The sequence below is a fragment of the Amycolatopsis sp. NPDC051371 genome (assembly GCF_040682155.1).
In the GTDB taxonomy this organism is placed as follows: Bacteria; Actinomycetota; Actinomycetes; order Mycobacteriales; family Pseudonocardiaceae; genus Amycolatopsis.
This window is the reverse complement of sequence record NZ_JBFBAG010000028.1, coordinates 54894-111931: the sequence shown is the minus strand read 5'-3', so window position 1 is coordinate 111931 and position 57038 is coordinate 54894. Positions and strand designations below refer to the sequence as shown.

The window sequence follows — 57038 nt, the reverse complement described above, 5'->3', positions numbered from 1 at the left end:
ACGATTCAGCTCTGAGCCAGCGTGCTGAGGATCAGCGCGGCAGCGACCATCGGTGGTCCCATCGGAACGTGGCCATCGCGTAGCCGATACCGGCCGGCGGCCGCTCCGACGACACCGACGGCGGCGGTGAGCAGGTACGTCGTGACCAGGCCGCCCAGCACACACGGCCAGCCGAACCAGCCCAGCAATGCGCCGATGCTGGGCGCCAACTTGACGTCACCCGGGCCCGGCTGCCCGGTCAGCAGGAACGACATCAGCAACAGCCCGCCCCACACCAGTGCCCCGACCAGTGCACGCACACCGCTCACGCTGTCCCGAGCGACGAATGCCGCGCCGGCGAGGGAAATCGTCATCGCGCCGGCCAGCGGCAGGCTGAGCTGGTTCGGGATCCGGTGCTCGACGGAGTCGATCGCGGCCGCGGGAACCGCCAGCAGTCCGAAAGAAACGGCAGCCGGGATTAGCGGCGGCCACTGCCCGATCGCCGCTCCGCTGGCCCAGCTGACGAGCAGGCACAAGAACTGGACAAGCGACGGCACAGACGTCGTCGCCGCGCGGCGGAGCAGAGTCATCGTGAGCGGCGAACATGCCGTCGCCACGACAGCACCTGCGACCGTCCCGTTCACCGCGGCCGCTGCTCGAGCACGAGTCGCACTTCGGCGCCTCGGAACGCTCTGCGGTCGGCTGCCGTGGCCGGGCGGTAGTGCCAGGCCGGGTGGTTCGAGCACGCCAGCGAGCGTCGGCAGCGGCATTCCTCGATCCGCCACCAGCCGGCGTGCAGGATCCGGAACCGAACCTGCAGCCCGGCAGGCGTTCGAGCGCCGATTGCGGCCTGGGTGCGAGTGGCGACTTCGGCGAGCGTCGAGCCGTGCACCAGAAGGTGACCATGGGCTTCCAGGTGGTCGGTGACCCACTCGACGTCCGCTACCTCGGGTTGCATCGCCACCACCACCTGCCCTGGACTCGATTCACCGGAGACACGCGTGCGGAGAGGACGGTCAGATACGGCACGACCCAGTTGTGGTCAGTCGTGGTCGAGCGCGGCCATCTCGGCGCGCTGGTCGCCCGAGAGGGTGGTCAGCCAGGTGTCGAAGTCCTGCAGCACGCCCAGTCGCTCGGCGCGCGCCGGCTCGATTCGTGCCTGTTGGCCGCTGACCAGGTCGAGTGCCAGGAAGCGGTCGTCGATCTCCGCGCGGGCGACGTGGAGCGCGCGACGGCGGACGACGGCGATGTCAAAGGCAGGGAGGCCACTTTGGATGGTCGCTGACGTGACGAGCGGGCGGATCCAGACGACCGCGGGGTCGTCGAGGTCACGGCGGGCGTGCCGAGCGAGCGCGGCCCGGAACACTTCGCGTCCCTCGCCGAACACAACCAGCTCGGCGCCGGGCAGGTCATCACTGACCTCTTGCCCGCGACCCACGAGCAGATCGCTGAACCGGGTCCACAACTCTCCGCTCAAGTGCTTCATAACGTGACAACCTCCTCGATCGGCTTGCCGGCAATGCTGGTAACGCCCTTGGCGTGCAGGAGCGCCTTGATTTGGTCGCGTTGGGCGGTGTTCTTGCAGAGGATGCGGCTGGGGCCTTCGGCGCTGAGCAGGTCGATGCCGTCGGCGAACATGACCTCGTTGCTGGCGCTGCTGAACTTGGCGATCTTGAACGGGTTGCGGGTCAGCGGCGCCTTGGCGTACTCGCCGGCCTTGGCCGGGTTGATCACGCCGAAGGTATCGGCGTTGGCGCCGTAGTAGTCGGCGCGAGCGAGCAGCCGCTGTGGTTGGTCCCAGACCAGCATGGGCGAGTTCTCGAGCGAAGAAGTCTGCCGCACGCGCAGGAACACCGAACTCGCGCCGCCGGTGAGTTTGTCCGCCTGCTCGCTCTTCCCGACGCCCGAGCCGGTTCCCATCGTCGCGCGCCGCTCGGTGGACGCGAGAACGCCGGTGGCCAGCATCGCCTTCAGCCCGGCGAACGAGGTCGAGTGGACCAAGGACCGCCCGGTCGTCGCGGCGTTCAACTTTTCAGTGGCGTTACCAACGTCGAAGCGGGTCCAGGCGAGCCAGCCAGCGGACCGCCGGGGGGCGGGGTCGTAGCCGTGGCTCGCCGCAAGCGCGGCGCCGTCGTGGAAGCCGGTGGCCTTCGCGACCGCATCGCGCAGGACCTGAACTTTCGCCGGCAACGCGCGGGTGTGGGCTTCGAGCTGGATGTCCTTGGCGAACTTGGCCAGCTGCAGGTCGCTCATGCCGACGGCCTGGTGAGCGCGTTCGTGGAAGATCTCCTGCCGGACCATGTCCTCCAGGTGATCCCCGGTGACTTGAGCGGCCGCGACCTCGGCGTGGCCACCGAGGCTTTGGGCGGTGACGTTGGCGGCGAGGTAGCTGTACTCGCCTTCGTCGCGGGTCATCGGCCGGTTGGCCAGGTTCAGCTGACCGAGCCGGCGGACGATCTCGGGGCCGTGGCCCTCCCCTGCGGGTGCGATGACCTCGAGCCGGCCGCGCAGGCTGTATTCGGTTTTCGCGGGGTCGTTGATGCCGTAGGGGCGGTAGACGGCTTGGTAGCCGTCGCCGAGGTCGATGGCGTACTCCTTGCCGAGAACGTCGGTGGAGCGGCCACCGTCCCAGCTGGCCTGCCCGGTGTTCGAGTCCAGGGTTGGCTTGATCCGCGTCGCATCACGCAGCACCGCGACCGCGGCTCCACCGAACGCCTCCGACGGCAGGGCCGGAACCATGACGGTGACCAGCGCGGTGCCCTCGTGCAGGAACGGCGTGACGTGCTCGACGGGCGCGCCGGACGAGACCGCGTGCTGGACGGCGTGGAACTGGGCCACGTAGTGCTCGAGCATCGCCTGCTCGACCGGGGACGCGTCGCCGAGGTCGGCGGCGAGTCCTTCGATGGCCGTCTCCGCGGCGTCGATCTTCGCCGCGGTCGTTCCCGGCATTGCGCCCTCGGCGGTGAGGGTGCCGTTGGCGATGTGGTGGTTGACGCTCTTGGCCGCGGTGATGATCTTCTCGGCCACGCTGTGCTGCTCATCGATCGGCAGCCGACCGGTGACCTGCTGCTCGACTTGCGTCGCGACCATCTCGGGACTGATGTTGAGTGCCTCCAGCAGCTTGGCCTCGGCGTCTTCGTCGACGCGGGCGTGCAGCACGGTGCGAGGGCCGTGCTCGCTGACGTAGCTGACCAGCGTCGCGGTCGAGGCGAGCAAGTCTGTCCCGCCCACGAGGACGGGTTCGCCGTAGGCGTGTCCGACGTCCGGCGTCAGCGGGATCGGTGTCACCGGGAGCTGCCCCGGCTCGAGCGGAAGCGGCTCGTCGGCGACCGGCAGCGGTGGTTCGCCGACGTCGACGTCCGTCTGGATCGGCTCGTCGGCCTCGTCCTGCTCGCTGCTGCTGGCGGGCGCGATGGCGTAGGGGGTGTGGGTCGTTTTGGCGTTGGTGCCCATCAGCCCTTGCCGAGGTGCGCCAGGGCCGCGGCGGAGGCGATCTTCAGATCACTGGTGAAGAAGCCGACGAAGTCGCGGCGCAGGTTCTGTTTCCGTTCGACGGCGTGGTCGAGGAAGGCCTCGGCGATCTGGCTGGTGGTCACGGCGGACTCGGCGATGCCGTGGGTCTTGGCTGCGCGGGCTCGCATCGGCGCGACCCAGGTCAGGTTCTGCGCGGCGCCGGCGTGGGCGACGGTGTGCAGCGTCGCACGCCATTCGGCGTCGGGGACGGCTTCGAGTCGGCGGATGACCGCGTGCGCCGCGGCCGGATTGACCTGCACCCCTGTGCCGAGCTGGCCGGCGAGGTGGGCGTCGTAGACCTGGTGATAGACGGCCGTGGTGCTCGGGCGGTAGCCGCGCTTCAGCTTGTCGCTGCCGAAGTTCTTGAAGGCCTGACCCTGATCGATGGGCACGAGGCCACCCGAGCTGGTGCGCAAAACGTTGTCGTGGTGGGCGTCGTGGTTACCCAAGGCCCAGCTGGTGACGTGCAGGCGGACGATCTCGTCGACGTCGGCTTGCGACCAGCTCGACGCGTTGCCCGAGATCGGCTTCGCGCCGGCCAGCAGGGGCTGGACGCTGACGGGTTGGCCGTCGACCTTCGTGGCGTAGACCGGAACGACGGGCAGCCCGGCGCGGGCGGCGAGCCGGGAGGCGGCGGCTTCGGTTTGGGTGATCGCGCCGGCGTGTGGTTTGCCTTCGCGTTTGGCGATCCAGGTGGTGCCGTCCGGTCCGGTGTGGAGGGTCTTGGGGTGGGTGCCGCCGAGGTTCGCCGGCGTGCCCGGCCCGAAGTCCCAGGCCGCGACCGCGGCGGCGTCCATCGGTTTCGGGATGGCGGCGTGCGCGGCCTGGGCTTGGTGCAGGGCGGCGACGAGTTGGGCGTGCTGCATCCCGAACCGGCTGCCCGGCTTGGCGGTCTGCGCCTGGCCTGTCGGCTTCGGTGGCGCCAGCGCGGAGGCCTTCTTCGCAGGTTTGGCCGGGAGTTCTTTCTTGAGGGCGCTGACCGCTGCGGCTGAGGCGTTCAGGTGGCCGTGCAGCAGCTGGCCAAGCTTGGACTTGGTCGCTACCGCGATTTCAAGTGTCGTCGCGATGCCCGTGTCGCTGATGAACTTCCGCAGGTCGCCGACCTTCTGGTCGTCGGCCCACGCGAGGACCTTCGCCCGGCCGGCCTGCATCACGGCCTGATTCAGCGGAGCCGCGGTGAACGTGTCCCACGACGCGGCGGCCGTGTGGACCTCGGCGATCGCACGCAGCTCCTGGACCAGCGCTCCCGCGTTCGATGTGTCGATCGGGCCAGCCTCGAGCGCGGCGCTGACGTGGGCGGCGCACGTGGCCGAGTTGGTCAGCAGCGCCGTTCGTTCGGCGACGGTGTCGGCGATGTCCTGGCGTTCGACGGCCGGCGTCGAGGCGCGCATGAGCTGCAGGACGTGGTGTGCATCGAGCGTCTGCAGCTGCGCATCGGTGACCTGTCCCTGGTGCTTCGCGGCCGCCACGGCGCTGGTCAACTGGGCAGCCGTGATGGCGCCGAGCAGTTCGTCGACGTGGTGACGCGCTGCCGCGGTCGCCGTGCCGTAGTCGACGCCCGGCTCGAAGTTCTGCGCAGTGGCGATCCGGTTTTCCAGGCGGAGCAGCCGTGCGATCTGCTCGGGCTTGGTCTGCGCGCCGAAGTGGGCGACCACGGTTGCGGCGGTGTCGAAGTCGTACTGCACTTCGGCGAGGTCGGCTTCGGTCGCCAACCAGCCGTCGAACCCCTCCGGCAGCGCGGATGACGTCGCGGCGAGGTCCCACTGCCCGAACGTCTTGCCGTTGATCTCCTGGCCGGCGCACAAGGCGTCGTGACGTGCCTGCGCAAGGGCCTGGATTTTCTTCTTGGCCTCGGCGTCGGCCGGAACGGACGGATCCAGCCACACCGCCAGCGGATGCGGCGCTTGCCCGGTGAACCCGACCAGCTCCGGGTTCTCAAACCCGGACGCGGCGGCAGCAGCCTCGAGTTCCTCGGGGGTGAGGCCGGCCAAGTACTCGGCGCTGAGCACCTGCAGCTGTTGCTGGTACGGCCCGGCCGCGGTGTCGGAGAGCTGGCTCTCGGCGGCGAGCGCGGTGGCGACGGCGGCGGAGAACACGCCGTAGCCCTCGACGGGATCCTGCGGCAGGTCGATTGCCGGCGGGCCGTGCGGATCCTCGGGGTCGATGCCGCCGGCCACGATGCCCGCGACGAACGCGAGGTTCTCCTCCGCAGCGTTCGCGGGCTCCTCGGTATGGGCGCAGACGGCGGCGAGGTGCTGCAGGACAGCGTCGTCTGTCGACGCGGGCACGTCGCCGGACGCTCCGGTGGGTGCGACGGCGTACGCGGCGTGGCCGGCTTTCGCGTTCGTTCCCATACCCGCCGCCGGTCAGCGTGCCGATCCGAGAATGTCGTCGACCTGCGCCCGCACTGTGTCCGCGAGCAGGCCGTCCGGCAGAAGCGGCGCTACTCGAGCTGCCGGCGCGACGGTCGTCTCGGCCCATCCGCCGATCTGCTCGGCCACCGTCTCCGGTCCCGCGCCGGTCAACCGCTCGCGCCAGATCCGGCCAGCAGCGTGCTCCCGCGGAACCCATTCGACGAAGCACTCGGCCACGTCGGTGTCGACTCCGACGACACCGACCGGCGTGCTCGCCACCCCGTGCTGCGGTGACCAGCCCAGCAGAACCCAGATTTGCCGCGTCATCACGCACCTCCCCTGGTGGTGACGGTGTCGTGCGAGAGCAGCGAGGCCATGAAGCGGACGGAACTGGCGAAGGCGTCGGGGATGCGGGCGTGAACGTCTTGGCGGCCGTCTTCGGTCATCACTGCCCCGTGCAGCGCGTACTGCGCAGGATTCTGGCTGATCACGACCAGCCGAGGACCGAACAGCTCGAGCGCGGTCTCGATGCGGTCCCGCCGGGACAGACCGGTCAGGACCACAACGACGTGCGGTGGGAGGTTTTCGGCCAGCCAGGACAAGCCGGGCAGCGCCCAGGTCTGCCAGTTGCTGTTCTCCCGCACGGTCTGGACGTTGACCGCGACCGCGGCCGGCTCGGTCTCGAGGACCCAGTCGGCCAGGCGGCGCAGGTCTTCGAGCCGGTACCAGTACAGGTTCGGGGCGGTCGGGATGCCGGCCGCGGCGAACTCGGCGGCGATGATCAGCGAGCGGCGCATGTTGATCAGGTGCTCGGCGCGGGGCCAGTTGCCGTAGATCGAGTAGTTCGGCGCCAGCACCAGCCCGAACCGCAGGGCAGCGATGCGGGCGATGAGGTCGTCGCGGTGGCGTGCGGTCCAGAAAGCTTCGACGAGCGGGTCCTCGCCGTATCCACTCAGGACGGTCAGTGTCGTCGGTGGCACCTCGAGGATTTCGGCGGCGGTCCGGCCGTCGGTCCAGCGCGGGTAGAGGGTGTGGGTTCGGGGAGAAAACACCCGCCGCAGCCCGACCGCGTACGCCGGCCACCGCACGACCGCGTCGAGCTCGGCAACGCTGGAACCATCGACCTGCGGCACGAACGCCGGCATCGACGCCGGCAGTGGCGTGCCGACGGCGAGATCGTCGAACTCGAGCGTGCCGCCGACGTCATGCATCCACGCATCGATGTCGGTCCGGGAGCCGCAGCGGATCGGGCAGGACCGGCAGTCCGTGCGGGCGCAGCCACAGTAGGCGCAATCGGAGTTGCAACCGGAGCACAGCGGCGCGATGGCGATCGCCGGCTCGGCGTCGGTGTACCAGGGACAGCGGCGGCAGTCGCAGCGCGCGGCCGGGGCGGTGGGCATGCCGAGGAAGGTGCTCATGCGGCTGCTCCCTTGTGGATGACGTCGAGAAGCTGATCCAGCAGCAGCGCGACCGAGCCGCGGTCGTGCTCCCCCAGCTCGGCGCCCTGGACGAGCGCGAGAAGCAGCTGGCGCAGGGCGGCGAGCGCGCGCTCGACGAGCCGGGCGTCGACGCCGGCGACCTGCACCTCGGGCTTCGCGCGAAGCTTGTCTGCCCGAGCGGCGTCGGCGTGCTCCTGGACTTGCTCAGCTTCCGCCAGGGCTTGCTCCGCGCTCAGCTCCTGGTTCGCGGTGGCGGCGGCGAGGGCGGAGGGCAGCAGCCGGGTGCGGCCGGTGTTCTTCACCGCGGCCCAGATGTCGGCGGCGGCTTGCTCCCGGCCTCGACGCAGCTCGACGAACCGGATCCGGGTATGCAGGGACACCTTGGCCTCGTCCATCTCCTCGGCGACCTCGCGGGGCATCTCGGCAAACGCGCGCACCAGCTCGCGGGCCTTGCGCGGGCTCAGCTGCAGGCCGAGCCGGGTCAGCACCTCGGCCCATGGCGCGGCGCAGCGCTTGTCGGTGCCGCGGATACGTTCCATCGCCGCGAAGCGGGCGATCGGGTCGTCGATGGCGTAGACCTCGGCCGGGACGGCGTGGCCGCCGGCCAGCATCTTGCCGAGCAGGACGGCACAGCGGTCGAGCACCAGGGCAGCGGCGAGCTCGCCGGGCCGCAGGCTCTCCCGGGCGAGGTTCTCCACCAGCTGCCAGATCCGCCGTTCCTCATCCGACAACGGCCCGGGGCAGACTACGGCGGGCAGCGCGGCGAAGTGTGGGTTGTCCGGCCGATTGACCGCGCCCCATCGGCATGCGCGCAGCCGTCGCTCCCCTGCCGCCAGCTTCATCGCCGGATGCGTCCCATCACCAGCGTCGATCTCCTCGACCAGCACCGGCTGCAGCACCCCGACGTTGGCGATCGAGGAGATCAGGTCCACGAGGTCGGCCGGCGTGGTGGCATCGCCCGGCAGCCGGCCCTGCAGATCGGTGAACGGCGTTCCCTCACCGCGCAACGGCAGCAGCGCGAACCGGCGCTGCCGCAGCTTCGGTGACAGCCCGAACTGCGCCACGACCTCGGTCGGCGCGTCGGTCATGACAGCCTGCCGAACACGCTCACCCACCGCGGGTCGCCGAGCAGCGGCATCGCCACCGGCGCCACCGGGCCGTGCTCTCGGAGCCGGGGCAAGGTCGTCACCACCATGTCGACCCGCCCAGCGGCCGCGCTCACCACGGGCATGGCCTGGGCGTGGGCGCGCAGGTCGGCGAGCCGGCGCTCGAGCACGGGCTGGTCGGCGCCGGAAAGAACGATCAGCACGCGGGGAAACCGCGGGTATCGCTCCCGCCACACCGGCCGCTGGCGCGATCCGGTCGGTGCGTGGTCGTGGTAGCGGATGTAGCCGACCAGCTTGCGGGCCAAACGCGCGACCGGCATCGTGGCGCGGTCCAGCTCGACGAACAGGGTCCGTTGTGTCCGGCGCCCGGTGTCTTCGAGTACGTAGTGCAGGACGGCGTCGGCGATCACCACCCCGCGCCGGTCCCCCGTCCGGTCACGGAACTGGTGGGCGACCTCCGGAGTCCAGGACAGCGGCCCGCACTCGTCGCCGCGTGAGCGGGCTGCTTCGACGAAGGCCAAGCCGGTCTCGACGACGTCGAGGGTGTGCTCCTGCAGTAGGTGCGCGACCGCGGTGCCCGGCAGTCGGTAGGCGCGAGCATCGACCGTGCCGGCTGCCTCGACGGCCTCGGCCCCGATGGGGGTGACGTGCCAGGTGCGGGGCCGGTGTTCCCGGGTGATCCGGTCGGCCAGGCCGGCACTGCGCAGGCCGGCGAGCTTCGCTCGAACGGTGACCGGAGCCAGCGTCGGAGCCACCAGGCGACGGACTTGCTCCGTGGACACCAACCGGTGCCAGTAGAGGACAGTCAGGGCGTCGCGTTGGAAGGCGTTGAGGTCCACGCTCACTCCACGGTCGAGGTGAGGTCGATGCCCGCGCCGCTGCCGCGGGTAGGTGGCCGCCCGCGGCGGGGCGATGGTGCCGGCCGGGCGGCCTGCAGGGCGGTGAGGATCCGGTCGTCCAGGTCCTCGAGCTCGTCGAGGACCTCGCCGATCGGCCGGCGGGCGAGGTTGGCGTCGAGGGCCTGGTCGACTTCGTCGTTCCACTCGGGGTGGTAGTGCTCGGCGAACTCGTCGTCGACGTGCAGGCCGCGGATCTTGAACGGGGTCGTGCGCTGGCCGCCGAGGGTGATGGTGACGACGTGGTGGAACTGCTCGAGCTCGGTCACTGTCGCGGGCTGGACCAGGCCGCCGAACTCGCGGGCGACCGTGCGGGCGCCGTCGATGGCCGCGGCCGAGGTCATCAGCAGCGACTGGTTCTGCAACAGCGCCCTGCGCGTCTCGGCGGCGAGCCGGTCGGGCATCTGGTTCATGGCGTGAAGCGCGACCCGGTACTTGCGCAGCTGCTCGAGGATCGCGGCGAGGTAACCGCGGGAGGCGCCGTCGACCGCGGCGAGCTCGTCGACGAACGCGTCGCACCTGCGCCGCTTCTCGACTGGTGTATCCGCGCGTGACCGGCCAGCGCGGAACAGGTCGTAGATCATGAACGAGGTGATCAGCTTGTTCGTCTCGCCGGTGCCGGTGGTGCAGACGAACACGATCCGCCCGGTGTCCATCGCGCGCCGGACGTCGTACGTCGTGACCGAGGAGCCGAGGAACGCCGACAGCGTCGGGCTGGTCCGAAGTCGGTTGATGATGTTCGTGACCACGGTCGTCGCGTCCGGGGCCAGCTTCGGAAATGAGTCGGTCCAGTACCTGCGCACGGACGGCTTCAGCACCGGCAGGACCGACTCCCGCCAGGTCTCGTCGTCCAGCAGCGTCGGGATCTGGAAGATCGTCGGCGCGCAGTCCGCCGGCAGCCGCATCGCCAGGTAGCACAGGGCCTCGCAGGCCTTGGTGAGGATCGACTTTGCCCGCGGCGCGGCGTCGCCCCAGCCGAGTGCTGCGGCGAACGAGGTCACGACTGCGTCGACACGGTCCTCGATGTCAGACTCGGTGAAGCCCTGCATGCTCAGCGGGTTCCAGCCGGGCAAGCACTTGCCCCGGCCGCGGACGTCGAGATTGACCTCCCACAGCCGCGCCCGCAGCGCCGGGTCGGACAGGTACGGCTTCGCGCGTTTCCAGCCGTCGGCGTGGGGGTCGAGGAACCAGACGCCGCCGCCGAGCCGCGCGATCTCGATCGCCTGCGCCAAGGCTTCCTCGGTCTTCCCGAAGCCGGCCTTCCCGAAGCGGGCGGAGAACAACAGCTCCCGCAGGGGCACGCCGACCAGGCGCTCGTCTCCGTTGACGTCGGTGACGTATCCGAGCCGCACCAGCCCTGTTCCCGGCCGGTACGTCGGGACCTCGCGCGGCGCCGGAAGCACCCAGCCGCGGCTGCGGGCGATTGCCGGCGACTGGCAGCGCCCGGACGGCGGCTTGAGCAGGCCCGCGATCTCGCTGGTGGTCACCAGCGAGCCCCGTCGCGGCTTCGCCAGGCCTGTCCGGAAGCGCCGGTCGAACAGCCGGCGTACCAGCGCGGTGTCCGCACCGAAGTGCCAGCCGAGGACACGCGGGCCGCGGACGCGCCAGTAGTTCTCACCGCGGTAGATGTCGAACGCGCCGATGACGCTGCGCAGGTGTGCTTGCGCTCGGCCTGGAATCTCCGAGGCACAGCGGATCAGGAGCTGGATGGCGAATACCGGTTCGTCGGTCATGAACTTGTTCGTCACTCGTTGAGGGGAAGGTGTCGCGTTTCGTGGACGCCCGCTGGCCTGCGTACGAGCGATCGGTAAGAACTCACCAAGCAGTTCCACGGCGACATCGGAAACTACGCCGAATGGCCTCACGCTGTTTCCCGCGGAACGCGGCGTGGCACGGCGAGCCAGGTGCCGGATACGCGCCGGCGTCAGTGGGATGAGGTCAAGGCAAACCTGCACCGACTCACCGAGATCGACACGAACGTCACCCAGCGCGTTCGCCAGTGTCTGGAGTGGATCGTCCGGCCGGACGGGCAACGCACGCAGGGGAAGATTCCCAGGACGTGCCAGCACGAGCTCAGCCCGCGCCACATGCAGGTCCGACGATGACAGCTGACGGTGCACGGCGGGTTCTCCTCCCATGAACGGCGAGATTGACCGTTAGCACCTCAGTCACGGGAGGTCGCAGCCGGATTTGATGCGCCGGCGAAGGGGGTACATTTTCCTTTCTTCCCGCGTTGTGGATACACTCGGTCGAAGAACGTCGCGCATTGTGAAACCCGTCGCAGCTCGCGTTCTTGCCCCACACCACCCCGAGGAGCATTCAATGGCCCAGAAAGTGCTCGTCGAGATCCTCGACGACATCGACGGCAGCACCGCCACCCAGACCGTCCAGTTCGGTCTCGACGGCGTGACCTACGAGATCGACCTCTCCGACGAGAATGCCGCCGCCCTGCGCGATGAGCTGGCTCGGTTCATCAGCGCCGGACGTCGTATCGGCGGCCGCAAGGTCCGCGTCGCGACCGGTCAGTCGACGACGATCACCGCGTCCGACCGTGAGCGCAACCAGCAGATCCGCGCCTGGGCCAACGCGAACGGCTACGAGGTCTCCGAGCGAGGACGTCTCTCCTCGGAAGTGATCTCCGCCTACGAGCAGGCTCAAGTTGCCGAAACAGCCCCGGTGGCGTCCCCGAGGAAGCGCTCTTCGCGCAAGAAGGCCGCCGCCTGAAGCTGACCACGATGGCCAGCAGATCACTGGGGAGAGATCACCGCTGTCGTCCCGTCGACGGCGAGGAGACATCACCCTCGCCGCCGACGGAGGACACATCACCCTCCGACGTCGCCCGCCGGATCTCGACGTCGGGATAGACGAGCTTGTTGAGCACGCCGGTCACCGACTCACGCCCCTCCACGCTCATCACCATCTTTCCGAACTCCGGGTCCGTGCTGAACCGGACCCGAACCCCGACCGCGGCCCTTGGCACCCACCCGCGCACCGGCCGCACCCGCCCGAGCTGGTGCGCGAACGCGAGCACCGCCTGCGGCGACGGATCGAAGCCGGCAGTCGGCAGGAGGTCGAACCGGACACGGGAGCGGAGGTGGTGGGAACGAAGGTGTCGGTGGAGGACGAAGACCGCGATCAGGATCGCGACCGCGGCGGTGGTCACCCACCACACCGCGCCGCTCGCGGCCACGTCTCCCAGACGGAGCGCCTTCGGCGCACTGTTCCCCAGCATGACCTGGCGGCCATGCGTGCCGGGGAACATGTCGGCATTCGGGGCCAGGTCGGGAAAGGGTGACTGACCAGCCGAATGGCGCGGTCGGCCTGAACGTGCGAACGCACTGCCAACGCAAGGCCCAACGATCATCCTGCTCCGGTCGGTCATGTTCATGGCCGGCCAACCTCCCCTGCTTGCTCTGGTCATGAAGCAAGACAGGTCGCTCAGCCATCAGCTTCCATGCGCGAGATCATCGCTGCCTCGACTACAACTTCAACCGGTACATCAAGACGTCGGGCAAACCCACCATCGCCCGACGCAGCCGCACCGCCGAACCAGTCGCTCTCCGCACGATGTGCTGCACCCACAGGCGGCCAGTTCTCCGGCGTTGAAGCTTCAATCAGCTTTCGCCTGACACGTAGATTGACTCGTAGGGAGAGAGTCCGCTGCCCTCGAAGCCGTAGAGGACATACGGCATCTCGATCTGATTGTCTGGCGGGAAGATGAGGTAAGCACCCTCGGGCACCTTAACGAGTCCACTGCCCGCGGAGGCCTGATACTCGACGACCAAGGCCGTTCCGGAATCCTGGACGTAGTGAGTGGGGAAACCCCACTGATTGGTCGCCGACCTGATCGCTGCCATGAAGGCCGAGGCGTCTCCGGTGAACTGAACAGCGGCGTACCGCTGAGGTGTCTTGACGTAGTAGTTCGTCATCTCGGCTCCGATCTCTCGTGAGGTAGTCGGAGTCGCCAACCGGCACCGTTGTGTTACCAACCTCAAGCGAGGTGACGGCGTGTACCTTGCGACGCCCGCGGTCTCGTCATCGCCCTGGTCGCATTGCGCCGAACGCCCTGCCGATGCTGTCGACCTGGACAGGCTTGCCGAAGTCCGGAGCGTTGATCATCGAACCGCTCGAGAGGACGAGCCCGACGTGCGTGATGTGGCTCGGGCTACTTCCGAAGAAGACGAGGTCCCCCGGCTGGAGTCGATCGGTCCCGACCCGTGGGCCCGCGACGTACTGGGTCTGTGCTGTACGTGGCAGATCGATCCCGGCCGAGGCGTACGCCGCCTTGGTCAGGCCCGAGCAGTCGAAGCCCCGATCACCGTTGGCCGGACCGTTGCCACCCCAGACGTACGGCAGGCCGAGCTGATCGCAGGCGAAGGCGATCGCGAGCTGAGCTGCATGGTTCGGAGCCTGCACCGCTCCGCAGCTGTAGCGCTCTGCCTGGTCGAGCACCTTCTGGACGTACCAGTCGGCGTGGTTATAAGCGAAGATCGCTCCGCGGAGGTCCCGACCGTCACGCGCACCCGAGTCGCACAGGTAGGCCGCGGCGGCGTAGATCGCATCGTGCGGGTTGTACCGCGACGGCGGATGCGCTCCACCTGGCGGTATGGGGTGGCGTGCGACGACGCTGTCGAAAGTGCCCTGCAGGAACTGCATGGGGCCGCCAGCTTTGGCGCTGTTGACTCCGCTGTGCACGCCCGGGAGCGGCGAGCGGCCGTGGTCTGTTTCGATCTTGCCGATGGCGGCAAGGATCGACCAGTCGAGTCCCGGGCAGGTCTGCGCGGCGTCGCGGTAGAGGACGAGGTAATCAGCTGGAATGTCGCCGACCGCACCGGTCGTCGGCGCCTTCGCCGAACTGGTATCGCCCGTCCCGGTCAGGGCAGTCAGCAAGACGACGACGATCAGCACGCAGACCGCGGGTGGGCCGAAGAAGAGCAGCGCAGCGAGGCAGCCCCAACGGCCGGGGTGTTCACGGACTCGGTCGCGAGCGATCTCCGCCGCACGGAGCGCGAGCAGCGGGTTCATTGGCCGCGTCCCGAGCTGCCGAGCCGGTCGCGAAGCCGCTGCGCCCACGGAGCGGGCGAGGGGAGCATCCCGGGCGGCAGGGACGATTCACCCGGCAAGACGGACGGCTTCACAGGTTGGCGATCGCCGGCTGCGGCCGCTAGATCGGTGCCAGTGAACTCCGGTGCCCGGGTGACGGGTGGCGGCGTCGCAGCGGCGATGTCCGCTTCGAGATACGTCGCTGTCGGCACCTTCTGCGGGGTCGGGCGGTCGCTGAAGGCGGTCAGCACCGTCGTGGCCGCGTGCCAGGCCGGAATCGCCCTGGTCGCCGTTCCGAGATTGCCGGCGTAGGCCGCGCTGTAGGTCTTCGCGGCCTCGGCACGGCGAGCCAACGCGGCTTTGGCGATGCCGGCCTTCGCGGTGAGTGCCGTCTGCGCGCGCTGCGCCGCCTCCGGCCAGGACACGGGCGCTCCCGCCGTGTACTTCAGAAAGGCACCCCCGGCGCGCCCACCTGCTCGTCCCGCGGTGACCAGCCGCTCCTTGAGCCGTCCGACCGGGGCGAAGGTCTCGGTGAACGCCGAGGTGCCGGTCTTGAGCGTGCGGGCGAGCCGGTCCGGGCCCGGCGGGACAACTGGAGCCGGCAGTGACTTCGGGACAGCTCGGGGGCGCGCCAAGCGCTGGAGCCGGTTGTTGACCTGGGCGCGGACGCGCTGGAGGTTTGCTGCGAGGCGTTTGCGGAACAGGAAGCCGGAGAACACGACCAGATCGATGACGGCGAACCGGACGAGCTGGGGGCCGAGGTCGGCGAGCATGAGGGTGCGCAGGAGCACGGTCATCACCGCGAGGAAAACCATGCCGGCCAGCAGCCGGGCGATGGTCGCGGCGATCGAGCTGATCCGGTAGGTGAGCTGGTGCCGCATCGACGGCACGAGCGCAGCGACTAGGGCGAGTGCGAGCAGCAGCCCTTCGAACAAGAGCAAGTACGGGGCGAGGACCTGTACGGCGTTGAGGCAGATCGTCAGGATGGCGAACAGGAGCATCGCGATCGCGTACAGCCAGGCGCCGAGCGCGCGGTCGCCGTCGGCGACCTCGTTGTACTTGCCGTAGTCGCCGGGGCAGCCGTCGAGTTCGCGGGCCTTGGTGCTGTCGTCCTTCCCGGACCACGGCCCGTCGTCGAGGACCTTCTTGACCGAATACTGGCAGGCCCCGGCGATGCCATGGACGCGGCTGATGGGCGTGCCGTAGTTGAGCGTCTCCCACGGCGTGACCAGCAAGTTGTCGATCAACGCCTGCCCGATCGGCGCAGCCGGATTACCGGTGCCGCCAGGCTGCTGGCCCATGATGACGCTGGAGACGTCGGCGCCGAGATCGCGAGATAGGGACAGGACGCCGTCGTCGCCGATGAGGAAGTCGACCGGGTGGGTGATGATTGCGACGGCGAGGACATTCACCGCGATGGTGGACGCGGTTTCCCGCCACGCCCGGGTGGTCAGGCCTCGGGCGAACAACAGCCCGAGGTAGCAGGTGGTGATGAGCATCGCGATCTCGCGCAGCCGCAACCCGCCGATGACCGTAGTGGTCCAGATGTCTTCGAGATCGCGAGCCGGGGTTTTGATCCAGTCGAAGACCTGGGTGGAGGCGGCCCATTCGGTGAACCAGACCGAGAACCCGACGGCGTACTTGCCGACGGCGAAGCCGATGTTGCCCAGCCAGAGCCAAATGGTCGGCATGGGGTTGTCGACCAGCCAGGGCAAGTTGGCGAAAAGGTCGTAGTTGTGCAGGTCGCGGCCGTAGCCGTCGTCGATGCTGAAGATCCCGCCGAGGTGGACGTGATGTCCAGGATCGTCCTGCAAGGGCAGCGGCGGCGCGTCCGAATCCGGCTGTGGCGCTGGTTCATCACCCGGCAACCACAGGCACGTCGGGTAGGGCTCGCAAGGATTCTGCGGGCGCGAGGTGTCCGGTTCCGGCGGGTTCGGCGGCAGCGGAAGCGTTTGCGCCGTCGCGACTTGGGGCGCGAGCAGTCCGATGAGGACGATCACCGCGGCGAGCGCAAGCACGCGAGTTCCGCTGGCCGTGCACTTCATCCCCAGTCGCCTCCAGCCTGGTCGTGTCCTGTTGAGACACGGCTGGCGAAGGGACGTTCAATGCGCCTGGTGGCCCCGGGTGACGGACGGCGTGGTCAGGACGGCGTCGGGCAGCGTGCGGTACGGCTGGGTGACGACCTTGACCTTGCCGACGCGGCCGGCGTGGTCGCGCACGAGGAATTCCCCCGCTCGGGCGCGGCGCTCGTCTTCGCCTCCGGCCGGGTTCAACGGGGAGAGGTCCTTGGTGACGATCTCGTGGTAGCGGGCATCGGCGTCGACGCCGAGCCAGGTGAGGCCGTTGCGGGCAAGGCCGTTGTCGCGGTGTCGGCCGAGGAACCGCACCGCGATCAGCCCCCGCAGAACGTCATCACCCAAGTCTTGCGGGGCGTGCGAGCCGAATGCGGCATCGGCGCCGTGCTTGCGGCCGTCGCGGACGAACTCGAGCGCGATCTGTTGGCCCTCGGGGGTGCCGGTGACGTTGTAGGCCTCGTCGCATATGAACTCGCCCCATCGTCCCGGGGTGAAGCAGATCTCCTTGGCGATTGCGGCGATGAGCAGGTGGAAGGCGCGGCCGAAGAGCTTGCGCGGCGGGATGCGTGCGGCCATCCGTTCGTTGCTCATCTCCAGCGTGCTCGGGAGCGGAATCTCGTTGGTGCAGAACACGACCATGTCGGCGCCGAAGAGGTCAACCGGCGTCAGTTCCGGATCGAAGATTGGCCGGGTAATCGGGTCACGCCGCAGACGCTCGAGCCGATCCGCGAGCGCTCGAGCCGCGGGGTCCCGTCCACCATGTCGCCGGAGCGTGTCGACAAGCCGATTGCTGGAGGCGTCCGGGTGACCGCTGACGTCATCGAGTCCCCGGCCGAGCGCGTCCCGTTCGGCGGAGTTGGACTCCAGGTCGAGCCATGACGCGAAGAACGTCTCGGCGATCCCGGTGCTCGACTTGGTGGTGCTGCGGAAGACCCGCAGCGGATCGCAGGAGTGTCGCAGCTCGGCCGCGGCGGGCCGGTCGTCGAGGCTGGGGTCGATGATGTCGATGATCTGCGCGTTCCCGGGCAGCGCGGCGGCGACTGGTGTCCATTCCCGGCTGCGGGTGCGGTCGATGACGATGACCCGCCCGTCGAGCATCAGCCGCACGACCGCGGCGACGTTCTTCAGCACGACCGACTTGCCAGCGCCGAGCTCGCCGATCACGGCGATGCCGCCGGAGGAGTCGTGGGTCGGCCCGTAGGTCGGGTCGAGCAGGAACGGAGCGATGGCGCCGCCGTCGACGGTCAACCCGAACAGCGCGCCGGCGGGGTCGCCGAAGTCGGTGGCCGACACCGGCAGCAACATCGCGGCGTCGGTGGCGAGCAGGTTCTGGCTGCACTCGCGTACCACCATCGGCGTCCGGCTCCCCGGCAACATCGCCTGATATAGCTGCCGCTGCCCGCCGAGCGGTCGCTCCCACCGGTACTCCCCGCCCAGGAAAGCCTGCCGAAGCGCCTTCGCGCGGGCGTCGGCGTCGCGGGCGGTGGCGCCCCAGACGCCGGCGACGACGCCGACTTCGAGGTCGATCTCGGTGGAGCTGGCGCCGAGGCGCGCGTTTTTATGCTGGATCTCCTCCTGTGCCGAGACCACGTCCGCCGGGACGCCCGCGGTGTCGCCGGCGTGCTCCTCGTCCTGACTCATCAAGTCCCGGGTCCGGCGACGGTTGGCCGCGCGGGCCTCCTCGTTCGAGTGGGCGGTGACCCGCAGCGCGTAATCAACGCCGAAGCCGATGTCGGCCAGCCGAGCGAGGATCTCGTGCCCAGGGAACGTGAACGCCCGAGGCATCTCGGCCAAGACGAGGTAGGCCTGGTAGCTGGTCACGGCGCCGTCGTCGTGCGGGGTCACGCACTTGACGAACCGGCGGTTCAACAACCCCAGCGGCCCCCAGCCCGCCCGGTCCTCGACCGGGTCAGTGCGACCACCCTCGTCGAACACGCACGAGCGCAGCACCGTCAGCCGCGCGCGCCCGCTCCCTCGCCGCACCGTGGCGCCGGTGTTGTGCACTGCGGTCGTGCCGTCGAGCTGAGGCTCATTGACGCCGCGAACCGGGGCGCGGCAGAGCCACCACAGCAGTTCAGCCTCCGTCGCCGGCCGGAACGGAACAGCACCGCCGAGTTCCTGGGCCGCGACCCGAGCCCGCTCCCGACCGGCCGCGACCGCAGCCGCCGACGCTGGCCGGGCCGGGAGACCGAGCTGTTCGCCGAGCGCTGCGCTCGTCGCCCGCAGCATGGCCTGGGCACCCTCTTTCCAGCCGTGCCCGGCCAGCGGCTTGGCGAGCCAGTAGCTGCGGCCAAGGACGTCGAGAGTGTCGAGCTGGTCCCATGCGTTATGGACGGTCTCAGCCCAGTGAGGGTTGGCATCCAGGTCGATGCCTTCCAGACAGCGCTGGACGATCGCGTGGGCCTGGACCTGCTCGCACAGCGACGCGATCATCACCTCTCCTCGGAGCGACTTCATCAGCGTCACGGTGCGGTCGTAAAGTTCCCGCAGCTGCCGTCCCGCGGAGCGGGCGCTCTCGTGCGGTAGTACCCGCCACACCGCCCAGGTCGAGCCGTCGACGCAGAACAGCAGGTTGCCCGCCACATCGGTCACCGGGCTGTCCATCACCGCTCCCGAGCCTGGGCCAAGACCATCTGCAGCGACGACACCGGCGCCGACGGCACCTCGACCTCGTCGCGCAGGTGCACGTAAAGCGCGACTCGGGTCCGCTCCGGTCGCGCGGGCCGGTACGCGCGGCGACCGAGAGTGCCAGCTCTCGGGGCAAGGAGGTGCGCGCCGAGGCCCGCGAGCCAGCCGAGCGGAGTGCGCGACTCGATCCGCGCGCGTCGGACAAACACCGCCGACAGCGGCAGCCCCCAGCGTGCCGGGCCGAGCCAGTCCAGCAGCGGCAGCTTCCACACCACCACCAGCAGCACCAGGAACAACGCGCCCTGGGTCACCGTATACGGCCCACCGGGGAGATAGCCGCCGTCGCGGCCAGGCATCCGCCCGAACATCCGCGGAAACCGACGCGAACGAGTGTAAGAGCGACCGACGAGGACGTCGCCGCGGCTCTTCTGCGCGGTCAATGGGTGAACCAGGCGCCGAACATGCCGGCGACGCCGTCGAGGTTGAGCAGGATCCCGAGGAAGATCGCCGCGATCACGCCGTACTTGATCGCCCGGGTGAAGTTCCCGCGGGTGCCGACCAGCAGCCCGATCCCGCCGACGATCGCGGCGAGCAGGATCAGCCGGCGGACGGACTGGTCACCCCAGGCGAGGTTGGTGTCGATCCAAGACTTCACGTCCGCGGCGAGCACGATCATCAGACGTTCTCCTCGGCCTCAGCGGCCCGCGATCAGCGGCGCCGGATCGATGCGGTTGATCTCCCACCGGCCGGCCCGCGCGACGAGGGTCAGCGCGTAGTCGACTGGGGTGCTCTGCCCGGTGGCGTCCCAGGCCGAGGCACGCACAAGGCTGCGGACAGTGGTCCCGTCGGGCGGCCGAGCGGCTTGCCCCGGCTCGAACTTTTCGTGCGTCCGCACCTCAGCCAGCTGCACCGCGGCGAACGGCGCCGGCCTTGGCAGGTCGAGGCTTGCTCCCGGGCTCACGAACCGATCGAGCTGACCTTGCCCCGCCAGGTAGGCGGCTAGAAATCCGGCGACCGACTGCCCGACCGGCCCGGCTGGATCGGCGACCTCGTCGTAGGCGAGCGCGGCGGCACCGAGGGTGCCGGGGCACGCAACCGGTGAGGGCAGCGACGTGGCGACGTAGGTATCACCGGTTCCGGCCATCGCGACCTGCGTACACAGCAGCGAAGCCGCGCGCTTACCGCCCGGCTCCAGCACCAGCACGTCGGCGACCACCACGACCGACCAGATCCCTGCCGTCGGCGAGGTCGCCGAGACGACCGCGGTGTCGACCGGAACCTGAGTACCGGCCGCTCGCTGCGACTTCATCCCCGGCGGGTAGAAGACCTCGAGCCCGGCGGAATCGCCCCGGGTCGCCGAGAGCCAGGAACGCACATACATCTCCGCCCAGCCCTCCGGAGAGGCGGAGGGCGCGGGTGCGCCGCCGTCCCGCATCGGCGGCGCACCCGCTGGCTGGAGCACGATCAGTCCGGTGATCGTCAGCAGCGGGCTGGCCAGCACGGCCAGCCACGCCGCCACCCGACCGGCCCGGCGACTCGCGCCCCGGATCGCGGACTCCGCCTCCGCGTCCGGCAACAGCTCGGCCAGCACTCCTCTGCTGGTTCGGCCGCGACGACCAAGCACGACACGACCTCCTCCGCCAGTTCCGGTTGCTGTTCGAAGGCACGCATGTCTGGACCCCGGTGTGATTCAGCCGGCCTGGGGAAGGTCACGACCCGGATACTCCGCCGCGGCTTCGGCCAGCTGTTCGAACGCGCGGCGGCGGTGACGGGTGATCGTCGGCTGACTCAGCCCAATCAGCGTGCCGATCTGGCGGTCGGTGGTCACGCCGTCCCGTCCGACCGGGTCGCCGAAGTAACGGGTGACCAGGATGGCGGCGGAGTACTCGTCGAGCCGGTCCTGTGCGACCGCCCACGACAGCAGTTCGAGCAGTTCCTCCGAGGCGTCCACCTCCTCCGGCACGGCGGCCAACGGCCGGTACACCTCGTCATCGTCGATGCTGACGATGTCCGCGGCGGCCTGGCTGTGGTCAACGCCGAAGTCCCGCTGTGCGGCGCGCTGGGTTTCCCGCATGAGGTTCGCCGCGACGTGATGCCCCCGCCGCAGCGGGTAGCAGCGGGTCTGCTCCCACAGGTGCCCGATCACGGCCGCCTGGATGTCGCGGCTCTCTTCCGAGGCCGAGACGCCGCCACCGGTGACGCCCCGCCGGACACCAACCGCGCTTCCCGCCGCTCGTGCCGCGCGAACGACGCGTCCGACGATCCCCGGGACAGCTGGCAGCATCGCGTTCACCACGATCTCGGCAGCGGTGACCCCTACGCCACCGGGCGACGCCGCCCGAGTCAGGAGAGCGTGAAGCACCTCGTCGTGACGTGCGTAGTCGCGGCTCCTCAAGACGTCAATCAAGTCGTGATGGGACGTGATCGCTGATAACGCGTTTTCCTCGGCAGACCACTCGCACAGGACTTGGTCGAACCGCGCGACAACGCGGCGCTGCCGGAACTGGGCCTGCAGCATCGTCAGTGGGCTGTTCGCAACGGATCGGGTGGCCATGGCCGGCTCCTTCGCTCGGATGACGAGTTCCGAGCCAGCGTCTGATCTGGCGTTTGCGCCATTCCTGTGTCACGGCCTTGCCCCCGCTGGAGAGCAAGCCGCAATTCACCCGGACGAGCTACCGCTGAGCCTCTGCTGTCGCTCACTACGTCAGTTAGCTCAGGAGATAGCCAAAGTGAGGGCCCGGCAAATTCCCGCCAGGATTCACGGTGTCAGAGCGCAACGTCGTCGAGCATCGACTGCAACGTAGTCATCGCGGCGGCGTGATGGTCCCGATGTTCTCGCTCGTTAGGAGACCGCCGCACGATGCCGAGCTGACCGTGCTGCTCAGCTCTACCGTCTTCCAACTGGATGTGTCGCTCAGCGACTTCCAGGCGGAGCTGCTCCTTCTCCAAGTCGCGTGCGTCGGTCGGAAGGTACGCTCGAGTTTCGGCCATCGTCATTGTGCGGGATCCGACAAGTTTTGTGAGTAGCTCGTACAGGCGTCCGCGCTTCGACCGCCCGACGTGCGGCAACTCGCGCACGATGATTTCGGCCAGCCGCTCCTGCGACTCCAGCGACGCGTAGGTGATCGGGCGGACACCGCGCTCTTCGAGGTCGTACCGCAAGGTGTCGCGGTAGGACAGTAACGCAGCTCGGATCGCCGCAGTTGCTGCGTGTCGGCGTTTCCCTCGTTCGACGCGCTCGCCAACGAAGGGGGCGACGAACACGCTACCGAGCGAGCCGCCGAAAAGCCCGGATACCACGCCGACCCCGATCGAGAACCAATCACTCACACGTCCACTGTAGATCGCGGTGTTACTGATCCGGCGCACCAGGTCGCGCTATCACTCTGGAGCGCAGGCGACGCCTTGAGCGTCGGCAGCTCGGCAGCGACCGCGGAACCCCCCTGTTCGCTTGGGTCGTCCGCACGCCTGATTACCACGACGCTCAGGGTCATGAGGGCTCGTCGATCGGACGACGTCGGCGATCACGCTCTCAGTGTTCTCCCTTTGCCTGATCGTGCTGCTCGTCGTCTTCCAGGCCCCGGACGTGTCGCTGGCCGAGCTCGCTGTCGGCGCGGCAGTTGTCCTCTTGCTCGTACTGCTGACGCTGCGCAAGGTCGGCAAGCGATGAGGACCCGCAACGTCATCGGCCGGCTGGGCCTGGCCGGCATCGCGGAGGTCTTCGCGGCCGCGTTCACACGTCTGCCATCTCAACGGGCTAAACCGCGAGTCTCGCCATCAGCGCCAGCGATCTCGAAATCAGTCTCGCGAGATTCCAGGTCAACCCCGCCGTTCAGTCGCTCGACCGCCGGGAGCACGACCAGCTGCGGGTATGCCGCTACCGTCACCTGCAGTATCCCGTCACCAGCGCGCACGCAGTTTCTTCGCGAACCCGAGCTCGCGCCGTGCGGCCTTCTGCGCCCCAATCAGCCGAAGCGTCCACTGCGCCGCGTCCTCGTTCTGCCGTCAGCTCAGGCGAGTTCTTCGACGTCAGCAGAACTGCTCGCCGAGCGCGTCACGTCAGCTTCACGTTGAGACGCTCCCGAGTCCTCGCCCTAGTAACACTGACCACCACACCCTTACTCCTCAAGTGCGCGAATAACTTCTGGTGCGCGTCGTCAGCGGGGACTTCGAACTTGGTCTCAACATGAGTCTCCAGATAGCTGTATGGCACTCCAAGAGCACCCAGTACACCCGCGACAGCCTGAGCCTCCGGAAACGGCGACACGACGGTCAGAGACCGCACAACCAGATCGACGTCACCTGTGACCGAAGCGATTCGAAGGAGTTGATCGAGAGGCAGCCTCACTCGCCTTTCCAGAGCGTACTGGCCTGCCGCCGCCAGCGCAGCAGCGTCGTTGCCGGGAACGTAAACCTCGAGGTTGTCGATGACTCTGTCCCGCGCGCCAACGGGAATTTGATTGCTGCGAACGAAATTTTCGATGAAATCGCCGACCAGCTCGGGCGTCACGAAGTCAGCGAACCTCGAAGACCTCGCGATCGCGGGACGGATGGCCGCCCACCCCACTTCCCTGAACCTCATGAAGGACTCGAGATCGTCCTTCACGAGGTCGTGTTCGAGCAGAAGCGTGAGGAGCTCACCGCTCTCGGGTTCGATCTCCGACGGCACCAGATAATCGGTAAGGTGCAGACTCTGCACCAAAGTGACTCGGTCAAGAGGATCCTGAATCACGTCGGCGGCATTGAGGACGGCGATGGCGACGTGCGCCCGGTCGTCTTCGTCGCCGTCCGCGGCACCAATGCGCCCCGCAGCAGTGAGCAAGCCGGCGAGTTCTTCGCCGAACTCACCGACTGTCTCGAGATATGCCTTGATGTTCCGAACGCTCGGCTCAAAGAGTTCTTGCGCAGCAAGGTCCCGCCAGCACGACGACGGAACGGCGTCCAGGCGCTCCAGCCGGCTACTCGGTGCGGCCATCGAGATGAGGCGCCGGACCAGGTCGTTCTTCCATGTCTCAGTGACCGTGGTGAGAACTTCGACGAGGGCCTGTGCACCGACAACAGCATATGGAGTCGCGACGTCGTTCTCGGCCGCGTTCAGGTATACGTTCGGGCTTGCCAGACAGAACTCGTAGACATTCGCGTCGGCCCGCAACTGATCGATACTGACATCCTCGTCGATTCCTAGCGCTATTCGCAGGTTTTCCGCAGTGATCAGGTAAAGACGTTCCCGGACAACTTCATCTCGCAAGTCATCGCTGATCTCGGCCAAGCCCGGAAATACGACTCCGGCTTTCTTGACGAACTCAACGACCTTCGCGTTGAGCGGCGCGGGCTGCGCGACGGTGAAGACTTCCATCGCCGGGTAGTTGGCGGCAATGAAGCCGCGCACCCGTCCGTCCAACTCGTACGAGTGGCCAGGATTCGCATCCTTCAGGGCCGCGTCAACAAGGGCCGGACGTATGCGCTCAGGAAGGCCTTCATCGTCGGCCAGCCACATGAAAATCGGTGACCACCCGACGCTGCTCAGCAGGGCAGCCAACCTCGCGGGCTGCGAGCCTAGGTTGAAGTACCGCCGAAGAAGTTTCTGCGCGTCATTGTCGAAGTCACGCGCAACGGATCGCGCGATGTGCTCTACCTGCTCGTCATCCCGCTCGAGGAGGTAGTTCAGCACATCGACGTTGTAGGCACTGGCCGTTCGGATGAAGTCAGGAGGTGCTTCGGTAAGGAGGTTCGCGACCGCCTCTTGACCAGAGAACTTGTAGTCGACGTTCATCGTGTTGGTCTGCGCGTGCTGCACGATGAAGGTGGCGACGTCGACTCCGGAGAACCGGCCGTAGAACTGGGCGGCGTACAACGCGAAGTTTCGATCTAGATATCCATCCATGACCAATTGCCGAGCCAACTGCGACGCCATGGTCTTACCTACGATGGTCGCAAAGTTATCGCCTTGACCGACAGGAAGGGTAAAGCGAGTATTGGCGGCAAGGCCGGCGAAGTCGGCGCCCCGAACGAAGGCAATGTCGGAGTCAAGCTCCTTAATCATCGCTTGGACCTCACGCTCGTCGATGCTGGCCCAGCTGCCAGCGTCCGCAGCCTCCGGAAAGAGCGCCTGGATCCGGCTTTGCTGCAACGTGCCGAGATCGAAATCCGATCCGGCTTTCTTGTCCGTCGATGCCCAGATCGAGATCTCGTTGTTCTCCGCCACCGCACGCCAAAAGTCACAGCTTCGCACTTCGTCTTCGGAATGCCAGACTGTACCTGGGCGAAACTTCACGTATGGCCAGCTTCTGATCTGCCCGTTGGGTGCCTGATCTCTGAAGGCTTGTCCGACCGCAACGAGACGATCACCAAGCTGCTCGGCCACGGGGCCCATCTTCTCGACGCGGATCGTCTTGTCGAGCAGCCCACGTTTCCGCCGATCGAGTCCATCAATGGCTACCTGTACCAGATCTTGACGACGTGCGTACAGAACATCGAGGGCGCTCCCGCGACGAGCGATCTCCTCGAAATCCTTCAGGTGGATGTTCTTGTAGACGACCACTGCGAAGAGGTTGCTCGCGGTCAAGCCCGGGGCGGTCCGGTCGCCGACCAGCAACCGCTGCGCGAAGACGATGTACTCATTGTAAATGTTCTTCAATAGCCGCATGTCCGTGACGTGCTGGGCAACCAGTGTGATGAGGTCCCGGTCGATATCGGTGACCTTGCCCGCTTGCAGCAAGTCGGCTAGGAGTTCGCGGGCGTTGTGGTGGGAGATGAACGGCACGACCGGGATCACGATGTCGAAGAACTTCGTGCGGTTGGCTCGCACCGTCTCGACCTGGGCTGAGTCGCCTTGTCCTTGCTCGGGGTCGAGCCCCAGCTTCTCGAAAAGGCTATCCTTAATTGCGTAGACGAACCGGACCGGCTTCTTTTTCTCGACGCGCTTGGCTGTGTTGTTGAGCAAAGTGTTCAGCTCTCGCAGCGCCTCGAAGATATGTGGATCATCGAATCGGTCGAGGTCCTCGAAGACCACGACCCCGGGCAGCTCCATGTCGAAGAAGTAGACGATCTCTTCCAGATACTCGTCGAAGTACGTCGACGAGCGCTGTGTCAGCTTCACGGCGGCACCCGCCGCTGAGACGTCAGAGACGACGAAGCGGCCGTAGATCACGATCCGCAGGGTCGCGAGCACGACGACAGCGAGACTGGCGAAGCCGACGCCGGACAACACACCGAGCCATCCATTGTGCCCAGGACCAGTGCCGGCGAGGTGGGGCAGCCACCCGAGGAGCGCCAGGGCTCCGGCGACGACGCCGACCACGGCCATCGCCTCGAGCGTCGCGCGAAGCTTGGATAGGGGAACGATGCGGTTGAAGCGCGACAACGGAAGCTTGCGAGGTGACGCTCGGTAGAGAAGCTGCTTGACCAGCTCCTTCTGGATGCGGTTGGTAAGCGTCCTGGGCGCCCCTTCGGCGTCTGGCCCGAGGGTGGAGATGGCGATGCGCAGCGTGTCGGTGCGATCCACCACGAATTCGTCGAGCACGCTCGACTTGCCAGCGCCATAGCGGCCAGTGAGCGCGATGTTGAGGTTCTTCTTCTCGTCAACTGCCTGCCGCAGGTGCCTCAGGTACGTCTCGTGCTGCTCGGCCACATACCCCGGTGCGAGCGTCTGCAGTCTGACATCGGATGACACGGAAGCGTATGGCACGGCGGCGGGCGATGCGTCTCCCGTCGGCTCGTCGTCGGCGTCAGTCATTCGGCCCTCGGCTGCTCGCTGCTTGCTGGCGTCCGGGCGAGCAGGCGCTCGGCGGCCGGCTGCCAGGTACTCCGATCCTGCAACTGGGCCGGAGGCCCTTTTCAGCGACGCGCCGGACCGATCATGTTTCGTTATGATAGAAACCGCCTGGTCAGCCGGATACCTTCACTCGAACGAGTTCGGTTTCAGCGCCCGGCTCTACCGCGAAGGCGGTCGTGACCGTATCCGGTCGGGCGTCTACCAGCAGGCCGAATGTGCGCGAGCGCGGTCCTGGCAGCAAACGCCGTCACCGCTACCCGCCAGTGCGGCCCAACCCGCTCCGCTCGGGGCGGTGCCGAGCGTACCCAACGCCGCCACAATGCCCGTTCAGTCAGCTTCTCCGAGGGGTTGTCGACATCGTCCGGTGGACCGGAGCTGACCGAAAAGTTCACCCCCTGCGCCGCAGTCTCCTGACCTCGACGCGCCAGTGGCTGGCGGAGTCCAGCGCGGTTGGCTGCTGACGACCGGAGCCTTGCGGCGGTCGAAAGGCGTCCCGGATTGCTTCGGCGACGTCGCGATCGATGCGGAGCCAGGCGGGGAACTGGGCTCCACGACGCGACCGCCGCCATCTCCGCGGCGTTCCGTCCGTGACCTTACCTCGGCGAGCTGGACATCAGATGTCTCCGGTCAGCGTGGGCGTTTCGGTCAGCGACGAAAGAGACCCTGAAGGCTGTTCGGTTTTGGGGTCTTCGCGATGGGACTGCGGCGTCGTGAAGGTCCTACCACCAATGACCGACTCTCGGCGCTTCCTGCGCGACGGGCCGTCTGCCGTCGAGCTCGTTTCGTTGATGGGAGACGCCCGGCGGGGCGATCCGGCCGCGCTCCACGCGGTCCTGCAGATCATCGCTGGTGCTCCGCTGCTGCCGGGGGTGGCTCGGCCGCGAAACCTCGAACCTGGCCCGCGCGACGTCGCGTAGGAAGTCCGCCTTGCGGTGCTCGCCGCGCTTCCAGACCATGCCCCGAGCAGGTCCGTTCCTCCACCTGGTTCGCTCCATCGCCGCGAGACTGGCCAACGACGCTCGCCGCGTCATCGACCAGCAGCAGGCGAACCCCGGGTCCCGAGCTTCCCCGGCTTCGCGCGAGCAGCTCCTGCTCGAGGTGATCGCCAGGCCCGGTGGCGATCTCCTCGATCCGGGCGGCCGGATGGAGCGCATCGTGATGGCCCTACGCAAGTACTACAGGAAATCGTGGTGCTCCGTGTAGTGGTGGTCGGGCTGTCGACCGACGAGACGGCCGATGTGCCTTGCCCAGCATCAGGCCCTGGCGCGCTCGAAAGTGGTGTTGTAGGCGGGAGAGCTTCCAGGCGTGGTGGCCGACCAGCCGCTGGACCTGACGGTTCACCCCACTCAGCGGTGCTTGCCGGGAGCGTGCTTGCGGTCACGCACCTTGCTCGGCTTCGCCACCGCCCCGGTTCCGGGGCGTGCCTTTCGCTCAGCATTCCGGGAGCTGGTGGCCGTTCCGGTCGAGCTTGTCGAGGTAAATCACCGAAATGAACCCGCTGCGGCCACCCTGGTCATGTACGTGGTACCAGAGCCGGGAGCTGAACCGCTCCGGATTCGCACCCATGGCCGGCACCGCCTCGGCGCGGTTGTAGTTAAATTTCGGCTCCGTCGTGCTTTTCGCAGTCGGCCGGCAACTGCTCCCCGGGGGCGAGGTCGGAGTCCGGGACCTTGCACGACGGCACCGCCCTCGCGCAGGAAGGCGCGTCCTTCGTCGAAAGGTAGGCCGGACCGGCGGGGTCCGCGGTCAGCCCGCTTGGCCCGATCGCCAGCTGGTTTCGGACGGTGATCATCGCCATCGGTGAGGACGCCGGAGCAGGCTCGTGCCGGATGACTACGATCAGCAGCGCGACCAGGACGGCAGCCCCAACGAGCACCACCAAGGGCACCCAGAGTGGGGTCGATCGTGCGCCGGGCCGCTCCACAGCTCGAGCGTGGTCGTCAGGGTCCGCTTCGCGGGGAACAACCACTTCTGCGGGAACCAGGCGTACGTCGTTCGATGTGGCTGACAATTTTCCGTGGCGAACAAGCAGTGCCTCGGCCTCGTCCTCGCCGATCATCCCCTGCGTCACCCCGGCCTTGAGCACCTTCCGCAGCTTGACGCCGTTCGGCAGCGAGTCATCGTCCTTCCGCAGGTCGGAAACAACGTTTTTGTTGATGCCCACGCCCTCGAAAGTCCGCACCGTGATTCGATTCTCGTCGAACAATGACGCGATGCTCGAGCGGAGCTTCTGCGGCATGTCTTCGCCGCCGTCGGGTTCCTTCATGTCCGTGAGGTGCCCCGCGCCGTCCGCGATGACACAGGTTGTCCAGTCCGGACATCCTGGACGTGCCTGGTCTGCGTTGTCCCAGCTCACGACGCGTCCCGCCGGACAAAAAGGACAAGTTCCGGACACATGGGACACCTCTTAGGCGGGCATTCGACCGGTCCAGAGGTTCCCGAACAAGGAGAGAAGCGATGAAGTCCTCCCAGAACTCGGCTCGTCACGGGAAGAGCCGGCGCCACGCGGCGAAGGTGGCCGTCGTGTCGGGCTGCGCGGTGTGCGCCTTCGCATTCGCCACGCCGGCCCAAGCCGACGGGTTCACCGTCAGCACCCCGGACGGCACCGGCGCCCAGTTGTTGACCGGACCGTCGACGAACGCCGTGATGAGCGGCAATCGCCTCAACGAGAACGCCGCGGTAAGCATCATGTGCTAGGGCTGGTCCGGCGAGGCCGTCGGCCCGCGAGGCAACCACATCTTCGACAAGATCTCGCTGCCGCCGCTCGACATCGCGCACATGCCGTGGGCTCCCCGACGCGTACGTGTCCGGCACCGCCGCGGCGAACCGGTTCACGCCCGGCATCAGTCAGTGCAACACCCCGAGTACGGCCATCGGCTGGGCAGTCGGTCAGTTGGGCACGAACAACGACGACGAGTGGTGCCAGCGGTTCGTACACAACGCATACCTCGCCGCGGGGCTCGAGATCGGTCCGGGTGACGCCGCTGCATTCGCCGCCGCCCATCGGGACGCCCTGCACACGACCGGAACTCCGCCGGTCGGGGCCCTGGTCTACTGGTGGGGCACCCCCGACAACGAGTACGGTCACGTAGCGTTATCACTCGGGGACGGTACCGCCGCGTCGACCGGCGAGCGCGGTGACCACAGCGTCCACGTCCTGACGATCGAAGACCGGAGTGCGACCCGGCCCTACGCGGGCTGGCTGACCGTCGCCTGAGCACTGCTCCGCCCGAGCCGGGTGCCCCGCGCCGTTCGCGGCGAGGGGCACCCGGCTTCCGTTTTTCGTGTTCAAGGTGCCTAGCCACTGGCCACGAAGCGAAGACTCAGCAGAATAGAGGATCTTGTCCATTCACATTGATCACAAGCAACTTCGGCCCCGCCAACATGCCTGACGAGCCCGTCCACGTAAGAGTGAAAATGTTCACCCGGTTGGGAAATAACATCCCTCTTGTGTCTACAGAACGCCACGAGCCACGCTCACGTTCACCTCGGCCACAGTAACGGTTCGTTGTTCTCCAGCGATCATGACCTCAACTGGTAGAGAAACACTCGGCCGGCCGGACCTTTGCACCGACGCAATCGCGACAAGGACTCGGAGGAGCGCGATGAAGCTGCACGCCGTGTACGCACGTTTCTACCGATCCCTAAACTACGACTTCATCCGAGCTTCAGGCGAAGATTACGCGCCTGATCCTTGGGACTGGACCCCCGAAGGCGACTACCCTTTCGTCCGCGTCCGTCTGCGCCCCGACATTACGACGGTCGTAGGCGGCAACGAGTCCGGCAAGACCCAGGTTCTCAAGGCGATCCGCGCCGCCCTTACCGGCCTAGGATATGACCGAAGCGACTTCTGCCGCTACTCAAGATTCTTCGGTGTTCATAAGGATCTGGTCCAACCAGAATTCGGATGCGTGTTCACGGACATCTCCGACGAAGACGTGCCTAAAATCGCGCAGATGACCGGACAGCGTGACCTCGAGTCTGTCGAGCGCGTTGCGGTGTTTCGGATGAACCACACGCCACAACACCGCATCTACGTCCGGCAAGGCAGCACCTGGTCCGAACCGGTTCACGTCAAGAAGCCGTCGAGGCTGCAAGAACTGGGCGTGCCCATCCCGTTCGAGATCGACGCCGAGGTGCCTCTTCCCGACAGCGTTCCCCTCGCCTACATGGTCGACAAGAAGCCGGTTTCGGCCCTAGGCCGTGAACTACTCCGCAACGTGTGGGATGCACTGCGGGAAAATCACACGTGGTTCAACGATGCAACAACCGTCGCCGATAGAGCCAGCGAAATATCGGCGGCGTTTCGCCCGCTTCGCAGCGCAACAGCCGAGGAGATCGAGGCCTACGACCTGGCCTCAGACCTCCTTCTGGAGGTCGCAGGGCTGGACCGCTCCCTTTTCGCCGAGCTGCAAACGGCGGTGAAGACAAAGAACGGCTACGCCAACAGTATCGTTGACACCATTAACGCCGAATTGGCCAAAGCGCTAGACTTCCCGCACTGGTGGTCCCAGGATTCCCGGTTCGAACTGTTTGTCTCTCTGTACGAGTACGACCTTGTCTTCATGATCCGCGACCGAACCGGCCGCACCTATGGGTTCGACGAACGAAGCGATGGCCTGAAGTACTTCCTCAGCTACTTCGTTCAATACCTTGCTCACGTACCGAAGGAAGACGGAGTTTCTGAGATACTCCTGATGGACGAGCCGGATCGGTTCCTCTCCTCCTCTGGGCAGCAGGACCTACTGCGCGTCTTCGAGGACTTCGCCGACCCCAAGGACCCGGGCAAGCCTCCAGTCCAGGTCGTGTACGTTACTCACTCCCCCTTCCTCATCGACAAGAACGAGGCCGACCGGATTCGCGTTCTGGACAAGGGCGAGTACGACGAAGGTACTCGCGTCGTGACGAACGCTTCAGCGAATCACTACGAGCCGCTCCGGTCAGCCTTTGGTAGCTTCGTCGCCGAGACTACTTTCATCGGCAACTGCAACCTGATGGTCGAAGGACCGTCCGACCAAGTGCTCCTGGCTGGTGCATCACGTTGGCTGGGGCGCAGAGGCGTTGCCGGACGAAACCGTCTCGATCTGAACAAGATCACCCTCGTGCCTGCAGGAGGCACGCCACACATCCCTTATCTGGTCTACCTCGCACGTGGCCGTGACGTCGAAAAGCCGCCGGTCATCGTGCTGCTGGACAACGACAAAGACGGAGACGAAGCCTGCGCCGCACTCCAGAACAGCGGCGTATACAAAGCCCAGCTGATCGAAAAAGACCTCGTGCTACAGCTCGGCACCGGCGAGCTGATCGACCTGGCAACCTCGAACCCTCTGGGGATTTCGGGAATCGAAGACATCGTCCCGTTCGAAATCGCGGTCGCAGCAGCCGACGCCTACTGCCGTGAATTCGTTCCTGAGATCGACGTCGCCACCCTGGCGATGACCGAAAGCACTGTGTGGCCGTCCACAACAGATACAGGCAGCGAGAGCTCACCCTCCAGGAACAAGGGCTTGCTGAAGTACCTACAGCACACCATTGCAAACCTAAGTGGCGACGAGCGCTTCCACCTCGACAAGGTGGCGTTCGCCCGAGCCGTCGTCGACGTCCTCATGGGAATCAACACCAAAGCCGCAATACCCGAAGCAGTCCTGCAGACAGCTCATGAAAATTTCGCACTATTGCTCAGCGTTCTGGCGGTGAAGCAGCGGCGCGCCGAAAGACTCGAAGCTGTCGAAAAGATTTCTAGTCGCATTAACCGGATCAAACGCGACTTCACTCGGACCCGGCCCACGGCAGCGCGGCGCGAAGATGTGCTCTCGCTCATCGAGGAGATCCACAGCCAGCTCGACAACAGCAGCGAAGCCGAAGACGTCCGTGCCGAGCTGAGCACGTGGGCGCAGAGATTCGCCCTCGCGGAGGATCCCCGCGGCCAGGTCGACGACTTCGAAGGCCTGCTGAAAGCAGTTCGATCCTTGGCCTACAAGGGAGTACGCAAGTCTTCCGTACCGGATACAAATTCCAGGTTACCGTAGGCCGGCCGCTACAGCACGGGCCGGAGCTGAGCCACATGTATCGCCCGACGCAGTCAGACTTCCACGGAAGGGAAGATCCGCCTCCGACCAAGTGCTTGACACGCAAGAGATGACCTAGGTCATATACACATCTTCATAGGAAGCCCAGGAGTACAACCGTGTCAGAGGTGCAATACAAGGAAGACGGAGATAATCGAGTACTTCGACACGTCCTGTGTCTCCTATGGGAACAGCAGTGCCATTCATGTCGAGAATTCAAAAGCTACCTCGATCTGCAGATTGACCACATAGTCCCCAAGACCGCAGGAAAAGAAGAACTTTCTCGCCTAAAAGAAGAACTCGATTTACAGGCTGACTACAACGTTCACGCCCTCTACAATCTTGCACCCATTTGCGGGACATGCAACAAGACAAAGGGTAACCGCAACTTCACAGCGACCTTTCTTCTGAAAATGACAATGACCAAATCGATGCGCCTTGCCCCCAAGGTCGCCCGACAGGTGTCGAAATTCGGAGATCCATCGAAGCTCGGGAACGCTCTGCTTGAAGCTACAGAAGTTGACCTCGAAGACACTGAAACTCGTGAAACTTTTGAACAATTCGCCCCGGCGGTCATCCAGAGACTTGCCGAACTAGGGGAAGACGGGGTCGATTTTTTTACATTCAGGACTGAAGAAGTCGAAGTCGGCGACAGGCTGCAGCGAATCAAGCTTCGCCTAAACGAGCGCGCCAGAAGGACGATCGTCATCCTTGAGGAGATAGCGGGCGGGCAACTAGCAGAAGCACTAATTACCCCGTCATCCGCCCTTCTGAAGGAAATCTCATCGCATTCCACTTATGAATTCGAGGCCAGCGAGCAAATGGGGGCACCGGACGTAGAAAGCGTCGATCTCAACTGGTCTGAGATCACCGTTGATCGTGTCGATTTCGAGAGTCTCCACCCGGCAAATATCGATTTCGCATTTTCGGGGAGATTCGAGGCCGCGGGTAGCACCACCATTGCTCGCGATAACATGCTCGACGGCGCCCTGGAGTACGTCCAGGGCGATACCACGATTACTGGCCGATTCGAGTTCAATCTTTCCTGGTCGCCAGGAAACCAAGCCGGCCAGTTCGAATTTGACGACGTAGTCATTGAAGACTGGGAAGCCGACCTTTCAATCGAAGGAGGCAGCTATCAACAATGCAATGAAATTGTCGATCCAGAGCTACCAGAAGAGCCTGATTCCCCCCCTGCTTAGTGGCTAATGCCAAGCTTTCAGCATCTCAAGCGACCGTGAAGCAGCCCCGAGCGAAGTCGCTCAGCCGTTCGACATCAGATCGTCCAATGACTCGGCCGCGAGGAAGATCTGCGTCGCCTCCGGTCTTTGCCGGCTTGCCGGGCGCCCGGCCAACCCATACCGGTGCCACGCGAGACGCACCGGAGAGGATCAGCAAGACCGGCAGCACGGATCGGCCGCGACCACTTGGCCGGAGTCGGAAACCCGCTACTCCTCATCTCTCCAGCTCCAAGGCGTCGCGCTGGTCAGCTACGGCCCATCTTCCCCCAGTCCGTCATCCGGTGCCACGATTGGACCATGCACACGCCGGGCCGACCTCCGCGAGATCGTCGCGCTGCCCGGAGACGGAGGCCCCCACAGCGGTGACGACCTGATCCGGTATGAGCGCGTCCGAGCAGTTGTACGCTCGTGGCAGCGGTCACGCGCGGAGCAGCTGGGTCAAGGTAAGCCCGGCGACCTCGTAGCGGTCGGGGAGCAAGTGCGCGGGGATGGGATCCAGCCCCATGTCGTCGGGCTCCGTAACGAAACCGAATTCTATCACCTTTTCGAAGCTCTTACGCAGGTGAGCGGCCACTCGGTACGCGTCCGGCTCGGTCAGGTCGTCCGATTCGAAGACTTCGGCGATGGTGAGCTTTCGCAAGGCGTCGAAGTCCTCCTTCCGGTCTTCGTGGTAAGCCCGGACAGCGCGCTTCCGCAGTCGCTCCAGCTTCGGGAACCGCCAGTCGTCGCGCTCTTCGCGACATTCGATGCGCAGCAGGAGGAAGTCGCATTCGGTCAGCTGCCCGTCGGCACCGTGCAGCCGCCCGTCGCTCACGTGCAGAGCGGTTCGTGAAGCCGTCGGCAAGTCGTTCACGATCGCGAGATAGCCGGGACGAAGAGGATCCCCACCGCCACCCGGGGACGTCATGGCCTGGTGGACCGCGAGGACCGGGCGCTCGTCTTGGGCGTCGAGCACGGTGTTGATCCCGGTGGTGATCTTCTCTGCCACCGCCGCCGCGACGGACAGCGGTGGGCCGATGAGCGAGGCCAGCCCGCCGGCGAGGCTGACCGCGGTGTCGAGCGGGCTGCCCGTCGAGACCCGGTAGAGCTCGGCTTCGAACTCGACCATGCCGCCGGCGAACGGGATGAGCGGTGTCATCGGGTAGTTCAGGAAGGCACCGGGCGCGCCGGGCGAAGCCGCCTGCTTAGTGAATTTGGTGAACGAAGTGTCTTCGCTGCCGAGGAAGGTCAGCGTCACACCACCGTGCAACGCCGGGAAGTAGTTCTTGCCCCACTTCTTCTGCTTGGCGAGGAACCCTTCGACCAGCCACAACCGGAGGTATCCCTCGCCGGCGTCCACCGGGATGCCATCGGGATCGGGGAAGAACCGCACGGTCGCGTGCTCCGCGTTGGCCGACACCCAGCTCTTGACTCGATCTCCCATCGTGGTGGCCGGCATCAGACGTCGTTCTCCTTCGAAAGGTGGTTAGCACGGTAAAACAGGATCGTGTCGAGGTCGGCCGACGAAGCACTGCTCGCCCCTTGCTTGGACGTGGCGATCAGTGACCGGACCCGGATCGCCACATCGAAGACCTGCTCGGCCACCGGACGTGCGGCGGTGTCCGTCAGTTCGTGCCAGAGCAGGTCGGCGACCTCGGCGGCCAGAACGTCCGGCAGGGGCGGAACGATCAGCACCACATCCACGTCATTGTCCATCGCGGTGAGCGCGCAGCGGATGAAGTCTTCACGCATCTCATCGAGCGGTCTCGGTCTGTCGTCCACCGGTTCGGCCTGGAGCACGAGCATCGTGGTGGGTAGCTCAGTCAGGACGTCCAGGTCGAGCAGGGACTCCCGGTTGACGGCCCGCCGGCTTTCGGCGGACGTGTCGCGCGCCGACGGGACGCGGACAAACGTTCCCGAAGAAGTCCGAACGGGAACGCCGACGATGTGGAGTAAACGCTGCCCCTGCACCGCTTGTGGGTTTCGGCGACGTTCGAGGTGCGCTGGGCCGTGGAACACCGCGCTCCATTCGGCCCAGGTCACGGTTTCGACGTCGCGCCGTTCTCCACGGTGTAGCCGGACCACGAGCGGTCGGGCACGCCCGGACGGCTGCCCGCGACCGACCCACTGCTCCCACGGATGCCCCTGCAACTCGCGATCGACATCCAAGGCGACGATGTGAGGAAGCCGGTTGCCCAGTGGCCGGGACAGGGTGACGTCCATGCGGCCGAGCGGCATCGGAAGATGTCGATCGGGCAGCCGATACCGCCCGAACACCGTCAGGCCGCTGAGTCGTCGCCCGGGAATCGGCCGACCGGGGGGTCGAGGATCCAACTGGTCGAGCCGGAACGACCGTCCGTTGGTCAAGTCGGCGCTCGCCGTCGGGGAGCGGCGGATCCTGATCGTGTCGATCATGAAGTCGCCGAGGTACTGGAGCCCGAGCCAGGTGATCAAGAAGATCGCGAGCACGAGCAGAACTTGCAACAGTGGGACGGATCCGGGGGCGGCCACGCGGAACGCAGCGACCGTCAGTACCCCCAGGAGTTCGATGACGAGAACCGACTGCCCAGGTGGCCAGCCGGGGGTCGAGACAAGCCGCGTCAGGAACCGGCGCGCGTCACGCAGCCGGACGCGGAAACCGGACTTGTAGACGGTGAAGGCCGTGACTCCCTCCGGGGAAGTCTCCGGCGAGTCGAGAGGCGTGCTGATGGAGGTCAGTCCGAGCGACTGTTCGATACGGCGTTTCGCCAGCGCCGTCCCGCGCTCGTCTCCGCAGGTTTCGAACAGCGCTACCGCAAGGTGCAGCAGCTGGATGCTGGACGCGGACTCGGGGCGGCTTACCTCGCCGGCCATCAGCGCGGCGGTTGCCTGCGCCCGATCCGCCGGCGGGACGTCGGGAAACTCTTCGAATTCGGAGCGGATCGCTGCCAGCTCCCACACATCCAGGTGATCCGCTGGTTGCCACTTGCCGTCGTCGGGCGGGGGAAGCAGATCGGGCGCGCACCGCCACTGCCCGTAGCCTGTGCCCAGTTTCGCCAAGTTGGGCTCGGCTCCCTCGACCAGCCGCAGAACCAGCCATGCTTCGTCTCGTACACGGGGTGTTCCTTCTCGCGCGAGCCGGTCGACCGGCGCGAACTCGGTGGTCCGTTCCCGGCGGCAGAGCCGCAACAGGGCCAGCTCGCACAACTCCAGGGTGCGCGGGTCGCCGCCGTCGTGCGCGGCACGGTTACGGTAGTCCCTCAACAACGAGACGGCTTGGCCGACTTCACCCTGCGCTTCGAGAGCGTCCGCCGCGGCGACCACGGCTGGCCGGCTCAAACCGCAATGTAGCCAGCCGACCACCGCACGCTCTGTGGTCCGGACGGTCAAGCCGGGCAGTGAACTCGGCACCCGGTGGCAAAGCTCGTAGTCGATGGTTGCGGCGACCAGCCGATCGGCGTCCACGTCGAATCCGCTGGACCGCGCGACCGCTTGCCTTCGCCAGAGCAGCCACTCGGCTTCGTCGACCCCTTCGCCGCCGCGGAGCGCGATGACCAGCCGTACCAGCCGGGCCCGATCCCGCAGTCCCCGAGGCGGCACCCAGTCCGCCCAGTCCGGCCCCAGGTTCGGCTTTTCGGTCAGTTCGACGGCTCGCTGCGCCAGTTCGGCGGCGCTTGCAGGGGTCCCACGCCGCAGCAGCAGACCGCATCGAAGGATCAACGCCTGCGCGGCGATCTGTGGCATCTGATGCTCGCTCAACTCGGCCAGCAGCGACGCGAGCGCGTCGGGCTGGCGTGGTGCTGCCGCGGCTGCTTCGGCCGCGGCCATGACCGCCCCGGCGAAGACGCTTTCCCGCGCCAGGTCGATGAGGTCGGCCCAGTCGACGGTGCCGGGATCTGCGCCGGCTGCCGCCGATCCACAGATCGCCCGGACCGTCAAGGCTCGCCGTTGCCGGGGATCGGGATGGCGAGCCGCGTGCTTGAGCACAGAGGACCACAAGGCCTCAAGGCTCGAGGGCGAACCGGGCCCCGCGAGCTGCACGGTCGGGTCTTCCGGTTTGACAACCGGCTGCCAGGCGTGAATCTGTGCCGACGCCCGGGTCGCGAGCACGGCCGCGAGCAGGTTCGGTCCTTTCCGGCCACGTCCAGCTTCACCAGCAGCGACGCGCGCGGCCACCTGGGTCGCCCAGCCCCACTCCCCCTCGGCCAGGACACGCCTGTCCACTTCGTCCCACAGCGCGGCGGCCTCGGCGATCGGCAGCATCCGCATCGCCGCCTCGACGACCTCCGAGGGGACCTCGCCCAGGCGGCTCTCCTGGATCACCCCCACCGCGTCCCGTCCGAGGTCGCTCTCGTCGAACGATGGATCGTCGCCCAGGGCGCGCCGCATCCGTTCCCGGATGTGCTCGTCAATCTCGATGACCCACGGGCGGTCGCCGTGACCTCCCGGACGGAGACGTACCCACTCCTGGCCGGCGAGCATGTCGAAGACCATTCCGGGGTCGAGATCCAGCCGTCGCAGCGCGGGCGCGATCAAGGTGCGGTCGAAGGTGCCGAACGCGACGGCGACAGGCAGCGCGGCGACCGCCGCCGGTTCCATGCGTGGGATGATCCGCCGCTCGATATACGGGTCACCGGGCGCGTTGAGCAGCTCCTCGGGGTCGACCGCCGGATCGGTTCGCACCCACGTCGAATAACTCTCGAGGTCGAACGGGTTGAAGCGACCGGTTCCCCGGACGGACGACCGCTCCAGAACGGCCGGGAGCAATTCAACGGACACCTCACGAATCGTCGCGAAGCGAACGGCTTCTTCTTCGGTGAAGCCCGCAATGGCCAGGACATCCAGGTACGGGCGTTGCCGCAGCGCAGGACTCGCCTGCTGATCGGGCCCGGGGACGAGCCCCCGCCGTCCGGCGAAGACCACCCGTGTGGACGGAGCGAGTGCGTGCAGGCGTTCCAGCAGTTCGAAGGTGCGGTCGATGGCCGGCGCGGTGGTGCCCGGAGCGTAAAGCTTGGCGAGCTCCTCGCAGGTGTCGAGCACCAAGACGACCGGTGCGCCGATGCCCTCGACCAGCGAGACGAACCGCCGGATCGCCTCGTCGATCAGCCTTGCCGTCCTGGCCGGGTCGGGAGCCTGCGTCGCGAACTCCTCGTGCAGCGACACAGCGACGTCGTGCACGGATCGGTAGTAATGCTCGGTGTGCCGCGACGACGCGAACCCCACGAGCTGGTCGGTGAGGGCGACGAGCAGTTCGACGGGACGCTGCTCGGGATACCGCGGGTCGAGGTGGTCAAAGTCGATCCTCGCCACGGGGAAGACCGGAAGCCCGTGATCCCGGGCGAACTGGCCGGACGCGAGGTATCGCAGCACCATCGTCTTGCCGACGCCTGCCTCGCCTCGCAGGTGCAGGGCCCAGTTGGCGCTGTCCTCCGTGATCAGCTCTCGCAGTGAGGATTCGATCTCTGCGCGGCGGAAGTAGCCGCGCAAGTGGTCGAGGTCGTCGCGTGCGCGGTAGTCGCGATCGAGCCGCCACTGAGCTCGCGTCACCGCGCTGTCGAGAGACCCGCCGATCACGTCGGCCACGGCCTTCGCCGCGGCGATCGTCGTCGCCGCTGACGCGCCGTCGCCCCGGTTAATGAGGTCCTCGACGGTTTCCAGGAGCGCCCGGCCGGAGGAGTCCTCCTGGAACCGACGCACTCGAAGCCACAGACGTACTTCAGGATCGTCCGACGATTCCCGATCCACCAGAGCGCAGAAGCTCCGGTACTCCTCGTTCAGGCCGCTGGCGCCCAAGCGCTCTCTGAGGTGGTCACCGATCTCGCGCCGACGGCGGGCCCGGACCCAAAACGCCTCCTGGGGCTCCCCGGCGTCCGACGACGTGATGCCGACCTCCACGAGTCCCGCCTGCACCAGCCGAGCGATGAATTCCTTATACCCGTTCGGATTTCCGAGGGAAAGCCTGGTCGCCAACGCCTCGGTCCACCGTGGCAGCAAGCTCACCCGGCACAAGGTCCGGTCGTCGAATCGCCGCAGCGCCTGGCTGTGGGAGTTTTCGCGCAGGCGAGCGAGCCCGTCGAGCAGCGCTTCGCTCAGCTCCTCGGTCACGGGTAGAGCTCCAGGTAGCTCGTCCACGCGGCCTCGTCGTCGGCGGCGACGAACATTTTGGTCTGAGCGAGCAGTTCGGCGACTCCGTAGAAGTTCTCGTCTCGGACCGCGGTCGGCTTGCCCTTCAGGAGCTGGAACGCCGTCGACAACAAAGCACGCGGTGCGTCCGGGCGCGCGGCGTAAACCGGCCGGAGCTGCTCGGGCTCGCTGTACAGCTGGGCGGGGTGCAACAGAACCCACTGGAAGCCGACTACCGCTTCGTCGGCTGTCAACGGCCCCAGCGGCGGGAACGAAAATCCCCGGGTCGAGACCATGCGTTCGTGGAAAGCCTTCACGCTCAAGCCTTCCGGGGTACCGACGGACGATGTGAACGCCACCGAGGCCCCGCCGAGCCCCCGCTGGCCGTACATTTCGAGATGCTGCAGCAGCTCGCTCGTCACGCCCCACCGGTGAATGTCGTCGGCCAGGAGCACCAGCCGGGAGTGCGGGCCGAACGGGTCGCCGAGCGTCCGAGCCGCATCGGCCAGCGCGGCGAAATCGGCGGTGAGCTTCGTCTGCACCACTCCCCAGTCGGGCTCGTCGGCGTCCTTGACGAACCTCGCGCAGGCCTCGCGGAAGGCGAGCTCCGCTTCGTAGCGGGTGTCCGGAGGCGGATCGGTGTCGTAGTGGCCTTCCAAGGTCTTCAAGCGCGGCACGACCATTTCGGCTGCCGAGGTCAGGAAGCCGATGTTGCTGAGGATCTGGCCGAGGAGGTCCTTCAAGGTCTTGGGTGGGTCCGTCCTCGGATAGGGACCGAGCAGCAACGGGAGGTGCCCACGCAGGAGGAGCAGGTACCCCAGTTCACGCAGGAGCCGAGTACCGCCGAGGCCGGAAATGTCGCTTCCGACCGCACCGAGCACACCGATGCGGTCCGCGTCACGATCGGTGACGAGCCGGTCGACTTTGTCCAGGATCGCCGTCCGCCCGATGAACAGCGGCGATTCGCGGAGCTTCAACCGGGTCGCCAGATCCACCACCCCGCCGGCGCGCTCCGGATCGATGGGGCGGAACGTGGCTGGCACCGAATCGGCGATGTACAGCGAAGGCATCGCCCAGTCGAGCTGGTCGGCGCTATTAGACGACATCCGCAGTGCCGCGCGCCGTCCCTGCGCAGCCGCCGTCGCGAGCGGGGTGCCGTCCCCGATCGCTCCCACTAGCCGCCGGGTGTACAAGCGGCACGCTTGCTCGCTGACTTCCCCCGAGACCGCGGACACGATCGGGATGCCGCCCTGTACGAGCTGCGCCGCGAGCGGGCCGCCGTCGGACGTCGCGAACGAGCCGGTGCCGCACGCGCTCAGCACCACCGCGAGCGGGCGGTGGGCGCCGGTCAGCGCCGGTGCCAGCATCTCGGCCGTCACGTGGCGGTCCCGCCCGAGCTGGATACTGCCCTCCCCCGCGACATACGCCCCGTGGGCCACGATGTGGACCAGATCGGGGTTGAAGACCGCGCAGGTGTCCGCCAGTCCGTCCAGGCCCTTGAGCTGCACGGCTTTCGACGAGCACACCCCTTCCGCGTCGAACGCCCGCAACAGGCCCATGAACATCGCACCTGGGCGGATCGTTTCGTCGACGGCCGATCCGCCCATCGCGAACAGCACCCGAGGCGTCCGCTCCACGGTGACCACGTTGTCCACTTCGGCGGGCACCAACCGGGTGATCGCGATCAGCAGCTCTGTGTCACCGGCCAGCGGAGCGGTGTCGTGGTGCATCGCCTCCCACACCAACCGATGCAGATCCGCCTGATCCACGTCCCAGCGCAGGCCCAGCTCGACGCCGCCTGCGGCCCGGATCTCCGGAAGCTCACGCAGCTGTGGCCACACCGGCCCGAGCAGGGCGGTGAACAGCCATTTTCCGTAGTCTTTGATGTCTCCGCACGCCGGTGTCCGACTCCGGATGCGGCCGAGCAGCCCAGCGGCGTCATCCACACCCGTGGGGACCCGCTGGGCTTCACCGTCGACTTCGATCTTTTGGGCTGGCATCTCGTAGACCGCCTCGAGCCCGGCTCCGCGGACCTCGATCAGCCAGCCGGCCGGAGCCGCCGGAACGACGTCCACCACGATGCGAGGGAGGATCACGCCACATCCCCGGCCCGGAGCAGGTTCTCGGCGAGGCGGCCTGCCAGACCCGATGGCAGCTCGCGCGCACCGTCGGCGAGAAGCCCGGGCGCGCCGCTTTCGACCAGCTCGGCCAGCAGGTTACCGTGCAACGAGACCAGGTCCTCCTGTGTGGCGATCGTCCGGTGCCGTCGCGCTGCGGCCGCCAGCAGCAACCGGGGCGAAACGCGCTCGTCCTTCGGCGAAATCACCCGGTCCTCCAGCCCCAGTTGCCCGGCCCAGCCCATCACCCGTCCCGTTTCTTGAACCACTGACGGATCCGCGAGAGCGCGGAGTGGGCCACCGCCGAGAGGGAGCTCGAGTAAGGCGTTCGCGACATCGGGCAGCGCGGCTAGGTGAGCAGCTGTTTCTCCCGCGTCCTTCACCTCGAGCCGGCCCGATGCTTCGTCCGCACCGAACAGCGGCTCTTTCGCTCCCAGGCTCCGAAGCAGTTCTCCGAGCAAGGCCAGCCGGACCAGCGGAGCCGGATACGTACTTTCGGCCTGGAGCATGAAGCTGTCGGGACCGTACTGCAGTTCTTCGACCGGCCACAGTGCGGCCGGTCCGAGCATTACCGCGGCGTAGGCGTCCGCGAACACCTCGGTCGACCATGCCTTCCACTTGCTTTCCAGCGCTTTCGGAACTGCCTGGGCCAGGGAAGCGCGGACCAGGCCGGTCACCCCGAGGTCGTACTCCAGGTGATGCCCCGTCTCGTGGGCGACCACTGCGAGCCACCAAGCTCCCCGAACTGCTCCTTCGGGAAGCGAGATGACCGGCACCGGCAGCTCAGAGATCAGCTCGTCCACCAGTTCGTCTCCGGTGAGCTTCAGCTCACTCGGCACCGAGCAGCGACGGAGCACGTGTCCGTCGGAACGGTCGTCGATGAAGCACAGGGGTCCGGTTGGCGGGGCGCTGAAGGCCCGCGCGAACGGCTCCCGCCAGCAGCTGAGGGTCACCTTGTCGGCGGACGCGAGGAGTTCGGAGTATGGATGTCCGGTGAGCCGCTGGTCGTACTTGGCCGCGTACCACTTCAAGACGGCACGGACGACTGCGGTGCACCGATCGATCTTCCGGCAGCGCGCGTACTCCGCGCCCGCGTCCATTTCCTGCGTCTCCTGAGCGGCGGCGATTCGGTCGAGTACCCCGAGCAGCACCGTCTCCAGTACGTCGAGGTGGCCGGCGAAGGGACGGAAAAGGAGGCGCCCGCGTCGGTCGGCAACCCAACCGACGACTTCGTCGCGAGCGGCCGCGATCGTCGCCGCGCAGCGCGCCGTCCGTGCCCGCAGGCGGTCGGGGGTGACCGCACCGGCGAGCAACGACGAGGCCGGAATTGTCGACTGAATGTCCATCGCTCCCTTTGGTCGCTGCGCCGCATGCCGGGGTTACACCCCTCAAGTCGGCCGAACGGGTGATTTCCGAGCGAGGCGAAGAAGGGTTGTCACCGGCGGTCACGCCTCCCTCGTACCTGAGATTGCCGCCGATGAGCTCGTTCTGCCACCGCGCCGAATGTGCTCTGAGCCGTGGGCGGAGCCGGCAGAGAAGACGCTGAACTGCGTAACCCCAGCAACCTTGACGATCGTCCGTCAGGTAGTAGTCGCAATGATCATCGAAGGAGGGCTCGTGGGTGATTTAGACAATCGCGTAGGACGGCTCGACGTCGAGGCTGACTACGCGGCCCGCACTTTCGACCGCGCGAACTTCAGGTTCGAACAAGCCAACGAAGAGCAGGACAGGTTCGAGCACTTGCGAACGGCCGCAACCGCACTCAATGCGCTCGGGAACCTCAGGCTCGCCCAAGCGATGCTCTTGACCAGCGACAACAGCTGATTTGCCCAATCTAGGCGCAACTCGGGAAGGAGAGATATCGGTCGTCGGAGTCGCTCACCGTACAAGGTCCCGGTGGTCCGGCCGGATCCGCGACCTTGTCATACCCGAGATGGCGTCCAGACGGCCGGCCGCTTTCCAGTGGCGGAGGACTCTACGGCCGTAGTTGTGGGTATTGGCCACTCGGTCGAGTTCGGCGCCGGTCGGGGTTCGGCCGTGTGCTCGTTCCGTTAGGTAGTGCTCCCACATGCGTTGCTCGGCGGTCGGTGCCGGACCGTCCGAGACGTCTGCGAGTCGCAGTCTCGGCGGAGTCTCGGCGACAGGTTCGTCGGTCTCGTTGTGGGCCTCCCGGCGATGGCGGAGGGCTCGGTTGAGGAGTTCCACCGCTAGGAGCAGGGCCAGGGGTGGACTGGCGGCGACAATGACGCCGAGAATGGTCTGGTTGTCGGTCGAGCCGATGTTTGCGCACAGCGAGAGCGAGATCCCGAACCCGAACGCCGTCCACGCGATACGGCGGCCGGAGTCTCGCCCGGCCGTCCACAGCTCCACCGTTGCGATCGTAAGCAGGCCGTCGACGATCAGTGGCCAGATCGCCGCCGTCGTGGTGTCGGCGCCGAAGCGAAGAGCGAACGTGCGGCCGTGCCGGTAGGACGCATACGCCGCGCCGAGGGCCACCAGGGCGGTGCAGGCACATTGGACGACCAGGGAGAGCTGCCATCGCTGTGGTCGGGTCATGACGCACCTCCGAGGGCAGGTTTGTGAGCGAGGGGGTGGGGCTCGCCGGTGAGCGCGGCCAGTGCGGTGGCCACGTCGTGGAGCGAGGCTTTGACATAGGTCACCGTCGCGCTGTCCCCCGCATCCGAATGCCCCGCGTAGGCGTGCGCAACGCCGTAGCCGAACCGGCGCTCGACCCAGGTCAACGTGGTGTGCCGGAGCCAGTGGGTGGAGATGTTCTGCGTGTGCACCGACGGGACATGTCGGCCGATCCGGTCCCAGAGGTAGTCGTAGCGGCGTTTGGTGATCGGCTCTCCCGTGCGGTACCGCAGCAGCGGCCCGTCGGGGTGGGTTGCTCCGCGCTCGTCGGCGTGCGAGACCAGCAGTCTCATCAACGTCGGTGACACCGGCTGGAACCGGCTCGTGCCGTCCTTCTCCCGCAGGTAGACGAGACACTGGGTCTCCTCCAGGTCTCGCCGCCGCAACCCCAAAGCTCCCCCACGCCGGCACGCAGTCTCGGTATGCAGCCTCAGCAGGAGCGTGTCGAGATACGTGTCGTCTCCCGTCTCGGCTGCTGCGGCGTTGATCTCGATCAGCTCGTGGTCAGCGAGCGCCCGCCGCGGCGACGGCAACCGGCGGGGTTTGGCCACCTTCAGTGCTGGGTTCTCGGCCTCGGTCAGGATCCGGTCGGCGACCGCATGCCGGTACAGACAGCGGACCGCGGCAATGAAGTTCTCCGCCGCGTTCCGCCCACCGCGGGAGTTGCGCCGCACCACTGCCTGCGCCCGGGACTCCTCGGCCAGCTGCTTGATCTCCGACGGCGACGGCTCATCCAGCCGCCGACTCCCCCACTCCGCCTCCAGACGACGCCAGTAGGAGGAGTACGAGCGTGCCGTCGCCGCCGACACCGCGCGGGCGACCACCGGGATGTAGTCGGTGAACGTCGGAACCTGCGGTCGCTCCACCGGTTCGGTGAGTAGGTCGGCAGGGGCGATGCCCATCTTCGACAACAGCAACCGGGCCGCGTCCAGTTCCATCTGGCTACTGGTCATCGCCACCACCTCCGGTCAGGGAGGCGTGGTAGCCGAGGATCATCTGGTCCAGGGCCGTCAACGGGTGCACGACCAGGACACCGTGCTCAGGGTCGGCTACCAGCAGGACGTCGTCGCCGGCGGTCACACCGCACAACCGTCGCAGCGCGACAGGCAGCACCACCGTCCGGCGCGTACCCAACCGGAACACGCCGCCGGGGTCAGGCTTCATCACCACCGAGGTCGCCACGCCGGTCGCTGCCAGCCGCACCGACGCCGGCCAGCCCAGCAACCTCAGCAGAGGCCGCACGCACACGCGGCCGGAGGCGTCGATGCGGGCGATCGCGTAAGCCAGACCGCACCGGGATCGATCGGGCGGTGGTGTCGGCAACGGCAGCGGGACCGCGACCGGAGCCAACGGCGCCAGCAGGCCCTCGATGCTCGCCCCAGGGATCACCGGAGCTACGAGAGCGCTCACGTTGACCACCTCGACCGGGTGACACGAGGCTGCAACGCAAGATGCCGACCACCGAAACCGGTGATCGGCGTGCCGTGAGAGGATCCGTGAAAGTTCACCACTTTTGGTGTCCGAGGGGGGACTTGAACCCCCACGCCCGTTAAGGGCACTAGCACCTCAAGCTAGCGCGTCTGCCATTCCGCCACTCGGACCTGCTGAAGAAAGAGTATACGGCTCCTCCGCACCCTCCTTCAGGGGGGTCTGGATCGATGCCTCCGACGGCTCTGGCATCATCGGCGAGTTTCGGGCTGGCTGCATCGATTCAGCTCGGCCTCGGGCGAACATGCGGACCGGCTCCTGGTAGCTGTAGCGCTCCGGGCCGGCTGGGTCCAGTAAGTGCACGTCCACCAGGGACTCCAGCAAGATTGCCGTGTCGGTCAGACGGAGGTCCAGGACCTCGGATGCCGTCGCTGTCGAGAATGTTGGGAACGCTGACAGCAGTGAGAATGCTCGGGCCTGCCAGGGGGACAGCTCTGCCAGCGCCGACTCGTACGGCTTCTCTATCGCCTGGCACTCCGGGGGCCTTGCCGGGGAACCCGCGGCCGGGCGGCCCACTCGCTTCAGCGCCTCCGCCATCGTCCAGCCGGGGCGGGCTGACAGGCGCGCGCCTATTGCCTGGACTACCTGCGGGAGGCCCGCTGTGCGGGCGGCCAGCGTGCGGGTCTCTGGGAGCTCACGGTTGACGCGGTCCGGGCCCAGGATGTGCGACAGCAACGCCACCGAGTCCGGAAGATTCAGGCCGCCCAGTTTCGTCCAATGCGCGTGCGCCAGGTCGTACGAGCGCTGGCGTGCTGTGATCAGCAGCGCTGGGCCGCCCGTGCCCGGGAGCAGCGCGGTGATGTCGTCGGCCGGGCGGGCGTTGTCCAGGACCACCAGCACGCGGCGGCCCGTTGTGCGGGTTCGCCACAACGACGCGCGCTCGCTTGGGGACGCCGGGAGGTCCGTCACGCCGATGCCGCGCAGCAGCTCGGACAGCGGGTCCGCCGACTCGGCCAGGTCCAGGAACAGCCGGCCGTCCGGGAAGTGCGAGGTTAGGGCGTGGCCGAGGTGGACCGCCAACGTCGTCTTGCCGATCGCCGCCAAGCCCTCGATGCCGATTACCGGGACCGCGGACTTCGAGGTCAAAGCGGCGGACAGCGCCGCCGTCTCGGCAGCCCTGCCGACGAACTCCGGGAGGTCCGGGGGCAGTTGCGAAGGGCGTGACATCGGCGCCAAGGACGGGTCCGCGGCGAGGATGCGGCGTTGCATCTCCTGCAGCTCGGGGCCGGGATCGAGGCCGAGTTCGGACTCGAGCAGGCGCTGCGTCCGGGCGTAGACGTCCAGCGCCTCGGCTTGGCGGCCCGAACGGTACAGCGCCAGCATCTGCAGCTCGCGAGGCCGCTCACGCAGCGGCTGCTCGGCGATCAGGTCCGTCAGGGCCGCCGCCGCTTCGACGTGCCGGCCGGCCTCGATGTCCGCCGCGGCCAGGTTTTCGAGGGCCGTGAAGCGCAACTGGACCAGGCGGACGCGCGCCGCCTCCGCGTAGTCGCCGTTCACTCCGGCCAGCGGGGTGCCGTGCCACAAATGCAGGGCCGCGCGCAGGGCGTCCGGGCCGCCCGACGACAGCAGGCGCTGGAACTCCGTGACGTCCAGGGTCACCGGCCGGATCGCGTAGCCGCCGCCCGCCGACTCGATCGGGACGCCCGCGTGCCGCAGGCGCGACACGTACGAGCGCACCATGCCGACCGCCGCCCTCGGCTCGGCGCCGCCCCACAACGCCGAGACCAGCTGGGACGGCGACAACGGTGTGCCCTCCTGCAGGAGCAGCACCGCCAGCGCCGCCCGCTGGCGGGGCGGTCCGAGCTCGATCTCGGCGTCGCCACGCCACGCCCGGACCGGGCCCAGGACTTCGAACCGCATCGCATCGGTCACGCAGAGCGCAACCGGCCGCCGCGGAGCGGTATTCCGTCACAGCCCCTGGAAGGCGTCCCGCCGGGAGGCGAGCCAGGTGGCGAAGTCCTGCAGCCGCGGATTCAGCTCCCGCACCGCCTTCGGGTCGCGCGCGCCGGCGAAGACGTCTTCGTGCTCGGTGTAGTAGAAGAACATGTTCGCCAGGTCGTCGGCGCCGGGGAAGCCCGACGCCCGCAGCGCCTCGACGCTCATCGGCCGGTAGGCGACGACCGCGTCGAGCTCCTTGGCGAACGCCGCCGCGTACTCCTCGCCGGTCAGGTTCTCGCCGGAGATGCTGATCGTTTCGCCGGCCAGCGACGGGCCCTGCGCGAAGACACCGAACGCCGTCCGGCCGATGTCCTCCGCCGCGATGCCCGGCAGCCGCCCGTCGCCCATCGGCAGGTGCAGCGCGAGGACGCCGTCGTCGTCGCGGACCGGGCGGAAGAAGTCGACGAAGGCCTCGAAGTAGAAGGTCGTCGAGAGGAACGTCGTCGGCACGCCCGCCTCGACGAAGTGCGCTTCCGCCTCGGCCTTGCTGTCGAAGTGCGGGACCTTGTACCGCTCGTGGAGCGTCGGCACGCGGTCGTCGCGCAGGTGCAGGCGCGTGTCCGGCAGGGTCGACCAGATCACGTGCCGCAGCCCGGTGGCCTTCGCGGCCGCCGCCATCGCGCGGGCCTGCTGCTGCTCGCGTTCGACGGAGTTGTACTCCCAGAACGCGGTGACCAGGTACGCGCCGTACGCACCTTCGAGGGCCTTTGTGAGGCTCGATTCGTCGTCGAGGTCGGCGGCGACGACTTCGGCGCCCCGCGCGGCCAGTGCCTGCGCGGCCGCCGAGTCCGGGTTGCGCGTGAGCGCGCGCAGGGCGAACCGCCGCTCCGGGTCGTCGAGGATCGCGCGGGCCAGGCCGCCGCCCTGCTGACCGGTCGCGCCGACGACGGCGATGATCTTCTGGTCGGACATCCGAAACCTCCCGGGATCGGGCCGGCGTGTCCCGGCCACCGGTCCAGGTAAGCGCCGCGACATCAGCGTCCCGTGCACGGCGGGTGCACGCCGCGTGCACGCGGTTTACAAGACCACCCCGGCATTCCTAGGATTCGCCGGTCGGGCCGCAGAACTGGAGGATCCGGATGGCGCGCGCCGATCGGCGGCAGGACGACGAGATCTCGGTCGCCGAGCTGCTCCGCGAGACCGGGGCGACGCCGCGGTCACTCGGCGGGCTGCCCGAGAGCACGCCGGCTCGCGAAGAAGACACCGGCGACGGCTACCGGGAACGCCTCGAGCAGCGGGCGCGGGAAGCGGCCGCGGACCAGCAGCGGGCCGGCCGGCGGATCCGGTGGGTTTCCGCGATCGGCGGCGCCGTCGTGGTGCTCGGCAGCCTCGTGGTCATCGGGGTGACGTCCGAAAGCTCCCCGGGCCGGCAGGCGGCGCTCGCCCCGGATTCGCTCGCGCCTGCGACGACGCCCCGCTCGACGACGCCGACGCCGGCGAAACCGAGTCCCACGCCGATCCCGACCGTGCTGCGGCAAACCGCGACCGCGACTTCGACCTCGGCCCCGCCGCCCCGGACCCAGGCGCCGCCCGTCGAGACCGCAACGTGCGTCGTGCGCTTTTCCGTGACGGACCAGTGGAACGACGGCTTCACCGCGGGTGTCGCCATCACCAATAGGGGCGGCGAGACGCTCTCGCCGTGGACGCTCTCCTGGACGTTCACCGCCGGTCAGCGGGTCACCCACGGCTGGGACGGCAAGTACGGCCAGAGCGACAGCCGCGTCACGGTGAACGCCGAGTCCTACAACGCCACCCTCGCGCCGGGCGCGACCGTCAGCACCGGCTTGAACGGCGCCTTCGACCACGGCAACCCGGCGCCCACGGCCTTCACCCTCAACGGCGCCCGCTGCGACGCGGGCTGACGACCTTCACGTCGGCCAGCTCCAGCAGGCCGTCGAGCTCGACGCGGGCGCGGGTCCGGCGCGGATCCGGGACCAGGCCTTCGGCGCGGACGACGTCGAGCAGCCGGCTCGCCAGCGGCAGGACCAGGTGCCGGCCCCAGCAGCGTTCGGTGACGTGCCCGAACGGCAGGTATCCCGGGTGTCGGTCGGCGTCGAGCTCGGCCCAGCGCCGCGGCCGGAACTCGTCCGGGGCCTCCCAGAGCTTCGGTGAGCGGTGGCTCAGCAGCGGCAGCAGCAGGACGTCGTCGCCGGGCGTGATGCGGGCGTCCACCTCGGTGAACGCCGGCGAGCGCACGCGCAGGATGTTCCACGACGGCGGCAGCAGCCGCAGCGCCTCGTTGATGACGTACTCGTTCGGCACGTCGTCGTCGAACGGCGCGCCCAGCCACACCGCGTTGGTCACCAGGGCGGCGACGGTGAAGCAGATCGGCCCGGCGACCCGGCGGTAGAGATACATCCGGAAGCGCCGCTCGGCCAAGGTTTCGGCGGCCACCACCTGCCGTGCGAGGGTGGACAGCCGCACTCCGGGAGCCGGGCGGCGGACCAGCGCGGCACCGGCGGTGACGGCCGACCACGTCAGCTTCGGGGTCAGCTCCAGGCGGCGGTCGACGAGCACGCGGAATCGCCGGAGCTCCGGCCCGAAGACGAATCGGCGCAGGTAGTCGTGCGGCACGGCCGGCCAGGCGCCGGTGAGGTCCGGGCGGTCGGCGGACCGCTTCAGCGCGGCTCGCACGTCCGCGCCCAGGGCCTGCATGAGGCTCGCGGACTCGGCGCGGGTGACCCCGCGGCCCAGCACCGGCTTGAACGTCGGCCGCTCCTCGGCACCGGCCGGGCGGGCGCGCAGCACGGCGTCCATCAGCTCCGGATCGGCGATCCCGACGGTGTCTGCCTCGAGCCGGAAGAGCCCGTCGTCGCGGTGGTCGCGCAGCAGCGCTTCCAGGCGGGGCGCGAAGACGACCATGCGGTGGGCGGGGGCGATGACCACGTTCGGCACTCCTCGAAGGGAACGGGGCCGGTCCCGCTGACCGGGACCGGCCGCGGTGATCAGATCCAGCCGTACCAGGCGTAAGCCTTCAGGCTCTTCTTGGGAAGCGCTTTCTTGACCAGGCGGACGAGCTTCACCGGATTCCTCCCTAGCTCGGTTGTCAGGATCGTGATCGACACTAGGCAGGGCGGGATCGGTTCAGCACGAAGCACTACACGTTCGGCCCAGACCTTTCGGCGGGAAATGGGCGCGAAGAAAAATGTGGGTTGAATCAGCCGAGCACTTCGCGCATGAATGTCACCAGCCAGTGCTGCGCCGGGCTGCGGGCGTGCGGGTGGCGCGTGTACACCGAAACCTGCGCCGGCTCGACTTCGAGGGGCAGTTCGAACAACCGGACGCGGTGCTCGGCCGCGAACATCTCCGCCACCAGGCGCGGCACCATCGCCACCAGCTCGCCGTCCTGGACCAGGTACGGCAGGGCCGCGAAGCGGGTCACCTCGAGGACGACCCGGTCGAGCAGCCCGCACGCCTCCAGCGCGCGGCGGGGGCCGTCGTGGCCGGTCGGGCCGAACACCGTCACGTGACGCTCCGCCGCCAGCTCGCCGAACCCGACCGACGGACCCAGGCGCGGGTGGTCGCGCGACACCATCCCCAGGTAGCCCTCCGAAAACAGCGGGAGCCGGGCCACGCGCTGGGAGCTGATCAGCGACGACGCGATGAACGCGTCGATCTCGCCGCGGCCGAGCTGGTCGGCGGCGCCTTCGACGTCGAGCGGGCGGACCGTCAGCGTCACCCCGGGCGCGCGAGCGGGCAGCGCCGCCATCAGGCGCGGCAGCAGCGAGATCTCCCCCAGGTCCGACAGGCAGAGCGTGAACGCCGTGCGGGCTGTCGAGGGCGAGAACGACCACGCGCCGCTGACCGCCGTCTCGATGCCCGACAGCGCGGTGCGCAGGGGTTCGTAGAGCGCACGGGCGGTCGTCGTCGGCACCAGGCCGCCGCCGGTGCGGCGGAACAGCTCGTCGGAGAACCGGCGCCGCAGCTTCTGCAGGCTGTAGCTGATCGTCGGCTGCGTGACGTGCAGGGACTCCGCCGTCGCGGTCACGCTGCGGGTTTCGTAGAGCAGCACGAACGTCCGCACCAGGTTGAGGTCGAAGTCCCGCATCATCGATCCCGTCTATATGAGTAGGAGGCAACATTTATTGGAACACAGCCGGGTGACCTCCCTAGGGTCTGGGCCAACCCCTGTCCGAGGAGGACCCGCGCATGCCCACCGCCCGCCGGCTCGCCCACGAGTTCCTGCACCGCCGCGGCCTGACCACGATCTTCGGCAACCCCGGCTCCAACGAGCTGCCGTTCCTCGCCGAGCTGCCGGAGGACTTCACCTACGTCCTCGGCCTGCACGAAGGCGCCGTCGTCGGGATGGCCGACGGCTACGCCCAGGCGACCGGCCGCCCGGTGCTGGTCAACCTGCACGCCGCCGCCGGCTCGGGCAACGCGATGGGCGCGCTGACCAACGCCGTCTACTCGCGCTCTCCCCTGGTGCTCACCGCCGGCCAGCAGGTGCGCGCGGCCATCGGCATGGAGGCGATGCTCGCCAACGTCGACGCCACGCAGCTCATGCGCCCCCTGGCCGCCTGGTCCGGCGAGCCGAGCTGCGCCGCGGACGTCCCGCGCTCGCTCGCGCAGGCGGTGTTCGAAGCCGAGCTGCACCGGCGCCCGAGCTACCTCTCGGTGCCCTATGACGACTGGGCCGTCGAACTGGACGCGAACGCCGCCGTGACGCTGGACCGGAGCGTCCAAAGAGGACTCACTCCGAGCGAAGCCCAGCTCGACGACCTCGCCACGAGCGTCGCCACGGCGAAGAACCCCGCGCTCGTCCTGGGTGGCGACCTCGACACGACCGGCCTGTTCGACCGGGCCGTCGCGCTCGCCGAGCACCTCGACCTGCCGACCTGGGTGGCGCCGTCGCCGCACCGGCTGCCCTTCCCCAACCGGCACCCGCTCTTCCGCGGCGTGCTCCCGGCCGGGATCGCCCCGATCTCGGATGCGCTGACCGGGCACGACCTCGTGCTCGTCCTCGGCGCGCCGGTGTTCCGCTACCACCAGTACGTGCCCGGCGCGTACCTGCCGGAAGGCACGCGGCTGATCCAGGTGACCGACGACTTCGGCGCGGCGGCCCGCGCGCCGATGGGCGAGGCGCTGGTCGCCGACCCCGCGCCGGTGATCGAGGCGCTGCTGGCCAAGGTGCCCGCCCGGACGTCGACCGGCGGCTACACCGCCAACCCCGAGCCCAAAACCGGCGACAAAGCGCTGCACCCGGAGCAGGTCTTCGCGGCACTACGCGAAACCCAGGCCGCGGACACCCGCTACGTCGTCGAATCGACCTCGACGAACTCGGCCTGGTGGCGGCAGATGGACCTGCGCCGCGAGGGCTCGTACTTCTTCCCGGCCGCCGGCGGGCTCGGGTTCGGCCTGCCCGCCGCGGTCGGCGTCGCCATGGGCAGCCCGGGCCGCCCGGTCGTCGGCGTCATCGGCGACGGCTCGGCGAACTACGGCATCACGGCGCTGTGGACGGCGGCGCATTATCGCGTCCCGGTCACGTTCGTGATCCTGCGCAACGGCGTCTACGGCGCGCTGAGGTGGTTCGGCGAGCTGCTCGGCACGCCGGACGTCCCCGGGACCGAGATCCCCGGCCTGGACTTCGCCGCGATCGCCGCCGGCTACGGCGTCCCCGCCGCCACCGTCACCGATCTCGACCACCTGCACACCGAACTCAAGACGACCCCGGACGGCCCGCGGCTGATCCAGGTCGACACCGAACCGACCTCCCCGGAGTGATCATGACCTTGCTCGGCGAAGACTTCGCCCGCGGTACCGGCGGGACCCACCCGGTCGTCGAACCGGCCACCGGGGAAACCCTGGGCAGTGTGGGCATCGCGACGCCCGGTGACGTCGCCGCGGCCGCGAGCGCGGCGGCGCAAGCCCAGCGCGACTGGGCCCGGCGCAAGCCCGCCGAACGCGCCGCCGTGCTGCGCCGCGCCGGTGAACTGTGGGAGGCGCACGCCGCCGAGGTGCAGGATTGGATCGTCCGCGAAGCCGGTTCGGCGCGGCCGAAGGCCGGGATCGAGACGGAGATGGCGGCCGGGATCTGCTTCGAGGCCGCGGCCCTGCCCACCCACCCGCGCGGTGAGGTGCTGAGCACCGGCGAACCGCGCTGGTCGCTGGCCCGGCGCGTCCCGGCCGGCGTGGTTTCGGTGATCTCGCCGTTCAACTTCCCGCTGATCCTGGCGATCCGCTCGGTCGCGCCCGCGCTCGCGCTCGGCAACGCCGTGCTGCTCAAGCCGGACCTGCGCACCGCGGTGTCCGGCGGCGTGAGCCTGGTGCGCGTCTTCGAGGAGGCCGGGCTGCCCGAGGGTCTGCTGCACCTGCTGCCCGGGGACGCCGCCGTCGGCGCCGCGGTGGTCGACGCGCCGGAGGTGTCGGTCGTGTCGTTCACCGGCTCGACGGCCGCCGGGCGCAAGGTCGGCGAGGCCGCCGCGCGGGCGCTCAAGCGCGTGCACCTGGAGCTGGGCGGGAACAACGCGCTCGTCGTGCTGCCGGGCGCCGACGTCGCCAAGGCCGCGTCCGCCGGCGCGTTCGGCTCGTTCCTGCACCAGGGCCAGATCTGCATGACGACCGGACGGCACCTCGTCCACGAGTCCCAAGTGGACGACTACGTCGAGGCCCTCTCCGAGAAGGCGCGGCGGCTCCCCGTGGGAAACCCGGCGGAGAGCGACGTCGCGCTCGGCCCGATCATCGACGACCGGCAGCTCGCGCACGTCACCGACGTCGTCGACCGCAGCGTCGCGGCCGGCGCTCGCGTGGTGGCGGGCGGCAAGCCGGACGCTCCGTTCTACCCGCCGACCGTCCTCTTCGGACTTTCCGACTCGACGCCCGCGTGGCGCGAGGAGATCTTCGGCCCGGTCGCGCCGGTGCGCGCCTACCGCGACCTCGACGAAGCCGCGCGGATCGTCAACGACTCCGAGTACGGCCTGTCCGTCGGCATCCTCGGCGACGTCGGCACCGCGATGACGCTGGCCGACGAAGTCCGCTCGGGCAAGGTGCACATCAACGAGCAGACCGTCGGCGACGAGCCCACCGCGCCGTTCGGCGGCGTCGGCGACTCCGGCAACGGCTCCCGCTTCGGCGGCGCCCAGGCCAACATCGAGGCCTTCACCGAGACCCAGTGGCTGACCGTCCGCGCGGACATCGCGGGCTACCCCTTCTGACCTTCCGTAGGAGTACGACGATGACGACGTCTCCCCGTCCGGTGTGGACGGCGGTCCTCTGCTGGCTGACCGTCCTGCTCGAGGGCTACGACCTGGTGGCGCTCGGCGCCACCATCCCGACCCTGCTCAAGAGCGGCTACCTCGGCTTCACGGCGGCCGGCGCGACCGCGGTCGCCACCGTGTCGCTGGTCGGCGTGGCGGTCGGCGCGGCCTGCCTCGGCCCGCTCACCGACCGGTTCGGCCGCCGCGGCATGCTCATCGGCTCGGTGCTGCTGTTCTCGCTGTTCACCCTGCTCACGCCGGTGGCGCCGAACGTCGCGACGTTCGGGATCTTCCGGTTCGTCGCGGGGCTCGGCCTCGGCGCGTGCATGCCGGTGGCGCTGACCGTGATGTCGGAGAACCTCCCGGCGCGGCGGCGGGCCAGCGCCAGCACGTTCACGATGACCGGCTACCACGTCGGCGCGGTGCTGACGTCGATCCTCGCGCTCTACGCGAAGGACGACTGGCACCTGCTGTTCTACGGCGGCGGGATCATCGGGCTGCTGGCCGTGCCGCTGATGTGGTGGAAGCTGCCGGAATCGGCCGCGTATCTGGCGTCCCGAGAGGACGCGACGGCCGAGCGCGTCGGCCTGCGCGACCTGCTCGGCGCGCGGTTCCGGCGGATCAGCATCGCGGTGTGGACCGGGTCGTTCATGGGGCTGCTGCTGGTCTACGGGCTCAACACGTGGCTGCCGCAGCTGATGCGCACGGCCGGCTACCCGATTTCGACGTCGATCACGCTGTTGCTGGTGCTCAACATCGGCGCGGTGCTCGGGCTGGTGCTGGCCGGCACGATCGCCGACCGGTTCGGCATCCGGCCGATCGCCCGGATCTGGTTCGGCGCGGGTGCGGTGCTGCTCGCGGCGTTGAGCCTGCGCATCGGGAACGCGTTCGTGCTCAACGCGGTCGTGCTGCTGACCGGCGTGTTCGTGTTCTCCGCGCAGGTGCTGATCTACGGGTACGTGGCGCAGGCGTTCCCGGCGCAGGCCCGCGGCACGGCGCTCGGGCTGACGTCGGCGGTCGGGCGGCTCGGGTCGATCCTCGGGCCATTCGTCACCGGCGCGCTGGTCACGGCCGGGGTCGCGTACCCGTGGGGGTTCTACTTCTTCGCCGTCGTGGCCGCGTTCGGGCTGGTCGCGGTGCTGATGCTGCGCGGCGAGGCGCACGCGTCGTCGGGATTGACGTCCGTGTCGGCGGGGTAACCGGCCACGATGACCGAACCACACGACGAAGCCGGCGAAGAGGACTCGAGCGGAAACCCGGTCGACCCGCCCCGGCGCGACGACCCGGACGGACCCTTGGAGGACGAGGAAGCCCGTGCGCGGCCAGGTCACCCGGCCACGCACGAGAACTTCCGCGGCGACGGCTAGGCCGTTTCCTCGGGCCGGCGACGCATGGTCGGCTCGGGGTTTTCGGTGCGGCGGTCGGAGTCTTTCAGCACTTCACGGGCCTGGGCTTCGGGGTCGGCGCT

The 57038-nt window shown here is 67.9% G+C and carries 49 protein-coding genes, 1 tRNA gene and 1 pseudogene (1 of these 51 only partly in view); 13 read left to right on the top strand and 38 right to left on the bottom strand.

Going from position 1 to position 57038, the window contains the following annotated elements:
* Nucleotides 1–5: 5 nt before the first annotated feature.
* From AB0M59_RS30795 to AB0M59_RS30750, 10 genes are all read right to left on the bottom strand, one after another.
* The gene (locus AB0M59_RS30795) at nucleotides 6–569 is read right to left on the bottom strand and encodes an A24 family peptidase (protein ID WP_364622013.1); all 564 of its coding nucleotides are present in this window, start codon (nucleotides 567–569) and stop codon (nucleotides 6–8) included.
* Nucleotides 570–619: 50 nt separating this feature from the next.
* Nucleotides 620–937 (bottom strand): hypothetical protein, encoded by a 318-nt coding sequence (locus AB0M59_RS30790; protein WP_364622010.1) that lies wholly within the window; start codon nucleotides 935–937, stop codon nucleotides 620–622.
* A gap of 84 nt (nucleotides 938–1021) precedes the next feature.
* The gene (locus tag AB0M59_RS30785; RefSeq protein ID WP_364622007.1) at nucleotides 1022–1444 is read right to left on the bottom strand and encodes a hypothetical protein; all 423 of its coding nucleotides are present in this window, start codon (nucleotides 1442–1444) and stop codon (nucleotides 1022–1024) included.
* Nucleotides 1445–1461: 17 nt separating this feature from the next.
* On the bottom strand, nucleotides 1462–3432 hold the full coding sequence (locus AB0M59_RS30780) for a hypothetical protein (protein ID WP_364622004.1): 1971 nt from the start codon (nucleotides 3430–3432) through the stop codon (nucleotides 1462–1464).
* On the bottom strand, nucleotides 3432–5846 hold the full coding sequence (locus AB0M59_RS30775; RefSeq protein ID WP_364622001.1) for a hypothetical protein: 2415 nt from the start codon (nucleotides 5844–5846) through the stop codon (nucleotides 3432–3434). Before AB0M59_RS30775 ends, AB0M59_RS30780 begins: the two co-directional genes overlap by 1 nt.
* A 12-nt stretch (nucleotides 5847–5858) precedes the next feature.
* Entirely contained in the window at nucleotides 5859–6173 is a 315-nt protein-coding gene (locus AB0M59_RS30770; RefSeq protein WP_364621998.1) for a hypothetical protein, read from the bottom strand.
* Nucleotides 6173–7264 (bottom strand): DUF4417 domain-containing protein, encoded by a 1092-nt coding sequence (locus tag AB0M59_RS30765; protein WP_364621996.1) that lies wholly within the window; start codon nucleotides 7262–7264, stop codon nucleotides 6173–6175. Before AB0M59_RS30765 ends, AB0M59_RS30770 begins: the two co-directional genes overlap by 1 nt.
* Nucleotides 7261–8373: a ParB N-terminal domain-containing protein gene (locus AB0M59_RS30760; RefSeq protein WP_364621993.1), complete on the bottom strand. Its 1113-nt coding sequence runs from the start codon at nucleotides 8371–8373 to the stop codon at nucleotides 7261–7263. Before AB0M59_RS30760 ends, AB0M59_RS30765 begins: the two co-directional genes overlap by 4 nt.
* Nucleotides 8370–9230: a replication-relaxation family protein gene (locus tag AB0M59_RS30755; protein WP_364621990.1), complete on the bottom strand. Its 861-nt coding sequence runs from the start codon at nucleotides 9228–9230 to the stop codon at nucleotides 8370–8372. The genes AB0M59_RS30760 and AB0M59_RS30755 overlap by 4 nt, the downstream gene beginning before the upstream one ends.
* A 2-nt stretch (nucleotides 9231–9232) precedes the next feature.
* Complete coding sequence (locus tag AB0M59_RS30750) at nucleotides 9233–11035, bottom strand: ATP-binding protein (RefSeq protein WP_364621987.1); 1803 nt, start codon at nucleotides 11033–11035, stop codon at nucleotides 9233–9235.
* Nucleotides 11036–11609: 574 nt separating this feature from the next.
* On the opposite strand from AB0M59_RS30750, the gene AB0M59_RS30745 reads away from it, so the two are divergent.
* Nucleotides 11610–12011, top strand: coding sequence for an Lsr2 family protein (locus tag AB0M59_RS30745; RefSeq protein ID WP_364621984.1), 402 nt, complete (start codon nucleotides 11610–11612; stop codon nucleotides 12009–12011).
* 37 nt (nucleotides 12012–12048) lie between these two features.
* On the opposite strand, the gene AB0M59_RS30740 is transcribed toward AB0M59_RS30745, so the two are convergent.
* From AB0M59_RS30740 to AB0M59_RS30695, 10 genes are all read right to left on the bottom strand, one after another.
* Nucleotides 12049–12675: a hypothetical protein gene (locus AB0M59_RS30740; protein WP_364621981.1), complete on the bottom strand. Its 627-nt coding sequence runs from the start codon at nucleotides 12673–12675 to the stop codon at nucleotides 12049–12051.
* Between the two features lie 226 nt (nucleotides 12676–12901).
* The gene (locus tag AB0M59_RS30735) at nucleotides 12902–13216 is read right to left on the bottom strand and encodes a hypothetical protein (RefSeq protein WP_364621978.1); all 315 of its coding nucleotides are present in this window, start codon (nucleotides 13214–13216) and stop codon (nucleotides 12902–12904) included.
* Between the two features lie 106 nt (nucleotides 13217–13322).
* Nucleotides 13323–14312 (bottom strand): NlpC/P60 family protein, encoded by a 990-nt coding sequence (locus tag AB0M59_RS30730; protein WP_364621975.1) that lies wholly within the window; start codon nucleotides 14310–14312, stop codon nucleotides 13323–13325.
* A complete protein-coding gene (locus tag AB0M59_RS30725) occupies nucleotides 14309–16348 on the bottom strand; it encodes a hypothetical protein (protein ID WP_364621972.1) in 2040 nt (679 codons plus the stop codon). The genes AB0M59_RS30730 and AB0M59_RS30725 overlap by 4 nt, the downstream gene beginning before the upstream one ends.
* 84 nt (nucleotides 16349–16432) lie before the next feature.
* On the bottom strand, nucleotides 16433–18838 hold the full coding sequence (locus AB0M59_RS30720; RefSeq protein ID WP_364621969.1) for an ATP-binding protein: 2406 nt from the start codon (nucleotides 18836–18838) through the stop codon (nucleotides 16433–16435).
* Nucleotides 18839–19008: 170 nt separating this feature from the next.
* Nucleotides 19009–19389, bottom strand: coding sequence for a hypothetical protein (locus tag AB0M59_RS30715; protein WP_364621966.1), 381 nt, complete (start codon nucleotides 19387–19389; stop codon nucleotides 19009–19011).
* Between the two features lie 80 nt (nucleotides 19390–19469).
* Nucleotides 19470–19709, bottom strand: coding sequence for a hypothetical protein (locus AB0M59_RS30710; protein ID WP_285459563.1), 240 nt, complete (start codon nucleotides 19707–19709; stop codon nucleotides 19470–19472).
* A gap of 18 nt (nucleotides 19710–19727) precedes the next feature.
* Nucleotides 19728–20657, bottom strand: a complete 930-nt coding sequence (locus AB0M59_RS30705; RefSeq protein ID WP_364621963.1) for a conjugal transfer protein — start codon at nucleotides 20655–20657, stop codon at nucleotides 19728–19730.
* 66 nt (nucleotides 20658–20723) lie between these two features.
* Nucleotides 20724–21587: a hypothetical protein gene (locus tag AB0M59_RS30700; protein WP_364621962.1), complete on the bottom strand. Its 864-nt coding sequence runs from the start codon at nucleotides 21585–21587 to the stop codon at nucleotides 20724–20726.
* Between the two features lie 212 nt (nucleotides 21588–21799).
* Complete coding sequence (locus AB0M59_RS30695; protein WP_364621960.1) at nucleotides 21800–22363, bottom strand: hypothetical protein; 564 nt, start codon at nucleotides 22361–22363, stop codon at nucleotides 21800–21802.
* Between the two features lie 187 nt (nucleotides 22364–22550).
* On the opposite strand from AB0M59_RS30695, the pseudogene AB0M59_RS30690 reads away from it, so the two are divergent.
* Nucleotides 22551–22703, top strand: a pseudogene (locus tag AB0M59_RS30690) (hydrogenase subunit MbhD domain-containing protein); the annotation flags it as partial.
* Between the two features lie 384 nt (nucleotides 22704–23087).
* Here the strand turns inward: AB0M59_RS30690 and AB0M59_RS30685 are convergent.
* Nucleotides 23088–26768 (bottom strand): hypothetical protein, encoded by a 3681-nt coding sequence (locus AB0M59_RS30685; protein WP_364621959.1) that lies wholly within the window; start codon nucleotides 26766–26768, stop codon nucleotides 23088–23090.
* Between the two features lie 767 nt (nucleotides 26769–27535).
* Between AB0M59_RS30685 and AB0M59_RS30680 the strand changes: the two genes are divergently transcribed.
* Together AB0M59_RS30680 and AB0M59_RS30675 are read left to right on the top strand one after the other, a co-directional pair.
* Nucleotides 27536–27724 carry a hypothetical protein gene (locus AB0M59_RS30680; RefSeq protein ID WP_364621957.1) on the top strand — a complete coding sequence of 63 codons (189 nt, stop codon included), beginning with the start codon at nucleotides 27536–27538 and terminating at the stop codon, nucleotides 27722–27724.
* Nucleotides 27725–27761: 37 nt separating this feature from the next.
* The gene (locus AB0M59_RS30675; protein ID WP_364621954.1) at nucleotides 27762–28010 is read left to right on the top strand and encodes a hypothetical protein; all 249 of its coding nucleotides are present in this window, start codon (nucleotides 27762–27764) and stop codon (nucleotides 28008–28010) included.
* A 228-nt stretch (nucleotides 28011–28238) separates the two neighbouring features.
* On the opposite strand, the gene AB0M59_RS30670 is transcribed toward AB0M59_RS30675, so the two are convergent.
* From AB0M59_RS30670 to AB0M59_RS30660, 3 genes are all read right to left on the bottom strand, one after another.
* A complete protein-coding gene (locus AB0M59_RS30670; RefSeq protein ID WP_364621951.1) occupies nucleotides 28239–28373 on the bottom strand; it encodes a hypothetical protein in 135 nt (44 codons plus the stop codon).
* 28 nt (nucleotides 28374–28401) lie between these two features.
* The gene (locus AB0M59_RS30665) at nucleotides 28402–29073 is read right to left on the bottom strand and encodes a hypothetical protein (protein WP_364621948.1); all 672 of its coding nucleotides are present in this window, start codon (nucleotides 29071–29073) and stop codon (nucleotides 28402–28404) included.
* Between the two features lie 217 nt (nucleotides 29074–29290).
* The gene (locus AB0M59_RS30660) at nucleotides 29291–29497 is read right to left on the bottom strand and encodes a hypothetical protein (protein WP_364621946.1); all 207 of its coding nucleotides are present in this window, start codon (nucleotides 29495–29497) and stop codon (nucleotides 29291–29293) included.
* Nucleotides 29498–29700: 203 nt separating this feature from the next.
* On the opposite strand from AB0M59_RS30660, the gene AB0M59_RS30655 reads away from it, so the two are divergent.
* The 3 genes from AB0M59_RS30655 to AB0M59_RS30645 all read left to right on the top strand — a co-directional run bounded on the left by AB0M59_RS30655 (nucleotide 29701) and on the right by AB0M59_RS30645 (nucleotide 34077).
* Nucleotides 29701–30024: a CHAP domain-containing protein gene (locus tag AB0M59_RS30655; RefSeq protein ID WP_364621943.1), complete on the top strand. Its 324-nt coding sequence runs from the start codon at nucleotides 29701–29703 to the stop codon at nucleotides 30022–30024.
* 388 nt (nucleotides 30025–30412) lie between these two features.
* Nucleotides 30413–32836, top strand: a complete 2424-nt coding sequence (locus tag AB0M59_RS30650; RefSeq protein ID WP_364621940.1) for an AAA family ATPase — start codon at nucleotides 30413–30415, stop codon at nucleotides 32834–32836.
* A 158-nt stretch (nucleotides 32837–32994) separates the two neighbouring features.
* Nucleotides 32995–34077, top strand: a complete 1083-nt coding sequence (locus AB0M59_RS30645) for an HNH endonuclease signature motif containing protein (RefSeq protein WP_364621937.1) — start codon at nucleotides 32995–32997, stop codon at nucleotides 34075–34077.
* Between the two features lie 457 nt (nucleotides 34078–34534).
* Here AB0M59_RS30645 and AB0M59_RS30640 read toward each other — a convergent pair whose 3' ends face one another.
* From AB0M59_RS30640 to AB0M59_RS30625, 4 genes are read right to left on the bottom strand one after another with little or no spacing between them, the layout of a single operon-like run.
* Nucleotides 34535–35554, bottom strand: a complete 1020-nt coding sequence (locus AB0M59_RS30640; RefSeq protein WP_364621934.1) for a hypothetical protein — start codon at nucleotides 35552–35554, stop codon at nucleotides 34535–34537.
* Nucleotides 35554–40179 (bottom strand): ATP-binding protein, encoded by a 4626-nt coding sequence (locus AB0M59_RS30635; RefSeq protein ID WP_364621931.1) that lies wholly within the window; start codon nucleotides 40177–40179, stop codon nucleotides 35554–35556. The genes AB0M59_RS30640 and AB0M59_RS30635 overlap by 1 nt, the downstream gene beginning before the upstream one ends.
* Nucleotides 40176–42293 (bottom strand): CHAT domain-containing protein, encoded by a 2118-nt coding sequence (locus AB0M59_RS30630; protein WP_364621929.1) that lies wholly within the window; start codon nucleotides 42291–42293, stop codon nucleotides 40176–40178. The genes AB0M59_RS30635 and AB0M59_RS30630 overlap by 4 nt, the downstream gene beginning before the upstream one ends.
* On the bottom strand, nucleotides 42290–43660 hold the full coding sequence (locus tag AB0M59_RS30625; protein ID WP_364621927.1) for a hypothetical protein: 1371 nt from the start codon (nucleotides 43658–43660) through the stop codon (nucleotides 42290–42292). Before AB0M59_RS30625 ends, AB0M59_RS30630 begins: the two co-directional genes overlap by 4 nt.
* A gap of 271 nt (nucleotides 43661–43931) precedes the next feature.
* Between AB0M59_RS30625 and AB0M59_RS30620 the strand changes: the two genes are divergently transcribed.
* A complete protein-coding gene (locus AB0M59_RS30620; protein WP_364621924.1) occupies nucleotides 43932–44138 on the top strand; it encodes a hypothetical protein in 207 nt (68 codons plus the stop codon).
* 54 nt (nucleotides 44139–44192) lie between these two features.
* Here the strand turns inward: AB0M59_RS30620 and AB0M59_RS30615 are convergent, their stop codons facing one another.
* The 6 genes from AB0M59_RS30615 to AB0M59_RS30590 form a co-directional block, all read right to left on the bottom strand.
* Nucleotides 44193–44870 carry a DUF2637 domain-containing protein gene (locus AB0M59_RS30615; RefSeq protein WP_364621921.1) on the bottom strand — a complete coding sequence of 226 codons (678 nt, stop codon included), beginning with the start codon at nucleotides 44868–44870 and terminating at the stop codon, nucleotides 44193–44195.
* Nucleotides 44867–45886, bottom strand: a complete 1020-nt coding sequence (locus AB0M59_RS30610; protein ID WP_364621919.1) for a site-specific integrase — start codon at nucleotides 45884–45886, stop codon at nucleotides 44867–44869. Before AB0M59_RS30610 ends, AB0M59_RS30615 begins: the two co-directional genes overlap by 4 nt.
* Nucleotides 45887–45890: 4 nt before the next feature.
* The gene (locus AB0M59_RS30605) at nucleotides 45891–46358 is read right to left on the bottom strand and encodes an AbrB/MazE/SpoVT family DNA-binding domain-containing protein (protein WP_364621917.1); all 468 of its coding nucleotides are present in this window, start codon (nucleotides 46356–46358) and stop codon (nucleotides 45891–45893) included.
* 104 nt (nucleotides 46359–46462) lie between these two features.
* Nucleotides 46463–46549, bottom strand: a tRNA-Leu gene (locus tag AB0M59_RS30600).
* The gene (locus tag AB0M59_RS30595; RefSeq protein ID WP_364621914.1) at nucleotides 46515–48308 is read right to left on the bottom strand and encodes an AfsR/SARP family transcriptional regulator; all 1794 of its coding nucleotides are present in this window, start codon (nucleotides 48306–48308) and stop codon (nucleotides 46515–46517) included. The genes AB0M59_RS30600 and AB0M59_RS30595 overlap by 35 nt, the downstream gene beginning before the upstream one ends.
* Before the next feature lie 36 nt (nucleotides 48309–48344).
* On the bottom strand, nucleotides 48345–49286 hold the full coding sequence (locus AB0M59_RS30590; RefSeq protein ID WP_364621912.1) for an NmrA/HSCARG family protein: 942 nt from the start codon (nucleotides 49284–49286) through the stop codon (nucleotides 48345–48347).
* A 167-nt stretch (nucleotides 49287–49453) separates the two neighbouring features.
* Here AB0M59_RS30590 and AB0M59_RS30585 point away from each other — a divergent pair, with 167 nt between their 5' ends.
* Nucleotides 49454–50236, top strand: coding sequence for a cellulose-binding domain-containing protein (locus AB0M59_RS30585; protein WP_364621909.1), 783 nt, complete (start codon nucleotides 49454–49456; stop codon nucleotides 50234–50236).
* Here the strand turns inward: AB0M59_RS30585 and AB0M59_RS30580 are convergent.
* The 3 genes from AB0M59_RS30580 to AB0M59_RS30570 form a co-directional block, all read right to left on the bottom strand.
* Nucleotides 50208–51260, bottom strand: coding sequence for a cytochrome P450 (locus tag AB0M59_RS30580; RefSeq protein ID WP_364621906.1), 1053 nt, complete (start codon nucleotides 51258–51260; stop codon nucleotides 50208–50210). The two genes, AB0M59_RS30585 and AB0M59_RS30580, sit on opposite strands and share 29 nt — an antisense overlap.
* Before the next feature lie 59 nt (nucleotides 51261–51319).
* Complete coding sequence (locus tag AB0M59_RS30575) at nucleotides 51320–51397, bottom strand: tryptorubin family RiPP precursor (protein ID WP_225440239.1); 78 nt, start codon at nucleotides 51395–51397, stop codon at nucleotides 51320–51322.
* Between the two features lie 134 nt (nucleotides 51398–51531).
* Nucleotides 51532–52425: a LysR substrate-binding domain-containing protein gene (locus AB0M59_RS30570; protein WP_364621903.1), complete on the bottom strand. Its 894-nt coding sequence runs from the start codon at nucleotides 52423–52425 to the stop codon at nucleotides 51532–51534.
* 98 nt (nucleotides 52426–52523) lie between these two features.
* On the opposite strand from AB0M59_RS30570, the gene mdlC reads away from it, so the two are divergent.
* Genes mdlC through AB0M59_RS30550 form a run of 4 tightly spaced genes read left to right on the top strand, consistent with a single transcriptional unit; the run spans nucleotide 52524 to nucleotide 56937 of the window.
* Entirely contained in the window at nucleotides 52524–54098 is a 1575-nt protein-coding gene (gene mdlC, locus AB0M59_RS30565) for a benzoylformate decarboxylase (protein ID WP_364621900.1), read from the top strand.
* 2 nt (nucleotides 54099–54100) lie between these two features.
* A complete protein-coding gene (locus AB0M59_RS30560; protein WP_364621897.1) occupies nucleotides 54101–55528 on the top strand; it encodes a benzaldehyde dehydrogenase in 1428 nt (475 codons plus the stop codon).
* A gap of 20 nt (nucleotides 55529–55548) precedes the next feature.
* Nucleotides 55549–56769: an aromatic acid/H+ symport family MFS transporter gene (locus AB0M59_RS30555; protein ID WP_364621894.1), complete on the top strand. Its 1221-nt coding sequence runs from the start codon at nucleotides 55549–55551 to the stop codon at nucleotides 56767–56769.
* Between the two features lie 9 nt (nucleotides 56770–56778).
* Nucleotides 56779–56937 carry a hypothetical protein gene (locus AB0M59_RS30550; RefSeq protein ID WP_364621891.1) on the top strand — a complete coding sequence of 53 codons (159 nt, stop codon included), beginning with the start codon at nucleotides 56779–56781 and terminating at the stop codon, nucleotides 56935–56937.
* Here AB0M59_RS30550 and AB0M59_RS30545 read toward each other — a convergent pair.
* Nucleotides 56934–57038, bottom strand: partial view of a hypothetical protein gene (locus AB0M59_RS30545; protein WP_364621888.1) — the 3' portion only. 69 nt of this gene lie beyond the right edge of the window; only the last 105 of its 174 coding nucleotides appear in the window; its start codon lies off the right edge, out of view — the gene reads right to left on this strand; its stop codon occupies nucleotides 56934–56936. The two genes, AB0M59_RS30550 and AB0M59_RS30545, sit on opposite strands and share 4 nt — an antisense overlap.

Bases quoted from the DNA above. Each gene is read 5' to 3' on its own strand.
- AB0M59_RS30795 (WP_364622013.1), bottom strand. From the start codon at position 569: ATGACTCTGCTCCGCCGCGCGGCGACGACGTCTGTGCCGTCGCTTGTC.
- AB0M59_RS30790 (WP_364622010.1), bottom strand. From the start codon at position 937: ATGCAACCCGAGGTAGCGGACGTCGAGTGGGTCACCGACCACCTGGAA.
- AB0M59_RS30780 (WP_364622004.1), bottom strand. From the start codon at position 3,432: ATGGGCACCAACGCCAAAACGACCCACACCCCCTACGCCATCGCGCCC.
- AB0M59_RS30775 (WP_364622001.1), bottom strand. From the start codon at position 5,846: ATGGGAACGAACGCGAAAGCCGGCCACGCCGCGTACGCCGTCGCACCC.
- AB0M59_RS30770 (WP_364621998.1), bottom strand. From the start codon at position 6,173: ATGACGCGGCAAATCTGGGTTCTGCTGGGCTGGTCACCGCAGCACGGG.
- AB0M59_RS30765 (WP_364621996.1), bottom strand. From the start codon at position 7,264: ATGAGCACCTTCCTCGGCATGCCCACCGCCCCGGCCGCGCGCTGCGAC.
- AB0M59_RS30760 (WP_364621993.1), bottom strand. From the start codon at position 8,373: ATGACCGACGCGCCGACCGAGGTCGTGGCGCAGTTCGGGCTGTCACCG.
- AB0M59_RS30745 (WP_364621984.1), top strand. From the start codon at position 11,610: ATGGCCCAGAAAGTGCTCGTCGAGATCCTCGACGACATCGACGGCAGC.
- AB0M59_RS30740 (WP_364621981.1), bottom strand. From the start codon at position 12,675: ATGAACATGACCGACCGGAGCAGGATGATCGTTGGGCCTTGCGTTGGC.
- AB0M59_RS30735 (WP_364621978.1), bottom strand. From the start codon at position 13,216: ATGACGAACTACTACGTCAAGACACCTCAGCGGTACGCCGCTGTTCAG.
- AB0M59_RS30730 (WP_364621975.1), bottom strand. From the start codon at position 14,312: ATGAACCCGCTGCTCGCGCTCCGTGCGGCGGAGATCGCTCGCGACCGA.
- AB0M59_RS30720 (WP_364621969.1), bottom strand. From the start codon at position 18,838: ATGATCGCGTCGCTGTGCGAGCAGGTCCAGGCCCACGCGATCGTCCAG.
- AB0M59_RS30715 (WP_364621966.1), bottom strand. From the start codon at position 19,389: ATGCCTGGCCGCGACGGCGGCTATCTCCCCGGTGGGCCGTATACGGTG.
- AB0M59_RS30710 (WP_285459563.1), bottom strand. From the start codon at position 19,709: ATGATCGTGCTCGCCGCGGACGTGAAGTCTTGGATCGACACCAACCTC.
- AB0M59_RS30700 (WP_364621962.1), bottom strand. From the start codon at position 21,587: ATGGCCACCCGATCCGTTGCGAACAGCCCACTGACGATGCTGCAGGCC.
- AB0M59_RS30685 (WP_364621959.1), bottom strand. From the start codon at position 26,768: ATGACTGACGCCGACGACGAGCCGACGGGAGACGCATCGCCCGCCGCC.
- AB0M59_RS30680 (WP_364621957.1), top strand. From the start codon at position 27,536: ATGACCGACTCTCGGCGCTTCCTGCGCGACGGGCCGTCTGCCGTCGAG.
- AB0M59_RS30675 (WP_364621954.1), top strand. From the start codon at position 27,762: ATGCCCCGAGCAGGTCCGTTCCTCCACCTGGTTCGCTCCATCGCCGCG.
- AB0M59_RS30670 (WP_364621951.1), bottom strand. From the start codon at position 28,373: ATGGGTGCGAATCCGGAGCGGTTCAGCTCCCGGCTCTGGTACCACGTA.
- AB0M59_RS30665 (WP_364621948.1), bottom strand. From the start codon at position 29,073: ATGAAGGAACCCGACGGCGGCGAAGACATGCCGCAGAAGCTCCGCTCG.
- AB0M59_RS30660 (WP_364621946.1), bottom strand. From the start codon at position 29,497: ATGATGCTTACCGCGGCGTTCTCGTTGAGGCGATTGCCGCTCATCACG.
- AB0M59_RS30650 (WP_364621940.1), top strand. From the start codon at position 30,413: ATGAAGCTGCACGCCGTGTACGCACGTTTCTACCGATCCCTAAACTAC.
- AB0M59_RS30640 (WP_364621934.1), bottom strand. From the start codon at position 35,554: ATGCCGGCCACCACGATGGGAGATCGAGTCAAGAGCTGGGTGTCGGCC.
- AB0M59_RS30625 (WP_364621927.1), bottom strand. From the start codon at position 43,660: ATGGACATTCAGTCGACAATTCCGGCCTCGTCGTTGCTCGCCGGTGCG.
- AB0M59_RS30615 (WP_364621921.1), bottom strand. From the start codon at position 44,870: ATGACCCGACCACAGCGATGGCAGCTCTCCCTGGTCGTCCAATGTGCC.
- AB0M59_RS30610 (WP_364621919.1), bottom strand. From the start codon at position 45,886: ATGGAACTGGACGCGGCCCGGTTGCTGTTGTCGAAGATGGGCATCGCC.
- AB0M59_RS30590 (WP_364621912.1), bottom strand. From the start codon at position 49,286: ATGTCCGACCAGAAGATCATCGCCGTCGTCGGCGCGACCGGTCAGCAG.
- AB0M59_RS30585 (WP_364621909.1), top strand. From the start codon at position 49,454: ATGGCGCGCGCCGATCGGCGGCAGGACGACGAGATCTCGGTCGCCGAG.
- AB0M59_RS30570 (WP_364621903.1), bottom strand. From the start codon at position 52,425: ATGATGCGGGACTTCGACCTCAACCTGGTGCGGACGTTCGTGCTGCTC.
- mdlC (WP_364621900.1), top strand. From the start codon at position 52,524: ATGCCCACCGCCCGCCGGCTCGCCCACGAGTTCCTGCACCGCCGCGGC.
- AB0M59_RS30560 (WP_364621897.1), top strand. From the start codon at position 54,101: ATGACCTTGCTCGGCGAAGACTTCGCCCGCGGTACCGGCGGGACCCAC.
- AB0M59_RS30555 (WP_364621894.1), top strand. From the start codon at position 55,549: ATGACGACGTCTCCCCGTCCGGTGTGGACGGCGGTCCTCTGCTGGCTG.
- AB0M59_RS30550 (WP_364621891.1), top strand. From the start codon at position 56,779: ATGACCGAACCACACGACGAAGCCGGCGAAGAGGACTCGAGCGGAAAC.